We start from the raw sequence: 42,044 nt of genomic DNA, 5'->3' as shown, positions 1-42,044 counted from the left end.
TCAGTGTAAGGACAGGGTAAAAAGTTTGTGCACACGAGACTGGGCCAATATGGGTAAAGTCTAATGCGGATTGGTATTATACCAATACGTAAAGAGAATTCACAAAATTAACCTAAAAAAAGGGCAACCAATATGGTTGCCTAAGTCGTTCTTTGTGGGTTGTGAATAACGGTGCGCTAGCGTGTTAACACTCCCCAAATAGGGATGATGATGAACAATAAACATAAACTGTAGTGGCAAGTAAATAAGAGCTTTGAATACACACTAAACCGTTGGAGGAAGACGTTTAGTGAGTTCGTGTTCTTACTTGCTACATATACTATGACTAGGGCTATTTGGAAAAGTTCATTAAATGATGTACTAAATTTAAACATCATTAATTGCGAGGATTTGTTCATCTTTGATGGTCGAAAGTGGTTCGATATACACGGGTGTTAATCGAGATGTACAGTATGTTTTCTACTTAGTTATCGATTGTTAGTGTGTCGTGATGACACTTAACAAGTCCTACTTAATCTCAATTCTGAAAGGCGATCGGATAACTTGTTAAAAAAGGGTCTATTTAAAGTCTGTAATATTAAACTTTCCATGTCTTTTGCTAACAAGATCTATTGCAAGTCGATACAACTTCGACCGCGGCAAAAGCGCTGTTTGATAACGGGTTATGAGCCCCTGTTGAGGTAAGTTATTATAAGTAAGACACAAATAGTGGCACAACGCCTCTAGAAAGTTCAATAAATGGTAAATATGCGATCAAATCTATAGACATAAAAAAAGGCAATCAAATAATTGCCTATCGATCGACTTAGCGATCAAGGGGACCGCGCTAGAAGTCCCAGGGAGATGATGAACAAAAGTGAATATCACTGTTACTAAGTTTGAGTACGTGGTGGTTTAAAAGTTCAATATAAATGTATTTTTTTAGCCAAATAATGATGTTTATTTTATATTGCATATTTATCATAAACTTAAGTTTTGATGTGTTTTGATGTGTTTTGATGTGTTTTGATGTGTTTTGATGTGTTTTGTAATGTGTTTCTTGTGGTTTGAGCGTATTTAATTTGAGCATGTTCAATTCGGGCATATCGTTAAATGGAAATGTTATTGACTTAACATGGTCATGGAGCGTCCGCCTATGCCCCAAGAAGTAAAGTAAGGCGATTAACATGACATCAATCGCCCAAAGCAAACTCGCATACATTATGGATTAACGGTATTCGATTACAGGTAAAAGCCACGGCTAACTTAGCAGCTTTTCAATAATAACGTTAAGGTCTTCTGGCTTAGTGGTTGGCGAATAACGTTCAATAACATTTCCTTGTTTATCGACTAAGAACTTAGTGAAGTTCCATTTGATAGACTCACTAGCCAAAAGGCCTTTGGCAGACTTTTTAAGGTGTTGGTACAAGGGGTGACTATTAGCACCATTAACATCAATTTTACTGAATAGCGGAAACGTAACCCCAAAGTTGAGTTCACAAAATTGGCTGATCTCGTCTTCATTACCTTGCTCTTGCTTACCGAATTGATTACAAGGAAACCCCAAAATAACTAAACCACGATCTTTATATTGTTGATATAAGGCTTCAAGACCTTTGTATTGCGGTGTAAATCCACATTTACTTGCCGTGTTAACAATAAGGATAACTTTATCTTTAAAGTCCTCCATAACAACGTCTTTGCCTTGAATGTCTTTTACGATAATAGGGTAAATTGCAGCGGTCATGTGAAGCTCCTTATATGAAAAGTAAACTATAATACAAATATGGTTGGCTGGCAATTAAGTTGCGCGCAACTTAATTTATCTATTTGCTTATAAATACTAATTTCAATATAGTTTGCGCATAATTTACTATCAAGGATTAAGGACGGGCTTATGAATGAATTGAAGAACGAACTTAACTCTGAAGATGAAATCGACTCCAATTCGCAGCCACAAGCTGATGTCAGTCACGTGGTACATTTATTAACGGAAGCCGAGGGTGATGAGCAGGCCGAAATGTTCAGTGAGATTTTGACTGAAGCTGAACCAGGTACAATTGCTTTACTTTTAGAATCGTTACCGCTGGATGAGCGTTATGAACGTTGGCAGCAAGTTGATGTAGAAGAGCGTGTTGACGTTTTAAACTTAATGCGTGCAGATCCTCGTTTAGGCATAGTGAAAAAAATGCCAGACGAGGAGTTAGACTTACTCTTTTCGCAATTAAGTCCCGAAGATCTTATCGAGTGGAGTGATACGTTACCAGACAATATTACCGATCGTGCATTAGCACAGATGGGGGAGCGTCAGCGCAAGCACTTCGAACTGTATGATCAATATTCTGATAATGAAATCGGTCGTTATGCTGATCACCAAATGTTGGCATTAAGTCTTACGTCTACGGTCGCGCAAGGGCAACGTTTTTTTCGTCGAATTGATTTAGATTGTAATGACCACCTTTTTTTGGTGGATAATAACGATAAATATCTAGGGACAGTGCGTCGTTATGATGTTTTTAAAACGACCGATCTTGATACCCAATTACAGGTATTAATATGGGAAGACAGCCGGGTGATCTCTGCCGACTCATCTTTGATCGAAGCGGCCGAAGCCATTGAGCATAGTCGTGAGCTTGAATTACCGGTTGTCGATGATGACGGTATATTGATTGGCCGAATGACACTGAGAACGGCTACAGCCCTAGTGCGTGAACATTACGAAGCACAATTAATGGCAACCGCAGGTATGGATGAACACGACGATTTGTTTGCTCCAATTATGGTGGGAGCAAAACGTCGTGCAGTGTGGCTAGGGATTAACTTACTCACTGCTTTTTTAGCTTCTGCGACCATTGGATTATTTGAAAATGTGTTGTCGCAAGTGGTGGCATTAGCGGTATTGATGCCTATTGTGGCTTCAATGGGCGGTATTGCTGGTAGCCAATCGTTAACACTGATGATCCGCGGTATGGCAATGGGGCAGATTTCTGCCGGTAACGTGATGTCGTTGATGAAAAACGAACTCGGGATCGGTGCACTTAACGGCATGTTGTGGTCGATTGTCATTGGTATTGTTGCCGGGTGGTGGTTTAACGATACGATAATGGGCATTGTAATTGGTTGTGCCATCTTAATTAATATGGCGGTTGCGGCTATTGCGGGTGTTATGGTGCCAATGATCTTACAACGTTTTAATCAAGATGCGGCATTATCAGGATCGGTCATTCTCACCACTGTCACCGACGTGGTAGGTTTTTTTACCTTCTTGGGATTGGCCACCATATTGTATCTGTAAAGGTGCGGCATTGCTTACATCGAAATGCACTGAGTCAACATTGGGCTAGCCTTTGGTTAACGTTGTCCAGCGCCTCGACGATTATCACGTATGCTGTTATTTAGCTTCAATTCGCCTTGCGGGTAAAACAAATGACACGTTTAATATAGCCTGACTTGAAAGAGACTTATTGCTATCGGTTTAGCCTATATCTTATTCCAAGTTGAGGTCATTTAAATGCTCGTGAGTCTCTCAAGGTCATTTTTTGACAATAAAAAAGCAAGTTACAGGTAACTTGCTTTTTAAACTCGATGAGACAATGCGGTTAAATTATTTCCACTTAGGAGGCGCTAACTCCATTTCTGGATTATCGTCAAAGTAGCCTCGCTTGGTATCTCGGCGGCGTTGTTTTACTTTTTTCGATTTTGGTTTTCCCTTTCCCTCGATGTTATCGCCCCATGGCGCATCGTCTTCATCAAATTCAAATGAGTGTGACATTTTTAACATTCCAGATAACTGTACCTTTTTTGGTACAACCCCTTTTTTACCTAAAGTTAATAATAAGCTAAAGCGAAATATTTAATCCTTGATGGTAAAAATTATTGCACGTAGAAATGACAATTCAATTTTTGGCGACAAATAAACATTCTTTGCTGTGTTTGAGTTCATTTAGGCATAGGGATAATTGTTGTTGCCAGGGGTTTTGTGTGGCAATGGTGTGTGATAAACCGCTATCTAGCGCACTAAATACTGGCCTATTGACGATTGAAGCATATTGTTCTGATGTTATAGGCTGTAAATAAATCGGTTGACGTAATAAGCCTAACCCTATCGCTTGTGTTTTTATCGCTTGTGCAAACTCATACCAAGTGCATATGCCAGCATCACTCCAATGGTAAATAGCTGACCATTGTTTTTGTAAACACAGTTTCCACAAAAAACGCGCAAGATCATCAACCATTGTCGGGCTGCCGGTTTGGTCATTAACAATATTAATCGGGTTTTCTTTACTTGAGCCTATGGCTGCCTGATTATGCGTCTGTGACATTAACTTCAGCATAGTGGTCAGAAAATTATTGCCAGTATGATGGTAAAGCCAAGAGGTACGTACAATGCAAAATAGATCAGATTGGTAGCTCAGTAGTGTTGCTTCTGCGAGTAATTTTGATTGCCCATAAGTATTAATAGCCGCTGGTTTTTGTGTCACCAAATAAGGTGTCGATGAGCCGCCATCGAATACATAATCTGTTGACAATTGGATCAGTTTAATCCCATAAGCACTGGCCGCTTTAGCGATATACTCAACGGCTAATGCATTGGTTTTTATCGCGGACTCAGGGTTGATTTCGGCTTTTTCGACGTTGGTATAGGCTGCGCAGTTAATGATGATATTGGGTCGATAATAAGCCAATGCTTCGTCAATACGTTGTGGCTGAGTAATATCAACTTGTTGGTGGCTGAGCTGGATCAGTTCCACCGTATTAGGCTGAGTACGTTTTAAGGCTCGGGCTAGTTGACCTGTTTGACCAAAGGTTAATATTTTCATTGAACGTGAGCCAAATACCATTGGACAGTGCGGTATAAGCCATTAAAGAAGGTATGTTTAGGTGTCCAATTCAATGTTGTGGCCAATTTACTGGCATCAATGGCATAGCGACGATCATGTCCGGGTCTATCTTCAATATGCTCAATGAGTGAGGTAAAGCCATTGCCACTAGCAAGGCGATGATCCGGGAGTAATTGGCTAAGGTGTGCGCAAATCGACCTCACTACCTCAATATTAGTTTGCTCATTATTGCCGCCTACCGTATAGGTTTCACCCACGTTGCCTAAGGTTAATATTGTCAGTAAAGCTTCAACATGATCATCGACATAAAGCCAGTCTCGAATTTGTAGACCATTACCATAGATAGGAATTTGCTCACCCGCTATAGCGCGGGTAATGGTCAATGGGATCAGTTTTTCTGGATGTTGGTATGGGCCATAATTATTAGAACAATAACTGATTAAAATGGGTAAACCATAGGTTCGATACCAGGCTTTGACTAGATGATCGCTTGATGCTTTACTTGCTGAGTAAGGTGAGCTGGGTGCATAAGCACTTTGCTCATTGAAAAAGCCTGTGCCGGGTAAGTCACCAAATACCTCATCAGTCGAAATATGATGGAAGCGAAATCGTGCAGCCTTAGCGCTCAATAAACCATTATAAAATTGTCTGCTGGCTTCTAAAAGTTGATAAGTACCGACTATATTAGTCTGAATAAATTCTGCAGGACCTGAAATGGATCGATCAACATGAGTCTCTGCCGCTAAATGCATGACGGCGTCGGGTTGAAACCGATTAAATACTTGGGTTAATAATTGAGCATCACAGATATCGCCTTCGATGAAATGGTATCGTTGACTTTGGTTTAGCATTTTAAGGCTGCTGGGATCCGCTGCATATGTCAGCTTATCGATATTAATGACACTGTGATGGGTAAAATTAATGATAAATCTGATTAGTGCCGATCCAATAAATCCACAACCACCAGTAATCAGTATTGCGAGTGCTTGTTCGTTTCTGTGTGTCATTGTTTTAGGCCAAATGAGATAACCTTAGGGTTTAGCATCGGGTTATCTTTGTCTGAGACGAGAGGAGCAAGGTGTTGTTTTAATGGCCATTGAATATTGAGCACGGGATCATTCCATGCGATGGTTTGATCATCATCTGGTCGATAATATTGTGAACATTTATAAATAACATCAGCGATGTCAGACAATACGTAAAAGCCATGAGCAAATCCCGCAGGGATCCACATTTGATAGCCATTTTCGTCTGAGATTTCTTGGCCTATCCACTGACCATACGTTGTAGACCCTTGACGAATGTCGACAGCAACGTCAAAGATGCTTCCTCTTGCTACCCGGATTAATTTACCTTGAGGGAAGTGTTGCTGGAAGTGAAGTCCACGTAAGACATTGTTAATAGAACGCGATTGATTTTCTTGGACTAGTTGAGGAACATCTAAGTTGTTTTGAGTAAACGCGTCACTAAAGGTGTTTTGGCGTAACGTTTCCATAAAGAATCCACGCTCATCAATGAACTTACGTGGGCTAAAAATCATCACGTCTTTGAGTTGAGTGTTAATCCATTTCATCTGGAAAATTCTTATTTAATAGAGACAGTAAGTATTCACCATAACCACTTTTTAACAGTGGCTTAGCCAGTTTTTTGAGTTGTAATTGATCAATTAATCCCATCGAATAGGCTATTTCCTCAGGGCAGGACACTTTTAAACCTTGGCGTTTTTCTATTGCAGCTATGTATTGTGTCGCTTCTGCCATGGCATCGGGTGTACCAGTGTCTAGCCAAGCGGTTCCTCGGCCTAAGATATTGACTTGAAGATTATTATTATCAAGATATTGATTTATCACATCCACTATTTCGAGTTCTCCTCTTTCAGAGGGGAAGACTTGCTTAGCGTAATAGCTTGCCTTGTTGTCGAAAAAATACAGCCCTGGCATGGCAAAATTTGATTTGGGTTTAGCGGGCTTTTCTGTAATAGAAAGTACTTGATTATGTTTATCAAACTCAATAACCCCATAAGCTTGTGGATTAGCAACGTGATAACCAAAGACGGTGGCAGATGATATTTTATTCGTTGATTGTAGAGTGTGCTGTAATTGATGGCCATAAAATAAATTATCCCCTAAAATCATTGCACAAGGACTACCATTTAGAAAATGTTCAGCAATAATGAGTGCTTGTGCGAGTCCTTTAGGCTTTGCTTGTGTTGCAAATTCAATGTTAATACCCCATTGATGGCCATTGTGCAGCAGTGATTTAAAAAGAGGCAGATCGGTAGGCGTGCAAATAAGCAAAATCTCTGTAATACCAGCCTGCATCAATGTGCATAGCGGATAATAAACCATAGGTTTATCGTAAACGGGTAATAACTGTTTACAGACAACTTGGGTGATAGGAAATAGTCGAGTGCCTAAACCTCCAGCTAATAAAATACCTTTTCTCATCAATCTTTCTTTAAGTGATTCATAAGTGAATTTTAGCACAGCTAAAATCAATTAAGCAGATTTGTTATGGGTGTTATTTACCTAAGCCTTCAATTATATCAAGGCTATATCGCTCTGCATCAGGGCCTTTAATTCGCTGAAATTTAACATCTAATAAAGATAAGGGATCTGAATAGACTCGATAAATATGGTCGCGATCTAAATGATAATATTACTCGTTTGATCCTATTTGAAGGTGCCTTTACCTCGATAGGGATGAGGATCGCTGTCTAAACCTATGGTGTGGATGGTGCATGTAAGTTCGAGTTTGGGCAAGGGAACATGCCACGATAAACACCTGCCATTGCAAGGTTGCTTTGCAGCTTGTTGCTATATCAATCGTGAGATTGTTTAGTCGGTTGGCTGCAGCCTAAGATTACCCATCCGAGTACTAAGCATAAATTTTCATCTAAGCCCCCTTTAGATACAAAATTGTCGTGCATATTATCCTCAGCAGTTTTGGTGTTATGTGTCTACACTCAATGATAAAAAACTACAAAAGGATTTTCTAGAGTAGGTGATACTATTTTAAATGATTGTTTTTAAGTTATTTTTTTTAAACGATTATTTTTAAACGATTGTTTTTAACAAATCGTTTTAAGAGATTATTTTTAAATGGCTATTTGACTCAAGTTAAACCAGTATCATAAGGATTACTTGATAATAGGTGACCAGAGTGTACTCGTGCTTTTATCATCAACCGATCCTGGCGTTAAAATATAGCTAACGCATATATTTTGCGCTTTAATGGTTAAACTTTAGTCGGGATATCAAAAAATTGTTTTATCTCATCTATTCTATCCATTGCATCTTGATAACCCAAATCAATCAAGGTTGTGGTATAGCTTTTTTCGAACAATAGATATGAGACGATACTTGAATCTGACTGTCGATTAATGCCAAAAAACTTCAATAAGATTTTGATTGCAAATGGCATGTCATCATAAAATCGATCCGCAATTCGGCTGAGATCTTGACTGGGCTTTATGACCAATGTCTCTATATGGCGAAGATTTAATGAGTCACGTCCTTCTTTCGACATGAATGACAATGTTTGATTTTCTCTCTGTAACCTTTCTAAATCACTGTTTAATGTATCCGAAAAAATCGTGTCTAATAAATGTCCTCCTATTGTTGCTGTTTTAGGATGATATTCAAACTCGATAGGGACATTTTTGTGTGGACTTTCTAAATTAATAACAAATATTTTATTGGCACCAAGGTGGACCGGACTTGATAAGGGAGAGAGTTGATGGACTGACCCATCGCAATAATAAGCCTGATTAAGTTTAATTGATGGAAAGACCATTGGGATAGCAGAGCTTGCGAGTAAATGCTCAGTATTTAATAAGCTGCGAATACCACTTCGTTTAGCACTTTGCCAATTTTCAATGTGTTTATTGCCCTGATAAAAACTATATGATCGTGAATTGTTATAACTCGAGGCGTCGACACTTATTGCCTTGAGTGCATCGTTACTGATGTTGCGGTCGATTCTTTTAAAATCGATAAGTTTATCCAATAATTCACGTAATGGTTGATTATCAAGTAGGCTTGCTGCGTCCGTACTCACCTTGTCGTCTTGTAAGCCTTTGATTGCCATTCGGCCCAAATGTCTTAACACTTGGGGGATGGAAGCCCGATAGACTTTATGGGTTTCAAAATGACGCCACACCCAATCCAGTTTTTTTATGCCCAAATGGAAGCAAGATGCGTGGGTTGCCAGAGATGTTGCGTTAATGGCTCCTGCCGATGTCCCGCAAATGATATCAAATGGGACATTATGGTTGCGTGGGTAAAACTGCACTAGCGCTTTCAATACGCCTATTTGATACGCAGCTCTTGCCCCACCGCCACCTAAAACTAATGCTGTTGATACTGACAATATCTATCCTTAATGTTTTAAATGTACTTATTTTAGTATGAATTCTTTTTCGAGTTTATACCAGTTACCAATAAGTCGACTATGCTATTTATCGTCTGTTTCTCATCTTAATGCGAGTAAGCAGTCTATGAGTAAACAGTAAGCATAAAGCATTGAACATTAAATATTACTGATCAAAAAGGTATCATCTGTTTTTCTTGAAGCAATAAAAAAACGCACCATAAAGTGCGTTTTTAAAATGTATTGTTGTTAATTATTAAGGGTTAACCTTTAGCGGCCTTGGTTAAAAACGCCACAATCTCATCAAATGGGATATCTTGTTTCTCACCAGTACGACGATTTTTGTACTCAAATACGCCAGCATCGATATTGCGGTCGCCAATAACCACAACATGGGGTAAACCGATTAATTCCATATCAGCAAACATAACACCAGGACGTTCTTTACGATCATCCATTAATACTTCAATACCGGCATCCGCTAAGTCTTGGTAAAGTTTTTCAGCGATGTCAGCAACGCGATGGGATTTATGCATATTCATGGGTAAAATACCCACCGTGAATGGTGCAATTGCTTCTGGCCAAATAATGCCGCGATCATCGTTGTTTTGCTCAATGGCAGCAGCCACAATACGGCTCACGCCGACACCATAACAACCCATCAACAACACCTGTGCTTTGCCGTTTTCATCTAACACTGTGGCATTCATTGATGTAGAGTAACTTGTTCCTAACTGGAAAATATGGCCGACTTCAATACCACGAGCCATTGCATAAGTACCAAGGCCATCTGGGGTCGGTTCACCTTCAACCACATTACGAATGTCAGCAGCGGTTGCTAAAGGGAAATCTCGCTCCCAGTTGATACCGAAATAATGCTTATCTTCAGCGTTAGCACCTGCGGCAAAATCGCTCATCACAGTAACACTGTGATCAACAATAATCGGCATAGTTAAGCCGACAGGTCCGATAGAACCAGGACCTGCGCCAACGGCTTCTCGAATTTCAGCTTCTGATGCAAATTCAAATGGCGATGCGACTAATTCAAGCTTGTCGGCTTTGACTTCGTTAAGTTCATGATCGCCACGGATAACTAATGCCACCAATGGTGCTTCTTCAGTCGCGCCTTTAACAATTAAGGTTTTAACTGTTTGGGTGATGACGACATTAAATTGCTCAACCAATTCGGCAATTGTTTTTGCGTTAGGTGTCGCGACCAACGTCATTGCTTCAGTTGGCTCTGCGCGTGTTTGGGTTGGCATAGGTGATTCAGCTTTTTCAATGTTAGCGGCATAGTCGCTGCCCGTTGAATAAGCGATTAAATCTTCACCACTGCTTGCGAGCACATGGAATTCATGCGACATGCTGCCACCAATAGAGCCCGTATCAGCTAGTACAGGGCGGAACGATAAGCCCATACGAGTCAGTATATTGCTGTATGCGGTATGCATTGCATGGTAAGTACTGTCCATGGTTTGTTGATCTAAATGGAAAGAATAGGCATCTTTCATCAAGAATTCGCGCGCGCGCATGACGCCAAAACGTGGACGTACTTCATCACGGAATTTGGTTTGTACTTGGTATAGTGTTAACGGCAGTTGTTTGTATGAGTTTAGCTCTTTACGGACTAAATCGGTGATCACTTCTTCATGGGTTGGTCCCAATACAAAGTCACGATTATTACGGTCTTGGAAACGCAATAACTCAGGACCAAATTTGTCCCAACGGCCTGTTTCAACCCATAGATCAGCAGGTTGTACTAACGGCATTAATATTTCGATAGCGCCTGTTTTGTTCATTTCTTCACGAACAATAGCTTCAACTTTACGTAATACACGTAAACCTGACGGTAGCCAAGTGTAGAGACCTGAAGCATTACGACGGATCATACCGGCACGTAACATTAACTGATGACTAACCACCTCTGCATTTGCAGGGGTTTCTTTTTGTGTTGAAAGCAGGTACTTGCTAACTCGCATTCCCAATGTCCAAAATAGTTACTATGAATGAGCATCATTTTAGCACCTGCTTCAATGATGTCACCTGCTAATTCGACTCAAAAGTAGGCTTTGTGGTGCTTTAATGGCGGGATATTATTATTTAACTTCCGCGCCGGATAATAAACGGTTATCAAACCACTCTTTGTCCTGCTATCTGTGTTGTATTCACGTAGACGTTAAATTGCTATAGGCACGCTATTGACGCATCAATGCGCCTTGTTGGTAAACAAATGGAAAGTTTGATATTGCAGACTTGAAGTCAATCCGTTTTTGTCGATTTAGCTCATCTTCTATTCCAATTTGAGGTTATTTTTTACGTCTATCGCCAATGACTCGGGCAGGATTACCAGCAACAATGGCGTAGTGTGGAACATCTTTTGTGACAATGCAGCCCATACCAATAACAGCATGATCCCCAATGGTCACACCGTCAACAATGCCTGCTTGAGCGCCAATCCATACATCTTGGCCAATCACGACACCTTTTGATGTTGCGGGTTGTTGATAAACGGGGGTGTCGGGTGACATGCCATGATTAAAGGCATATATAGTCACGTTATTAGCTATGCGGGTTTGGCTGCCAATTTTGATGCCGTTGCGGCCGCCATCTAAGCTACAACCATGATTAATGGCCACTTCATTGCCTAGGGTGATTGGACCATGCATAAACACTTCGGCGGCAATCATGCATTGATCTCCAATGCTGATGTCTCTACTGGGTTCGGCAAAAAGCTGAGCTTGTGGCGCTATAAAGCATTGTTCACCAATATGAATGGTTTCAAGCTGACGCAACCGCTGCTGAATGTCATCTTGCCAGGGCTTTGCCCATGCTAAATGTTTTGTTTTAAGCGAAAAATACAGCCATGGCATCCATGACAAACGTTTTTTGTGTTGAGCTTGGTAATCAATGTCTGTCATTGGCTTAATCCTTTAATAATGTCACTTTGGTCGGTTTAAGCTCTAATACTTCGATACCTTGAGAAGTGATATGCCAAAAAATATCTAAATCGTACAATGCAACTTGATATAATTTGGGGTCATCTTTATTTTTTTTATAAGCGGGTCGCGGGTCTTGAGATAATACCCCGTTAATTAATTCGGCTAAGCCTTGGTATTGTTCTATAGCAGCATATTGAGCTATTTGTGTCAGCGCTATTGCGGTATAAGTTACCGCAATAAGTACGGGAGCATCTTGGGCTATGCCGCTTTTTGCATCGACAATGGCATCAGAAAAAGGAATATACGGTTTAATATCAATGATAGGAGTACCGTCTAATAAATCCATCCCCGATATTATTAAACAGACTTTACCTTTGCGTTGAACCACGCCATGGAGTTTGACCACTGACTGGCCAATACCATTGGGGCGAAACGTTGAGCGTGTGGCAAATACGCCCAATTTTTCATTACCACCTAAACGGGGAGGGCGTACCATCGTTTTCCAGCCTTGTGCTATATTTTCATGGAAACAAAATAATAACCATAAGTGCGAGTTTTGTTCTATCCCTCTGACGGCATCAATGTGATTAAAAGCAGGTTCAAATTCAATATAACCAACCACATCGACTAAGCCGGGCTGACGCGGAATACCAAACTTTTGTTTATAAGGTGTTCGGCATATTGCAACAGCATTTAATTGGCTGCTAAATGGAACGCGAGATCTGTTATTTATAGGATCTGTTTGACCGTGTTGATCGTTACCTTGTGTCATGCAATACCTGGATTAAACATAAAAAGGAAATCAGACATAAAATATAAAAAATCTTGATGAGTATTATATGGGCACTCATCATTTACAGGCTACCAATATATTATATTGAGTTATTATTTTTCTGTAGGCGTTTTAATGGCTTGACCTACGCATAGTGCACGACTAAAACAACTGGTGTCCGCTTCTGCAAGAATAAAGCAACTTTTAACCACGAATCCATTAGCGCCCAAATCGGCTGCTGCTCTTCTAGCATTAGTACGTGCAACGGCCATTTGTGGCGGTGCATCTTGGCTGCTTTCTTGACAGGCTTCACCTTCAACTAAGCCTAATACTGCAAACGGTCCTTTTGGTAGTTGGTTACCTTCGTATAATTGGACATCACTGGCTTTAAAGTAATCATTGATATTTTTACTGTCTAAATTACTTTTGAATGTGTAATCACTTGCACAAGCACTCAATAATAATGCGATACCGGAGATAATAAAAATAGGTTTAAGAGGAAAAGTCATAGCCGTAACCTTCTATTAATGGGAAATGGATCAACAAGGGTGAGTTTACCTTGTCTGATGGCGATGATAAAGCGATTAAAGGCCATAAAAAAAGAGCTTACCGAAGTAAGCTCTTTTCAAATTTAAGGGGTAATTGTGTTGTTAACCATTAAGTCAGAAAAATTATTCCATACCAGGAATTAAAAATTCAGCCATGTTCTTTCCGCTATCAACTTGTTGTTTGAATACGGTTGGCATACGCCCTTGACCAGTCCATTGAATTAATTTGTCATCAATGGTGATTTGATATTTTGGTGGACGTGGCGCACGTTTTTTGGTCGACGTTTTAGCTGAAGAGGTAACTTCACCTAAATCTTCAATTGATAAACCACTGTTTTGAATTTGGGCAAGAATTTCAGCAATACGTGCATTACGCTCAGCATTAGCTTCGAGTTCTAATTTCTCTTCTTCTTGACGTTCGGCAATAATTTTTTCTAATTTTGCAGCGGCTTCACGCAAATCATCAAGCGACAATTCTTTTACTGCAGCTTTAAAACGGCGACCGTGGGTTAATATGTGTAAAAAGTCACTCATGATATGTAGTTTCCTAATGATTGATTTATAAAAATAAACAGTTATAAGATATAAAGTTATTAACGTTTCAGTGCCACTGATGGTTTATTTAGTCGTTATTCTTAATCTAAATCAGATATAAATCAGATTATTTGTCTAATTATTACCAATACAGCTAAATAAATACTGAATATAGATGTAATAATAGAAACTATTTGGCATTGAATCAAATTAAATTATCTGTTTATGAAATAAAATTTAACTCAGCGTTCTCATTAAGCCCTAATTCAACTCTGTTTGTTTAGTTTGATTGCCACCATAACAACAAAAAATATGTAAACAAGCGTTTGACTTTGATTGACGTTCACGTTAACAGAACGTAAAGTTAACCCATCTTGCATTGGCAAACGCCAATGTGTTGTCCAAATGCATTGAAGGTGTAGGAAGGAAACCCTATGAAAGTATTGGTGCCAGTTAAACGCGTAGTCGATTCCAATGTGAAGGTCAGAGTAAAAGCTGACAACACAAGTGTTGATATGACAAACCTTAAAATGGCGTTAAACCCATTTTGCGAAATTGCGATAGAAGAGGCTGTTCGCTTAAAAGAAGCCGGTATTGCTACTGAAGTTGTGGTAGTGAGTGTTGGTTCTAAAGCGGTGCAAGAACAATTAAGAACAGCAATGGCATTAGGTGCAGACCGAGCGATTCATATTGAAACCGATGAAGAGCTAGTGCCGTTGTCTATAGCAAAGCTTTTAAAAGCGGTGCAAGAAAAAGAGCAAGCGCAATTAATTATTTTTGGTAAGCAGTCAATTGATGGCGATAACAATCAAACTGGACAAATGTTAGCGGCTTTAACTGATATGCCACAAGCAACATTTGCATCAGAAGTCAACGTTGAGGGTGATATTGTTACGGTTATCCGTGAGGTAGATGGTGGGTTACAAACCTTAAAAATGCCATTACCTGCGATTGTTACGGTTGACTTACGTTTGAATGAGCCTCGTTATGCTTCATTACCTAATATTATGAAGGCTAAGCGTAAGCCATTAGAGATAATGACGGTAGCAGATCTTGGTGTGAGCTTAAAGACACATCAAACGGTACTAAGCGTTACGCCTCCTGTTGAGCGTAAAGCAGGCATCATGGTGTCTTCTGTTGAAGAGCTAGTTGATAAGTTAAAAAATGAAGCGAAGGTGATCTAATATGACCATTTTAGTATTAGCAGAACACGATAATATCAGTCTGAAAACTGATACGGCTAAAGTGGTTAGCGCTGCTGCAGCCATTGGTGGTGATATTCATGTATTGGTTGCTGGTGTTGATTGTTCTGCCGCGGTAAGTGCAGCACAAAGTTTAGCGGGTGTGAGTAAAGTCTTAGTAGCAGATGCGGCATTATATGGTGCTCAATTAGCTGAAAATGTTTCAAAACTGGTCGTTGAAATAGCGGCGGATTACGAATACATTTTGGCTGCGGCTTCGAGCGTAGGTAAAGATACCTTACCTCGTGTGGCAGCATTATTAGACGTTGCTCAGATTTCTGAAGTGATTGAAGTGGTAAGCAGTGACACTTTTGTACGCCCTATTTATGCTGGTAATGCACTTGCTACAGTTCAGAGCTTGGATGCCAAGAAAGTCATGACTGTGCGCTCAAGTGCCTTTGATGCTGCGGCCTCAACAGGCAGTGCTGAAGCGATAAACTTAAGCCAAGCAATTGATGCCCGCACTGAATTTGTATCTCAATCGTTAACTGAATCAGTCCGTCCTGAACTCGGTAATGCAGGCATTATTGTGTCTGGTGGCCGTGGCATGGGTAACGGTGAGAACTTTGCTTTATTAGAGCAATTGGCAGATAAACTAGGCGCGGCTGTTGGCGCATCTCGTGCGGCTGTGGATGCTGGTTTTGTGCCAAACGATTTACAAGTGGGTCAAACGGGTAAGATTGTCGCACCTGACTTGTATATTGCGGTAGGTATTTCTGGTGCGATTCAACATCTTGCCGGTATGAAAGATTCAAAAGTGATTGTAGCGATTAATAAAGATCCAGAAGCACCTATTTTTCAAGTGGCTGATTATGGACTGGTTGCCGATTTATTTGAAGCGGTACCAGCACTGAATAATCTCGTATAATCGGGCTTAAATTAGAGAGATGCGAGTTGATCTAGTCAGCAATGGCTACTGATGTAGAAGTGTTATTGAGCGTCTTGTCGATTGATTCTAAAAGGTTTCTACTCATAAGGTAGAAACCTTTTTATTGGATTACTTTTGGATTATTACTGGATCTATCCTGATCTTGAAAAGAGGTTTCTGTCCAAATGTCGACGCTTGTATGCCGTTGCTATTTCTGTGCCCGTTACGCTAGCGTGTGTTTTATGTAAAAACGTTACATTAATGCTAAGAGGTTGTAGTTTAAATTGGTGTTATTGTTATTTGCACTTCCGTTAAGTGTTTTTTTACTGGCATTGCATATGCTACTTATGGTTGTATGTTCGCGCTGTTTGTAATGAGCTTTAAGTGCAAACAACAAAAGTAGAGGTGCGTTGCATAAAAGTCATGTTGAATTGGGTGATGCCAATAATTCAACATAAAAGGATGCAATGCCGAAGCAAATGGGTCTATCAAGCGCATTTGTTGGGGCAGTTCTTGAAAGGGACTGCACTGTCATGGTGTTTTTTATCGATAAGATAAAAATAATGATATTCATATTAAATGGGTATTGCTGTGGAGTGCTACTAGTAAGTTGTGCATATGCTTTCTGTGTATGCTTAGTCTTATTTCTAGTGTTGCTTCATTCGTATCCAGCGAAGACATAAATTAACTATTATGATGACAAGTTATGCCGATTCGGCTCTTTCTGTATTGCCTCCTCTTGTGGCAATTACGTTAGCCATATTAACCCGTAAAGTTTTATTATCCTTAGGTTTAGGTATTATTTTTGGTGCCTTATTGCTCACTCAGTTTTCGCTGGTTGGAACGGGTGAGTATATCGTGCAAACCGCTAGCCAGCTTGTCTGGAAAGACGGTGAACTGAGTTCATGGAATGTCTATATTCTAGGGTTTTTAATTGTACTTGGGATGATCACTGCGCTGATCACCGTGAGTGGATCGGCTCGAGCGTTTGCCGATTGGGCTAAACTGCGCATTCGTAATAAGCGTGATGCTAAGTTAATGACCATTTTTCTCGGTTGTGTAGTCTTTATTGATGATTACTTCAACAGTTTAGTTGTGGGTTCTATTTCTCGACCTATTACAGACAGATATCATATTTCACGCGCTAAACTCGCCTATATTCTTGACTCTACTGCAGCTCCTATTTGCGTTATTTCTCCTGTATCGAGCTGGGGGGCATATATTATTGCGCTCATTGGCGGTATTTTAACGGCACATGGTTTTGCTGATTCTGGTCATCTAAGTGTGTTCATTCAAATGATCCCAATGAACTTTTATGCGTTGTTCTCGTTACTGTTATTAGTGTGTGTGGCGATTTTTGGCTTAGATGTGGGTCCAATGCGCCAGCATGAATTTAATGCACTTCGAGGTAACTTATTTGATGAATCAAAAGGCAAGCCACCTGGCGCCGTGACCGATTTACCGGAAGCTGACACCGGTAAAGTGATTGGGTTGTTTTTACCTATCGCCATATTAGTGTTTGCGACCGTTTACTTTATGGTTTCCAGTGGCGCTGAGGCATTAGTAGCCAAAGACCAAGTGTTTAGTGTGTTAGGCGCATTCGAAAATACAGACGTCAGTTTTTCTCTATTTTTTGGATCTTTAGTGGGATTGATTGTCACCGTATTGTTAGCGTTCCAGCAGAAAGTTGAGCTGACTATGCTGTTCAAAGGAATGTCTGTTGGTGCACGTTCAATGCTACCTGCAATTTACATTTTATTATTTGCTTGGACTATTTCCAGCGTAATTGGTCAGCTTGAAACCGGTAAGTACATGGCCAGTTTGGCTACTGACAACATTCCATTTGCTTTGTTACCAGCAATGTTATTTTTATTAGCTGGCATTACCGCATTTTCAACCGGAACGAGTTGGGGCACCTTTGGCATTATGCTACCGATAGCGGCCGATATGGCGATGGGCAGTGATAGCACTATGATGTTACCTATGCTGGCAGCGGTGCTTTCTGGTGCTGTATTTGGTGATCATTGTTCGCCTATTTCAGACACCACGATTTTGTCATCAACCGGAGCCAGTTGCCATCATATTGACCATGTTGTGACTCAGTTGCCTTATGCACTTATTGCGGCCTTGATTAGTTTAGTGGGTTATATCGTACTTGGTTTTACCGGTTCATTAATGGCCGGGCTTGTTTGTTGCTCGATATTATTTGTGATCAGTATTGTGATCCTGCGCTTTTGGGCTAGAAAATGCGCGATATGAATAAGGCTGCTTTTTGTAAATGATGGTCTTGTTCAGCTGAATGGTCTCACTTTGTGTCGCATTGAAAAATGGCGTATGGGTAACGAATACGCCATTTTTGTTTTTCATTACGATGCTAGAAAAGGTAATATGGACGATATTATCTGGCTAAACATTAGGACGCTTAACTTTGGCGCAACTGTATTTTTACTATTCGGCGATGAATGCCGGTAAATCAACGTCATTACTGCAGTCTTCTTATAATTATCGTGAGCGCGGTATGCACACGTTAGTGATGACGGCATCAATAGATAATCGTTATGGTGTTGGTAAAGTGGCATCGCGTATTGGTATTGAAACTGAGGCACAGGTATTCGGTAGCACCGATAATTTAACTGAGTTAATTTCGACTTCGAATCATGAGCAAAAAATTCACTGTGTATTGATTGATGAATGTCAGTTTTTAAGTAAAGCCCAAGTCAGGCAGATAACACATGTTGTAGATAACCTCGATATCCCGGTGTTATGTTATGGCTTGCGCAATGACTTTCAAGGTGAATTGTTTACGGGAAGTCATTACTTATTAGCGTGGGCAGACAAGCTAGTCGAACTGAAAACCATTTGTCATTGTGGCCGTAAAGCCAACATGGTGGTTCGCCTTGATCATGAAGGTAATCCAATGCGCGAAGGTGAGCAAGTTGAGATTGGCGGTAATGAAAGTTACGAGTCGGTTTGCCGTAAACATTTTCGCGAATTTTTGTGGGATTAACACTTAATTACTGCGACAGAATAAAATAAAAACCGCTTCAATGGATATTGAAGCGGTTTTTTTTAGGATTTTTTACGGTTGTTTTGACAGCATCATACCGTGATTAAAAGTCGGCTTCTGCGAAATCGACAATATCGGCGCTGCTAGACTCAATTTGTTTGCGTAGGCTGCGAGTTTGGCTGCCCCAGTAGCTCATGAAGAATTTTGCCGTATTAAGCTTAGCTTGATAAAACTCGGCTTCTTCAGTGCCAGCCTCTAATGCGGCCAATGATGTTGCCGCCACACGGGTCCACATCCAAGCGAGTGCGGTAATGCCAAAGAGTTGCATATACGGCATTGATGCTGCGCCAATAAGGTCTGGTTTTTTGCTGGCTGATTGCACTATAAAGCCAGTGGCTTTTTCAAGATCGCCCGCCGCATCCATTAACCCTGCAATATAAGGCTTCATGGCTTCGTTGCTAGCGTTTTCTTGAATTAACTGTTTCACCATGCCCGACCATACCGTTAATGCTGCGCCTTTGTCGCTCAGTAGTTTTCGGCCAACTAAATCGAGAGCCTGTACGCCATTTGTGCCTTCGTAAATCATCGCGATACGAATATCACGCACATACTGCTCCATACCCCATTCATTAATATACCCATGCCCGCCATAAACCTGCTGGGCATCAACACAAGCTTTAAAGCCTTGGTCGGTGACAAAGCCTTTAACAATAGGCGTAAACAAGGCGGCAAGTGCATTAGCTTGTTTAGCTTTTTCAGGGTCTGCATGACGTTCTACTTGGTCAAGCCATAACGCCTGTTGGCCCATTAGCGCACGTGTACCTTCATTGAAAGACTTTTGTGATAACAACATACGTCGAATGTCACCATGCACTAACAAAGAGTCTGCGGCTTTCTCAGGTTGTTTAACACCACTTAAGGCGCGGCCTTGAATACGATCTTTGGCATAGACCAATGCATTTTGGTAAGCAATATCGGATACGCCTAAACCTTGAATACCGACACCTAAACGCGCTTGGTTCATCATGGTGAACATGGCTTTTAAGCCTTGATGCGCTGCGCCAACTAATTCGCCTATTGCGCCGTCAAAATGCATTACACAAGTTGAGTTGCCGTGAATTCCCATTTTATGTTCAAGGCCTGTCGCACTCAGAGTGTTTGCTTCGCCTAGGCTGCCATCGGCATTGACTAAAAACTTAGGCACTGCGAATAACGAAATCCCTTTAACGCCTTCTGGCGCATCAGGCAGGCGAGCTAATACTAAGTGAATAATGTTTTCGGCAAGATCATGATCACCAGATGATATAAAGATTTTCTCACCACTAATGGCAAAAAGCTCATCACCGGCTGGGACAGCCTTGGTGCGAAGTAACGCTAAATCGGTACCAGCATGGGACTCGGTTAAGTTCATGGTGCCGGTCCACTCGCCACTGACTAGCTTGGCTAAGTACTTTTGCTTTAATGCATCACTGCCGTGCACATGAATAGCCGAATAAGCACCATGGGTTAACCCTGGATACATAGCAAAAGCCATATTAGTAGCCGTTTTCATTTCGGTGGCAAATGTGCCAATAACTTCTGGCAGACCTTGGCCGCCAAACTCAGGATCGCAAGTTAATGTGGCCCAACCATCTTCTACATATTGCTTATAAGCTTGCTTAAAACCAGAAGGGGTAATGACCTTGCCATCGACCAGTTTACAACCTTCCAAGTCACCACTAGCATTGAGAGGCAACATGATGTCGGTAGTGAAGTCGGCGACACCTTGTAAAATTGCATCAGTGAGATCTGCATCTAATTCATCAAAGCCGCGTAAATCAGTTTGTTGATAAACATTAAGCAGTTCAGACAGAATGAATTGATAATCACGAAGTGGAGCTTGGTAAATTGGCATAAGGTCGTTCCTTGGTTATGTTATATTTAAGTTTGGTCTCGGTAACAAGTCGTAACCATTGCTACTGGTCGAATCAGATTATGTATGCTTATCTAACATACGCAAATTCGAGTAAAAACTCAGTTTTTTACATCAGGGTAAACTTATCTTTTTGGCGAAGCTGTAACGATTTATTTACTCTTTAATCTATCTGTTGCTTACCGCTATGTTAATACCTTACTTGGGCTTGAAAAGATCAGTACTAATGAAAGCGTTTTTATACACAGCAAGCGAACACAAAATGGGTTTTGTCCGGTCTGTATAATCTCAACTCGGAATAACAGATGGGATAAATCGATAAGAACGAATTTATTTTAAGTCTGCAATGTCAGACTTTCCTTATTCGCAGAACAAAGAGCGGTTTGTTAACCACTTATTATCCCGATTTGAGATTGTTTTATTCATTTATCAACAGAAAAAATCTATTAAAAGGGGCGAGTGATGAAATCTATTTGGCCTGTAGTCAGTGTTTCTGCATTGTTTATATTTGCATTGTTATTGTTGTCTTTTATACCTTTACGCGCCGCTGATGCGGTGGCCAAAGTGGATCAGCGTATTGCTCCAAATTTTGAACTAACTCGGGCAGATGGCCAGCCATTTAATTTACATGATTACGCCGGTAAACCTGTGATTGTGCATTTTTGGGCCACATGGTGCCCATATTGTAAAAAGCTTCAGCCCGGTTTAGAAAAGCTGCGGCTGAAATATCAGCATACAGACTTGCAGATGATTGGAATTAGTTTTAACGAAGACGATGGCGCCAACCCCAGACAAAGCTTGCTCGATCGAGGTTTAGGAATGAAGACGCTCATCATAGGTGATAAAGTTGCTAACTTGTATGGTGTTAGAGGCACACCGACGACAGTATTTATTGACCGTAGTGGTCACATTGCATGGGTGACCAATACATCCAATCCCGATGATCCAAATTTAGATAAAGCGGTGCAGCTATTATTGAACTAACTATGGCAATAACCGCGCCACTCTTTGCTCATCGTGCTCATTTATGATGGTGAACGGGACTGAGTGTATTGTGATTAGGTTTTTCTACTCAAGATATATTTCAAAATAAGTGGCCCTATCAGGGTCGTGAGGGCGATAATCATTACTAAAATGGCAAATTCTTTTGCTTGAATAACGCCAAGCTGACGGCCCATTTCTGCAAACACCAATCCCACTTCCCCCCTTGGCACCATTGCCGAACCGACGATGAGTTTATCTTGCCAGTTTGAGCTGGCCATTAATCCGGCGATAAATTTACTCGCCACCGCGATTAAGGTTAACCAAGCGAGTAATATCAAGCCGGTGAAGCTCATATCAAGTTGACTTAGATCCAGACTAATACCGACATAAACAAAAAAAATCGGGCTGAACAGCTGCACTAGCGGCTTTGCTGATTGTTCCAGTTTATGGGTATAAGTAAAAGGGTTTTTTAGGTATTGATTTAACGGCGAGGTAAATTGCCGTGACAAGCCCATACCTACAGCAAATCCACCTAAAATTGCTGGGGTACCAAACCAATGTGCTAACCAAGCAAATAAGCAAATCATTGCCATCACCACAAAAACTTCATAACCAGGCATTCGCGTTTTAAGCTGCAACCAGCGGGTTAAATAGATAATGATCCTGACCAGTGGCGGACTGAGGATAATAAAGCAGGCAATCATGATAAACAATATCAATATTGAGCTTATGGATAATTCACCGGATGAAGAAAAATTAAACAATACACTCAGTAATATCACTCCAATAATATCATCGATGACAGCCGCGCCAAGAATGATTTGTCCAGCGGTACTTTGGGTTTGATTGTTTAATGTCAATACTCGCACCGAAATACCAATACTGGTGGCCGTCAAGGCGCAGCCAAAAAATAATGCGGTAAAAGGAGGTATCGATAGCCAGTAAAGGCTTGCTAATCCCGTAGCGATTAAAGGAATGACAATACCTAATAGGGCGACCTTGACGGCTTTGTTGCCTGAATGGGCTAGCTTTTTTATGGATGTTTCACAGCCAATATCAAATAACAGTAAAATAACACCGAGCTCAGCGATGATGGCTAACGTGCTGTGAGGGGTAACCCAATTTAGCAGTGAAGGGCCGATTAATATCCCCGCAGTGACTTCACCCACTACGCTCGGGAATCCTAGTCGGTCACTAAGTTCACCCAATATTCTACCTACAATAAGAATGAGACAGAGCGACATAACAAAGCTGTCTATTGCCATCTATCCCTCTCTAAGTTGAGCAGAATGTAATTGAACCGAGTTGCGCTAATAAAATTGATTCCGATCAATTTTTGTACCGATATTCAAGCACAAACTTACGCTAATGGCTAAGCTAAAGATAGTTATTAGCTCACGTTTTACTGAGTTGTTAACCTCATTCTCGTTGGGGGAGTATTAGAGGGGGGAATAGGTGCGAATAAACTGATTAGCTTTATTAAGTTGGTCTACAGATTTTTGTTTTATCAGATAAAGAGTGACATCACAAGGAGAGTTGGATGAACAAAATGTTTGTAATTGCTCAAATGGAACAAGCGCATACCGATGCCATTGCCCTAGGATTATCATTGGCAAAAAGTCTTAATAAACAGGCTGAGGTTTTTGCTTACACTTACGCCTATTTAACTGGATCAGACTGTGATAACCCTCGTTTAGCCGGAGTTGCACAAAAGGCATTAATGACGCAACGAGAACGGCAACTGCAACAGCATTTAGATTCGCTTGATGCCGAAGATGTTCCGTTGCACGTGATATGGAGTAAGTATCTTTTTGAGCATGCTTGTGATCACTCAGCGCGTCATGGTTTTGATCTTATGGTCAAGGCGGTCCATCATGCTGATTATTATTTGCCTACCGATTGGCAGTTAATTCGCCATACTAAAATGCCACTATTACTGTTAACAAACAATCCGCTCAATAATGGCAACACCACACTCATTTCTATAGATTTAGGTACTAGTCATCCAGCTAAACAACGACTTAATGACGCAGTTATTGCCAATGGTAAACAGCTTGCTAAAGCGACGGGAACTCAGTTACATGTCGCTTATGTGTTACGAATACCGCAAATTGTTCGCGACATGGATATACTCGACATTAATGCCTTAGTCAAAAAAGCCTATGCAGAACATAAGCAAAAAATTGCCGACATAGGCATTGATTCTGATTGCATGCATATTATCTCGGGTGAACCTGAACTGTGTTTATTTGAACTGGCTTGTCGATTAAAAAGCCAATTTTTTGTTATTGGTGCGCGGCAACGACAGGGATTATTAGGCCGCATTATTGGTAATACCGCTGAATCCATTTTAGGCCGCATGCGCAGTAATGTGTTGGTGGTCCCGGCAGAGGAATAAGCCGATAATATTATGATAGTGGTATAACAAAGCCCGCATCATTGGTTATATAAAAACAAGCGGGCTTTGTTGATCTTGACCGTTTAATAGCAATTAAAACGTCATTTCAGGTACGTGTACTGGGACGATTAACTTACCAGCGGTTTTGGCCACAATTTCTTCAACGGTAACGCCGGGCGCGCGCTCAAGTAAATGGAACGCACCTTCTTTAATTTCCATAAAAGCTAAATCGGTCATCACCCGTTTAATGCAGCCGTAACCGGTTAGCGGTAACTCGCATTTTGACAATAGTTTAGAGTTGCCGTATTTGTCTGCGTGCATCATGGTGACAATAATATTATCAGCACCGGCGACTAAATCCATCGCGCCGCCCATGCCTTTAATGAGTTTTCCGGGGATCATCCATGAGGCGATTGAGCCGTTAATATCCACTTCAAATGCGCCCAGCACGGTGAGGTCGACATGACCGCCGCGGATCATGGCGAAGCTTTCTGCTGATGAAAAAAATGAAGCCCCTTTTACTGCGGTCACCGTTTGCTTACCTGCGTTGATAAGATCTGCATCTATATTGGCTTCGGTAGGAAATTCGCCCATGCCCAATAAACCATTTTCTGACTGCAACATCACTTGTATGCCATCAGGAATATAGTTGGCCACTAGGGTAGGGATGCCAATGCCTAGGTTAACGTAAAAGCCATCTTGTAATTCTTTTGCTACGCGCTGGGCGAGTTGTTCTCTGGTCAATGCCATGGTGTTATCTCCCTTATTTTGCCGCAGCGGGTGCTGTTTTGACTGTGCGTTGCTCGATACGTTTTTCAAAGCTGGCTTTGATCACGCGATCGACATAAATACCCGGTGTATGAATGTGGTCTGGATCGAGCTCGCCAGGTTGAACAATTTCTTCTGCTTCAACCACGGTAATTTTACCCGCGGTGGCCATCATCGGATTGAAGTTAGCGGCGGTTTTGCGAAACACCAAGTTACCCATAGTATCGGCTTTCCACGCTCGCACTAATGCAAAATCAGCGCTAAGTGATGCTTCTAATACGTAGTGACGACCTTTGATTTCACGGGTTTCTTTACCATCAGCAATGGGCGTGCCGTAACCTGTGGCGGTAAAAAACGCAGGTATGCCAGCGCCACCAGCACGAATTTTTTCAGCTAATGTGCCTTGCGGAGTTAATATAACGTTGAGCTCACCCGATAACATTTGTTGTTCAAAAGTGGCGTTTTCACCCACGTAAGAAGCGATCATGGTCGAAATTTGGTGTTGTTTCAGTAATAGCCCTAAACCAAAGTCATCGACACCGGCGTTGTTTGATATTGCCGTTAAGCCTTTAACGCCCAATTTAACCATGTGGTTAATTAACCCTTCTGGGATGCCACACAAACCAAAGCCGCCGACCATAATGATCATGTCATCTTTTAATCCTGCTAGTGCTTCTTCATAGCTGTGGACGACTTTATTGAATCCTGCCATCTTGTTGTCCTTATGGTTATATTTATATCAACTGCCAGCGTTATGTCGTGCCAACTATTTTGAGTATATGTGATTATGCTCTGATTGCATTTGCTACTTTGGACCCATTAGTGCGCCCCAATGCGCGACTAATAGTGTCGCCAGCTAGTGCAAGTTTTGTTAAGTCTATGCCCGTTTCTATGCCCATGCCATGGAGCATGTAAACAAGATCTTCTGTGGCTAAATTACCCGATGCACCTTTGGCGTAAGGGCAGCCTCCAAGGCCGGCTACCGAAGCGTCAAACACGCTGACACCTGTTTCAAGGCAGGCGAGTATATTGGCAAGTGCCTGACCGTAAGTGTCATGAAAATGCAGGGCTAATTTATCCACGGGTACCACATTAGCAACGGCTTCGACCATTTTACGGGCTTGGTTTGGTGTGCCAACGCCAATGGTGTCGCCAAGGGATATTTCGTAGCAACCCATCTTATAAAGGATTTCAGATACTCTAGCGACTTCACTGACGTTAATATGACCTTCGTATGGGCAACCGAGTACACAAGACACATAACCGCGCACGGCAATATTGTGCTTTTTGGCAGTTTCAATCAGCGGAATAAAGCGCTCTATTGACTCATCAATGGAGCAATTAATATTTTTTTGGCTAAAGGTTTCTGATGCGGCACCAAAAATGGCCACTTCATCAGCGCCAGCAGCGAGTGCCAGTTCAAAGCCTTTTAAGTTAGGCGTTAATGCACTGTAAACCACGCCAAGGCGGCGATTAATTTGACGTTTAAGTTGCTGAAATACCGCATCGGAGTCGGCCATTTGTGGCACCCACTTAGGTGACACAAAGCTGCCAGCTTCAATACGCTTAATACCCGCATCGGCAAGTTGCTCAATCAGTGTCAGCTTGTCTGCCGTTGTTACCGGCGCTTCATTTTGCAAACCATCACGGGCGCCGACTTCAAAAACGCTCACTTTAGAGGGCAGCATTTATGCTTCCTCGACGCTGGTTTCATTCACTAATGGCTCAACATTTAACAGTTGGGCACCATCGCTGACAAGCTCGCCGCTTTGGAAGTAAAATTCACTGACTATGCCATCAAACGGCGCTTCAATGGTGTATTCCATTTTCATCGCTTCCATTACTAGCAAACCTTGGCCTGCTTTGACTTCATCGCCCACTGCCACTAAATGGGTCACCACGGTGCCATTCATTGGCGCTTTAAGTTTATCTGCATGGTTAACCACGTCCTCAATCACTTGTGCCAAGATGGCTTTAAAGTGGTAACTGCCTGACGGTAAGAACAGGGTGAAGTCATCACCTTGATGGCTTACTGGGATTTTACTTTTATGGCCGTTAATTTCTGCTAAGAGTAAATCGGCTTTGAGTTCACCCGCTAACGTCAGTACTTGGTCGTGTAAACACAGTTGATATTGCTCGCCAACGGCGGTGAGTAACAAATCATGTTGCTGAACATCGGCTGCGGCATCGGTTAATAACGACACCCGATGTACGCTGGAGCTGTTTAATCTAAAGCCGCTCACTAAGCCCCACGGTGAGTATGGGTCAGCGCTATTAATTGCCAATGCTTTAGCCGCATGCTTACGTGACAGTACTTGAAAAAGCCCTGCTAGGGCTAATGCGGTATCGGCTTCAATGGCCGCATCACCAATTAAGGTGTCGCCATAACGTTCAATAAAGTCAGTACAGAAGTCTGCAGCAGCAAAGGCTGGGTGTTCAGCTATGTTGGCTAAAAACTCGATGTTATGTTTAAGGCCACTTATTTGGTATGACTCAAGCGCATGTACTAAGCGTTGCAGTGCGCTTGGTCGCGACTCATCCCACACAATCAATTTGGCGATCATTGGGTCATAAAAGTTACTGATGACATCGTTTTCACGAATGCCCGAGTCGATACGCACATGGCGATTTTGCTCAGGTTCACGCAAAAAGTTGAGCTTACCGCTGGCGGGTAAAAATTCGTTTTGGGGATCTTCAGCGTAAATACGCACTTCAAATGAATGACCATGAATACGCACTTCATCTTGGCGAAGCGGTAATTCATTGCCACTGGCCACAAGAAGCTGCCATTTGACAAGATCTTGGCCGGTGACCATTTCGGTGACGGGGTGTTCGACCTGTAAACGGGTATTCATTTCCATAAAGTAAAAGCTGTTGTCGGTATCAAGTAAAAACTCAACCGTACCGGCACCGACGTAATCAATCGCCTTAGCGGCGGCAACCGCGGCATTACCCATTTGGGCGCGTAACTCATCTGATAACCCCGGTGCAGGCGCCTCTTCAACCACTTTTTGATGGCGACGTTGGATGGAGCAGTCTCGATCGGATAAGTAAATGGCATTACCTTGACTGTCGGCAAACACTTGTACTTCAACATGGCGAGGTTGACGTAAGTAGCGTTCCATCAAGAGTTTATCGTTACCAAATGACGAGCTGGCTTCACGGCGTGCGGAGTTAATCGCTGCAAGGATTTCGCCGTCGTTTTCGACGATGCGCATACCTTTTCCGCCGCCACCATAAGCCGCTTTAATTAATAGCGGAAAGCCAACGGCTTTAGCTTCGGCAATCAAGGTAGCGTCAGTTTGATCTTCACCATGATAACCCGGCACTAGCGGTACATTGGCCTTAGACATGATTTCTTTAGCGGCACTTTTACTGCCCATAGCATCAATCGCGTCACTACCTGGACCAACAAAGGCGATGCCATTTTGTTCACATTTGCGGGCGAAATCGGCATTTTCAGACAGAAAACCATAACCAGGATGGATGGCTTCTGCGCCTGACTTTTTTGCAATCTCGATAATTAAATCGGCTTTTAAATACGAGTCAGCAGGGGCACTACCACCTAAGTAAAACGACTCATCTGCCATGGCCACATGACGGGCGTCTTTGTCGGCGTCAGAATACAAAGCAATGGTGCGTACCCCCATGGTTTGGGCCGTTTTAATAATACGACAAGCAATTTCACCACGGTTTGCGATCAGTAATTTGGTAAACATTATTGGGCTCCTTGTGGATCAGATTTGGCGGTTTGCCATGCTGGGGGTCTTTTTTCAAAAAAGGCATTAAGACCTTCTTGACCTTCATCTGATACTCGAATTCGAGCAATCTGCTCGCTGGTGAAATTGAGCGTAGCGTCGTCGATCACGCCATCTTCTAATCGTGATACTAAGGTTTTTACCCATGCCATGCCTTGTGGACTGTTGGCATTAAACGCGGCAATAAATGGCGCAGCAGCGGCGTCTAAATCATCATTGATCTCGTGGACCACTTGATGGGTTAAGGCTACATCGGCACTAAAACGTTCTGCGGTCAGCATAAAGCGACGAGATTGGCGGTTACCCATGGCGCGCAACACATACGGACTTATTACTGCGGGAATAAGACCGAGTTTCACTTCGCTTAAACAGAAGCTAGCGCGAGCAGTGGCAATGGCAATGTCGCAGCAACAAATCAGCCCTAATGCACCACCAAAGGCGGCACCTTGAACGAGGGCGATGGTTGGTTTGGGAAACTTGTCCAGTACATGCATCAGCTTGGCAAGCTCATGGGCGTCAGCAAGGTTTTGGCCAACGTCCATTTTTGCTTGTTTACGCATCCAGTTTAGGTCTGCACCTGCACTGAAGTTTTTGCCATTGGCACGTAAAATGAGCATATTGCATTGACTGTCACTGGCAAAGGTTTCGATGGCGTTGATCATTTCGCTGATCATCACTTCATCAAAAGCATTGTGAACTTCGGCCCGGTTTAAGGTGAGCTGTGCAACGCCTTGCGCTACACCACATTCAATGTGTTTATATTGGTTTGATAACATTGTACTTACTCCTAGTTAGTTGAATTAACCGCATGAGTTACATGCGAAACACCCCAAAACGGGTGTCTTCAATAGGAGCATTTAACGCTGCCGATAACGCTAATCCGACAACGTCACGAGTTTGTGCTGGGTCAATAATGCCATCATCCCAAAGACGGGCGCTGGCATGATACGGATGACCTTCTTTTTCGTATTGTTCAACAATGGGTTTACGGAAAGCTTGTTCATCTTCTGCAGACCATTCAACCCCTTTACGGGCTAAACCGTCACGGCGCACGGTGGCTAATACACCCGCAGCTTGTTCGCCGCCCATCACTGAAATACGGGCGTTAGGCCACATCCACATCATGGTGGGTTCAAATGCGCGGCCGCACATGCCGTAGTTACCGGCGCCATAACTGCCACCGATAATTACAGTAAATTTAGGTACATTGGCACAAGATACCGCAGTGACCATTTTGGCGCCGTGCTTGGCAATGCCTTCATGTTCGTACTTTTTACCCACCATAAAACCGGTGATATTTTGTAAGAACAATAAGGGGATTTTACGTTGGCAACACAGTTCAATGAAGTGAGCGCCTTTTTGCGCCGACTCGGAAAAAAGAATGCCGTTATTAGCCACAATTCCGACCGGATAACCATGGATGCGAGCAAACCCGCACACTAAGGTTGCGCCGTAGTTGGCTTTAAATTCGTCAAAGTCAGAATCGTCAACCACACGGGCAATCACTTCTTTTACATCGAACGGCTTTTTAAGGTCGGTACCGACAATGCCATACAATTCATGGATATCAAATTGTGGCGGCTTAGCTGGACTTAATAAGCTTTTGATGTGTTTTTGGTGATTCAAACGCAGTATAGCTCGGCGAGCAAGCTCGAGTGCGTGGTCGTCATTTTGCGCCAAGTGATCCGCAACACCAGATATTTTAGTGTGAACATCTGCGCCGCCGAGCTCTTCTGCACTGACTTCTTCTCCGGTTGCCGCTTTCACTAGTGGCGGCCCTGCTAAAAAGATGGTGCCCTGATCTTTAACAATAATAGATTCATCTGCCATCGCTGGCACATAGGCGCCGCCCGCGGTACATAAACCCATTACCACCGCAATTTGCGGAATACCTTTAGCTGACATTTGTGCTTGGTTATAGAAAATTCGGCCGAAATGATCCCGGTCAGGAAACACTTCATCTTGGCGGGGTAAATTGGCGCCCCCAGAATCAACTAGGTAAATACACGGTAAGTGACAGCGACTGGCAATGTCTTGGGCCCGTAAATGCTTTTTCACGGTGATAGGATAATAAGTACCGCCTTTTACTGTGGCATCGTTGGCGATGATCATGCATTCAACACCACTGACACGGCCGATACCAGCGATAACGCCGGCTGCAGGCACTTCTTCGTCATAGACTTCGTAGGCGGCAAATTGCGATAACTCTAAGAAGGGTGACCCGGGATCGAGTAGCTTTTCAACGCGTTGACGAGGCAATAATTTACCTCGCGACAAGTGACGTTCAAGGGCAACAGGGCCACCGCCTTGTTCGATTTTTGCCAGCTTTTGTTGGAGATCGTTGACTAATAACGCCATGCTGTCTGACTTGGTTTTAAATTCGTCACTGCGAGGATTGATGCGGCTGCTCAGTTGCGTCATTTCTATGTCCTTAATGAAGCAAAAAAAAGGGGCTTGATAAGGGCGACATGACACGTTGAATATGTCGCCCTACAGAGGGGGCAAATGTTGCTTACTTTGACTCGTTAAATAATTCGCGGCCAATTAACATGCGGCGGATTTCTGAGGTGCCCGCGCCAATTTCGTAAAGCTTGGCATCACGCAGTAAACGACCAGTGGCATACTCGTTAACATAACCATTGCCGCCAAGAAGTTGAATCGCATCTAAGGCCATTTTAGTCGCAAGCTCTGCGCTGTATAAAATGGCACCTGCTGCATCTTTACGAGTCGCTTCACCACGGTCACAAGACTTGGCCACGCTGTAAACATAAGCCTTTGCGGCATTCATGCCAGTGTACATATCGGCTAACTTACCTTGCACTAATTGGAATTGACCAATCGATTTGCCAAATTGTTCACGCTCATGAATGTAAGGTATGACGATGTCCATACACGCTGACATAATGCCTAATGGGCCGCCAGATAACACAACTCGTTCGTAATCAAGGCCACTCATTAACACTTTAATGCCGTTATTGAGGCCGCCTAAGATGTTTTCTTCTGGTACCTCACAGTCTTCAAACACCAATTCACAGGTGTTTGAACCGCGCATACCCAGCTTGTCGAGTTTTTGTGCCTGACTGAAACCTTTAGAATCGCGTTCAACAATAAACGCGGTAATGCCATGTGCACCCTTGTCTACATCTGTTTTAGCATAAATAACATAGGTGTGAGCGTCTGGGCCGTTAGTTATCCACATTTTGTTGCCATTCAGAATATAACGATCGCCTTCTTTACGGGCATGTAGCTTCATTGACACCACATCTGAACCGGCATTAGGTTCGCTCATGGCTAAGGCGCCAATATGCTCTCCACTGATCAGTTTAGGCAAATATTTTGTTTTTTGAGTGTCATTTCCATTACGGTTAATTTGGTTAACACACAAGTTTGAGTGAGCACCATAACTTAGGCCTATGGATGCCGATGCGCGTGAAATTTCTTCCATCGCAACGACATGGGCAAGATAGCCCATGTTGGCGCCACCATATTGCTCATCAACGGTTACGCCTAATAGCCCCATATCGCCAAGCACTGGCCATAATTGATTAGGGAAGGCGTTGTCGATATCGACTTGGGCGGCCATTGGGGCAATCTCGTTAGCGGCAAAACCACGAACGGCATCACGTAACATGTCTACGTCTTCACCTAAACCAAAGTTTAGGCTGGTATATAAGTCGCTCATATGCATGTGTCCTGTTGAATTTATTATTATCTGGCAAAACATTATCTACCAACGCTTATATGCGTTTTTGGCAGTGGAGTATTACGTTAGACTTAATTGAGTAAGCCTTTTATTATTATCAGTATTATGTCGCTAGTTGGCTTACTTGCTCTTTTTGAGGCTATTGTCTTCTAACGCGACTCGGCATTGCTGCTCGGCCGAATTCAGCTCCATTAGCACCACTTTAATGTCGTCCATTTGCTGCTGTAGAGCCGATTTTTTTTCATTAACTAAGTCAAGCATGGTGTTGAGCTGCGTTGAACTACTTTTATCTGCATCGTAAAGTTCAAATAGACGACGCGTTTCTGCTAACGAAAAACCGAGGCGTTTGCCGCGTAAAATGAGTTTTAACCGCACTCGGTCTTTCAGACTGTATATACGGGTTTGTCCGCGCCGCTTAGGTTTAATCAAACCTTGGTCTTCGTAAAAACGAATACTGCGGGTGGTGATATCAAATTCTTTTGATAAGTCACTGATTGAATACGTTGATTGAGGGCTATGGGTTGTGCTCATCATGTCACCAAAAGTGTTTCTTTTGATGCAAGATATATGAAGTTTACGTAAAGGTAAAGTTTGCATGGCTTTTTTCGATATAATACCGACAGTTAAAGTGTTATTTTTGCTTTCCACTCTATCGGTTGTTGTACTCTAACTAATTGTTATATTGTGTTTTATTTTAATAACTTGAACGTTCAACCTTAAGCTAAACACTTGGATGGATCTAACGGTTTTCTTATTGATTATCGTGGCTATTATCCTTTTGTCTAATAGGGCAATTTAATGAATTCTGCTCATAATCATTGTAATACAAGTTGATTAACGGAGAGCGATATGGCTGATTTAGGACTATCAATGCACGCACAATCGATAGCCGAGCCCGAAGTATTCTGGCTACAAGCCGCCGAAGCCATCAGTTGGGACCTTACTCCTAAAACAGTATTAGACGCCAGTCAAAAACCTTTTTATCGCTGGTTTGCCGATGGCAAGATGAATACCTGTTTTAATGCGGTAGACCGTCATGTGTTAGCTGGCCGAGGCGAACAAACAGCGATCCATTATATTAGCCCAGTGACACAGCATGAATATTCCGTTAGTTATCAATCGGTACTAGCGCAGGTTAAAAGACTGGCGGGCTTAATGGTCTCGCTGGGTGTAAAGAAAGGTGACCGTGTGGTGATTTACATGCCCATGGTGCCTGAAACGGCCTATGCCATGTTGGCGTGCGCGCGTATTGGCGCGATTCATTCTGTGGTCTTTGGTGGTTTTGCGGCCAATGAGTTGTCTACGCGGATTAATGATGCCAAGCCAAAATTGATTTTGTCTGCTTCATGCGGTATCGAACCTTCAGGTGTGGTGCCTTACAAACCGCTACTAGATGATGCTTTAGCTCAAGCTAGCCACCAAGTCGATCACTGTGTTATTTTAAATCGTACTGAATACAAGGCTGAATTACTCTCGCCCCGCGATCTTGATTGGTATAATGCGCTGGTGGATGCGCCTGATGCTGATTGTGTATCGCTGGATGCAACTGACCCATTGTATGTGCTGTATACCTCAGGCACGACAGGACAACCGAAAGGGGTGGTGCGTGATAATGGCGGTCATGCAGTTGCATTGGCGTGGTCGATGAAACACATTTACGACACCGGTGTAGGTGATGTGTTTTGGGCTGCATCGGATGTTGGCTGGGTGGTAGGGCATTCATATATTGTTTATGGACCGCTATTGGTTGGTGCAACCACCGTTATGTATGAAGGTAAGCCCATTGGTACTCCTGATGCTGGCGCCTTTTGGCGGATTATCGAACAAAAGCAAGTTCGCAGCTTTTTTACTGCGCCGACTGCCATTAGAGCCATTAAACGCGAAGACCCTGAAGGCGACTTCATTAAGAAATTTGATTTAAGCTGCCTCAAGCAAATGTATTTAGCGGGTGAGCGCTGTGATCCAGACACCTTAAATTGGAGTCAGCATCATTTAGGTAAACCTGTGATTGATCATTGGTGGCAAACTGAAACAGGTTGGCCAGTAGCGGCAAACTTGATGGGAACCGATCCGATAGAAATTAAACCGGGATCGCCAGCGCGTGCCGTGCCGGGTTATCAAGTGGAGATCCTCGATGCGATGGGGCAACAAGTGGCACCCAATGAAAGCGGCAATGTGGTGATAAAGCAGCCATTACCTCCTGGCACATTAACGACCTTGTGGCAAAACGATAAACGTTATATTGACAGTTACTTATCTATGTATCCTGGATATTACTTAACCGGTGATGCTGGCTACATAGATGAAGATGGCTATTTGTACATTATGAGTCGCATCGACGACATTATTAATGTCGCAGGACATCGTTTATCAACAGGCCGATTTGAAGAAGTACTTTGTCAACATGATGCGGTTGCTGAGGCGGCGGTGATTGGTGTGCAAGATAAACTAAAAGGCCAAGTGCCTCTTGGGTTGGTGGTGCTTAAAAACGGCGTTACCTTGTCAGATGAAGCATTGTATAAAGAGTTGCTTGCACTGGTACGCCATGAAATAGGCCCCGTGGCTTCTTTTAGGCTAGTGAGTGCAGTACAAAAATTACCTAAAACCCGTTCAGGAAAAATATTGCGAGCCACAATGCGTAAAATTGCTGACAATCAAGATTACACCATGCCGGCCACCATTGAAGATCCACAAACCTTAGACATAGTACGTAATGCGCTCACTAAAATGGGTTATGCCAATGCGTTAACGACTGAGTTGACTAAATCTTAGTTCAGAGCTTTCTGTGGTACTCATCCCTTGTAATGAGACCATTACTCAGGCACAGCGGTGTTAGTCGACCTGCTAGTATACTTTTTAGTCATTTTATTTTAGCTTCAGTAGCGCGTCGACATTGTATTCGACTAATAAAAAATCAGAAACGCCAATGGTGTTTCTGATTTTTCCTATTGTAGCAATCTGTTAATTAAATTGAGCATACATTGTAAAAAACAGCGTTTCCGCATTTTGTTACTGGTAATTTAGTTACAAGAATCGCTATAATTGCCAACCAAATGGATTCGCACTACGCGATTAATCTCTGTGACCTGTGGGAACTACACTAATGAATAACCACATCCAACAATCACACGTCGGCGTTATCGGCCTTGGTGTTATGGGCAAGAACCTCGCATTAAACATTGCTGACAACGGCTACCATGTTGCAGTTTTCGATTTAGATACTCCAAAAGTCAACGCAGCTGTGGCTCAAGAAGAAAATGAGCGTAAAGCGGGTACGGCACCGCGCATGCAAGCTTGTAATAATCTTACAGAAATGCTTGCTAATTTAGTTGAGCCTCGAGTCATTGTATTATCTGTGCCTGCAGGAGCGCCTGTTGACGGAGTCTGTAAATCGTTAATCGAAGCTGGTATTGAAGCCAATGATATCGTTATTGATACGGGTAATAGTCTTTGGACTGACACAGTAGAGCGAGAGTCTCGCTATAAAGAACAGTTTATCTTTTTCAGTTCGGCTGTTTCAGGTGGTGAGGTTGGCGCGCGTTTTGGCCCTTCATTAATGCCCAGTGGCGATGAAAAAGCATGGCGTTATGTTGAACCTATTTGGAAAGCGATTGCCGCTAAAGTTGATTCAACCACTGGTTTACCTATAGAACGTTTTGAGCCGGGTAATCCGGTCACCGAAGGTGAGCCTTGTACTGCGTATATAGGTCCTGCAGGTTCTGGTCATTACGTTAAAATGGTTCATAACGGCATTGAATATGCGGATATGCAGCTTATTTGCGAAGCTTATCAATTGCTTAGTGATGGTTTAGGCATGTCAGCTCATGATGTCGGTGACATTTTCAATGGCTGGAATAAAGGTATTCTTAACAGTTACCTTATGGGCATTAGCGCTGAAGTCTTGCAACAAGCCGATCCGCTAACGGGTAAGCCATTAGTTGAAATGATCCTTGATAAAGCAGGTCAAAAAGGCACTGGTTTATGGACGGCAGTGAGCAGCTTGCAAATTGGTTGTCCGGCGCCAACGATTGCAGAAGCGGTATATGCTCGTGCTGTCAGTACTCAAAAAAACTTGCGTATGCAGCTAAGCACAACGCTAGCGGGTCCAGCTCCCGTTAGTTTTAGTGGTGCAGAGAAAACGGAATTTATTGCCAATCTTGAAGATGCTTTATATTGCGCTAAAGTCTGTTGTTATGCTCAAGGATTTGAGCTCATGGCGATGACAGCAAAAGAGCAAAATTGGGCTTTAGATTTTGCTGAAATAGCTAAAATATGGCGTGCAGGCTGTATTATTCGCGCGACGTTTTTGCAATCAATTACTAAGGCTTATCAAGAAGATGTAAGCCTTACAAACTTATTGATGGCCGATACCTTTAGTCAAACCTTGTCACAGAAGCAGCTTAACTGGCGTAAAACCGTTGCGGCCGCTGTTATGCAAGGCATTCCAGCACCATGTATTAGTTCGGCGATTGCATATTATGACAGTTACCGCAGTGAAACGTTACCAGCGAACTTACTACAAGGCCAACGTGATTTTTTCGGCTCGCACACTTTTGAACGTACTGATAAGCCAGCGGGTGAGAAATACCATTTAGATTGGAGTGCGAAGCAGCGTACTTTATCTAAAGTGTAATGACCTTCACACTTTAAAAAGGCGCCTGATTTTACAATGAGGCGCCTTTTTAATTATTCAGGACGTTAAGTGATAGATGACATTTAACAAATAGGACATTCAGGTTAGTGAAAAGTACAATCCAACGCTAAACAGCACGCTGAAAATCATAGTTAATTTAGCGGTTTGTCCCAATATCGGATTCAATGCTTCACCAGAATTCTCGTGAAATTCGCGGCTGAGATTACGCGCAATGATTAACGAGGCTCCCGATAACAATACCGGTAATCCATCCAATGAACCTAATAAAAATCCCGCGATAATGATACCAAAAGGTAAGTAGACAAAACTTTGATATAGCACTTTAGCCTGTGCTTCTCCTATTCTCACCGCAAGGGTGTTTTTACCTGCTTTGGTGTCGGTTGAAATATCTCTAGTGTTATTGACCAGCATGATGGCAGCATTAAAAAAGCCAATGGCACAACCGAGTAACCATGCTGTTATGGTGGTAGTTCCTGCTTGTAAATAGTAACTGCCAACAACGGCCACTAAACCAAAAAAAACAAATGCTGCTATTTCGCCTAATCCATGTGAGGCAAGTGGATAGGGACCGCCGCTATAACATAACGCGCCTAAAATAGAGGCTGCAGCAAGAATGGCAATAGGCCATCCTCCGTGAAGTATTAATAATGAACCGACTAATAATGATGTGATCAAGCAGCCTATCATGGCATTTCGAACTGATGAGGGCGCTAGGATACCACTTTGAGTCACTCTTACAGGTCCGATACGCTCTTCGGTGTCAATGCCATTTTTAAAGTCAAAGTAGTCATTAGCGAGATTAACTGAAATTTGTAATAATACGGCACATAGCATTGAGGTAAACGCGATGAGTAAGCTAAAGTGTTCGAGTCCAATTGCCAGCATGTTTCCGATTAATAATGGACCAATTGCCGCAGGGAGCGTTCGAGGACGAATAGCAATAAACCATGATTGCATTGAGCTAGGTTGCATAATATTGTGAAACGCAGTGTTGATTAGTCATGTTAATAGCATACCAAAAATTCAATTACGGTGCAGATATGAATCTTTGCGTTGCATCACTCTTTTGCGATTTGTCATAAGATAGCTGAAATACAACAATTACCATAGAATAAGCTAGAAAACATAAGCTTAACTAAGGTAACCTTAACGTTAATCCATGTCGTAAAGAAGGTGTTATGAGTCAGGTATTAAACGATTTATTGTCATTGTTGTCACTTGAGCAAATTGAATTAGGCTTGTTTCGTGGTCAGAGTCAAGATTTAGGCTTCGGGCATGTGTTTGGGGGCCAAGTGATGGGACAAGCGTTAAGTGCTGCAAAACAAACGGTTAGCGAAGATCGCCATGCACATTCTTTGCATTCATACTTTTTGCGTGCCGGTGATGAAAAGTTACCGATAATTTATGATGTTGAAAATATGCGTGATGGAGGCAGTTTTAGTGCGCGTAGTGTGAAGGCTATTCAGAAAGGTCGACCCATTTTTTACATGATATGTTCGTTCCAAACAGTCGAAGAAGGCTTTGAACATCAAGATCTCATGCCTGATGTGCCAGGACCTGAAGGTTTATTGAATCAGCAAGAACTCGCGATGACCATGCGTGATAAAGTACCTGCGAAAATGCTCGAAAAATTTATGGCAGATTCTCCGATTGAAATGCGTTTAGTTCACCCCGTTCATCCTATTGCGCCAAGTGCCACAGAGCCTAAACGGTATGTATGGTTGCGTGCCAATGGAAAAATCCCATCAGACCACAGCATTCAAGAATATTTATTAGCTTATGCATCGGATTTTAATTTTTTAATGACGGCAACTCAACCGCACGGTGTGTCATTTTTAACCCCAGGTATGCGTATGGCCACCATTGATCATGCTATGTGGTTTCATCGTCCATTTAATATGGGAGAATGGCTCCTATACTGTATTGATAGCCCTAATGCTGGCGGTGGACGTGGATTTGTGAAAGGGCAGTTTTTTGATCAGCGAGGACGTCTTGTGGCTTCTGCCACACAGGAAGGTTTACTCAGAATGACCAAGTAGGACGCTAATATGATAATAATTAACAAAGGCATACAATTAGCGGTTGTCGCTTTGATTGCTATGATGTTACATGGATGTACGACAATCGAGCCTGAAAAACCCATTATTGTTAATGGTTATGCAGGATATGCAGAAAAAATTACCTTGCCAAAGGGTTGTAAAATCAATATTGCATTAATTGATTTCAATACCCCAGGGGCCATAATTGCTCAAAAAAACTTTGATATTGCCAGAGTGCCTGTTCCGTTTAAATTTAGCTTACCAGCAGGGCTAATTAGTCGTGGTGTCGATTATGGTGTGGTGGCGATGATCACTTACCAAGGTAATGCGATTTTTCAGACCTATGATAAGTTCCGTGTGATCAACAACGGTCAATTTACCACTCAAGTGTTAATGAAACGCGTTAAATAGCCGCTTCGTAACCTTGCTCACAAACTCTTATCCCCGCCATTGATTAATATACTCGGCGGGTAATAATCTTTTTCCTGCCCTATTTTGTTGTTTAGGTGGTCTATGACAGAGTTTACGCCAACGTTGCGCTCCCATGCTGAAACGCGCCTCATTTGGGCGTTGTGCTTAGCTTCTATGGTGATTTACATTAACTTGTACACATTGCAAGGTATGCTGCCGTCTATTGCGGAGCATTTTGATGTGTCGGGCGCACAAGCCACGTTAGTGTTGTCTGTGACTAGCTTTACCTTAGCTTTCTCGTTACTTTTCTATGCTTTGTTATCCGATAGAATTGGACGCTTAGCGCCCATTGTTATGAGTTTATGGTTGCTGGCAGCATCAAATATTTTATTGGTTTTTGCACAAAGCTTTGATGCTTTAGTGTGGGTTAGATTACTGCAAGGGATATTATTAGCAGCAGTGCCTGCTATTTCAATGGCCTATTTTAAAGAGCAGTTAGATCCAGTTTTTATGCTTAAAGCGGCTGCTGTGTACATAATGGCAAACAGCATTGGTGGCATTGCGGGTCGATTATTGGGGGGGTTAATGGCCCAATATTTATCGTGGCAATCTTCAATGGGATTAATTTTTATTGTGACATTCATGGGGGTTGCGTTTGTTACATACTTATTGCCACGTAGGGAGATTAAACCTTCTGTTATAAAGGAAAAAATTAATTGGCGCCGCAAAGCCAAACAAGATTTTAATGGTTTTATGTTCCATTTATCTGACACTCAAATGCGTTTGGCTTATATAATTGGCGGATTAGCATTTATGATGATGGTTAATCAGTTTAGCTTTATTCAGTTACATATTATGGCCGAACCTTATGGACTCAGTCGTTTTCAAGCCACATTAATCTTTCTATGCTACCTGAGTGGCACCTTTGCTGCTTGGCTGTCGGCTAAATGGATTGTACGATATGGGTCAATGCCGTTATTTAGAGTGGCATTATGCTTAATGGTTGCAGGCACATTATTAACCTTGGTGGATACCTTGACTGCGATTGTGGTCGGATTTTTGATTACCGCTTGCGGTTTTTTCTTAACTCATAGCTGCTGTAATTCGTTTGTGGCTATTCGTGCCACGAGTCACCGTGCTAAAGCGACGTCGTTGTATTTATGTTGCTATTATCTTGGTGCATCTTTAGGTGGGCCATATTTAATGTTGTTTTGGCATAAAGCTGAATGGAATGGCGTGGTAGTGGGCTCTATGAGTCTTTTGGTGTTGCTCCTAGTTACTATTTGGCGCTTAGGGAAACACCAAAAGCAAGTTATTGATGTTTCCGAAGTAGATTAACTCTCAATAAAGTCGTAAGCGCCATTTTTTGAGCGTCTACGACCATAGCCATATCACCAGACCGGTTAATAGTACCACTGGCAATTCAACGTCTTGTTGTTTCTGTTGTTGCAATAAACTCAAACCATCGAGTTGCGGCATATTAATATCATATATAGCAATGCCCAGCCAATTAGCGGTAAGTTAAAAATACTTTAACAACTTACTCACCGGGTAAACGCTGTTCTCTCAATTCTTCAAACTTAAGTGCTATTTGTTCTTTTGGCGTGCTTTCGGCCACGAGATGCGAAAAAGTAATTTCTATAGTGTCAGCAAAAACATTAAAACTCGCCGCGAAAACTGAAGCAATAGTTACTAGCTTAGCCATTGACTTTAGTGGCGGTGTAAAAGGTGATTGTTGATTTTTTTATGATAATTAGCTTCCTTTTTTTAGGGTTATATTTTCCTCAAGGAGCTGACTTGCTCTAGAACAAGTACGCCATAAATACTTATGAGGATAGATAATAAGAAGCAAGCATCTGGCCGTATGTTATTAATATGTAACTAATTGAGGTGTAATAGCTTTAATTTATATAGCTATGTGGGAAGTTATTTTGTGTGAGGATTGTCACGCAGCGAGAGATGGTCATGGTTGGAAAGTCATACGTTAGCGTTGATGGTGATGTTATAGGGTAGTGGTGGCTGAACAATATGAGTTTAAATGGATTAAATAAAGAGAATTATCAGGTAATAAAAAACCACCCGAAGGTGGTTTTTTATTAATGTCATATACTGAATATGCATTAGTTACCAAATATTTGGTGGAGCTACACGGGATCGAACCGTGGACCTCTTCACTGCCAGCGAAGCGCTCTCCCAGCTGAGCTATAGCCCCAAATTCTAGCTAATATAACTAAAATTTGAATATGGTATCCCATAGGGGATTCGAACCCCTGTTACCGCCGTGAAAGGGCGGTGTCCTAGGCCTCTAGACGAATGG

36 protein-coding genes, 1 tRNA gene, 1 pseudogene and 1 riboswitch are annotated in these 42,044 nt (G+C 42.3%); of the genes and pseudogenes, 12 read left to right on the top strand and 26 right to left on the bottom strand.

Going from position 1 to position 42,044, the window contains the following annotated elements:
• Positions 1–1,240 precede the first annotated feature (1,240 nt).
• Entirely contained in the window at positions 1,241–1,726 is a 486-nt protein-coding gene (locus tag AAEY93_RS17305; protein WP_124013955.1) for a glutathione peroxidase, read from the bottom strand.
• A 150-nt stretch (positions 1,727–1,876) separates the two neighbouring features.
• On the opposite strand from AAEY93_RS17305, the gene AAEY93_RS17300 reads away from it, so the two are divergent.
• Positions 1,877–3,274, top strand: a complete 1,398-nt coding sequence (locus AAEY93_RS17300) for a magnesium transporter (RefSeq protein ID WP_124013954.1) — start codon at positions 1,877–1,879, stop codon at positions 3,272–3,274.
• Positions 3,275–3,583: 309 nt separating this feature from the next.
• On the opposite strand, the gene AAEY93_RS17295 is transcribed toward AAEY93_RS17300, so the two are convergent.
• The 11 genes from AAEY93_RS17295 to AAEY93_RS17245 all read right to left on the bottom strand — a co-directional run bounded on the left by AAEY93_RS17295 (position 3,584) and on the right by AAEY93_RS17245 (position 13,984).
• Positions 3,584–3,751, bottom strand: a complete 168-nt coding sequence (locus tag AAEY93_RS17295; RefSeq protein WP_101034621.1) for a small highly charged protein — start codon at positions 3,749–3,751, stop codon at positions 3,584–3,586.
• A gap of 124 nt (positions 3,752–3,875) precedes the next feature.
• Positions 3,876–4,799 (bottom strand): dTDP-4-dehydrorhamnose reductase, encoded by a 924-nt coding sequence (gene rfbD, locus AAEY93_RS17290; RefSeq protein ID WP_351078608.1) that lies wholly within the window; start codon positions 4,797–4,799, stop codon positions 3,876–3,878.
• Positions 4,796–5,827 (bottom strand): dTDP-glucose 4,6-dehydratase, encoded by a 1,032-nt coding sequence (gene rfbB, locus AAEY93_RS17285; protein ID WP_101030165.1) that lies wholly within the window; start codon positions 5,825–5,827, stop codon positions 4,796–4,798. Before rfbB ends, rfbD begins: the two co-directional genes overlap by 4 nt.
• Entirely contained in the window at positions 5,824–6,393 is a 570-nt protein-coding gene (gene rfbC / locus AAEY93_RS17280) for a dTDP-4-dehydrorhamnose 3,5-epimerase (protein WP_124013951.1), read from the bottom strand. Before rfbC ends, rfbB begins: the two co-directional genes overlap by 4 nt.
• Entirely contained in the window at positions 6,380–7,267 is an 888-nt protein-coding gene (gene rfbA / locus AAEY93_RS17275) for a glucose-1-phosphate thymidylyltransferase RfbA (protein WP_124013950.1), read from the bottom strand. The genes rfbC and rfbA overlap by 14 nt, the downstream gene beginning before the upstream one ends.
• Positions 7,268–8,057: 790 nt before the next feature.
• Positions 8,058–9,191: a patatin-like phospholipase family protein gene (locus AAEY93_RS17270; RefSeq protein ID WP_124013949.1), complete on the bottom strand. Its 1,134-nt coding sequence runs from the start codon at positions 9,189–9,191 to the stop codon at positions 8,058–8,060.
• Between the two features lie 263 nt (positions 9,192–9,454).
• Positions 9,455–11,170, bottom strand: a complete 1,716-nt coding sequence (locus AAEY93_RS17265) for a proline--tRNA ligase (RefSeq protein ID WP_124013948.1) — start codon at positions 11,168–11,170, stop codon at positions 9,455–9,457.
• A 327-nt stretch (positions 11,171–11,497) separates the two neighbouring features.
• A complete protein-coding gene (locus tag AAEY93_RS17260) occupies positions 11,498–12,109 on the bottom strand; it encodes an acyltransferase (RefSeq protein WP_124013947.1) in 612 nt (203 codons plus the stop codon).
• A gap of 4 nt (positions 12,110–12,113) precedes the next feature.
• Positions 12,114–12,902 carry a tRNA (N6-threonylcarbamoyladenosine(37)-N6)-methyltransferase TrmO gene (tsaA, locus tag AAEY93_RS17255; RefSeq protein ID WP_101030171.1) on the bottom strand — a complete coding sequence of 263 codons (789 nt, stop codon included), beginning with the start codon at positions 12,900–12,902 and terminating at the stop codon, positions 12,114–12,116.
• A gap of 113 nt (positions 12,903–13,015) precedes the next feature.
• On the bottom strand, positions 13,016–13,411 hold the full coding sequence (gene rcsF / locus AAEY93_RS17250; RefSeq protein ID WP_124013946.1) for an Rcs stress response system protein RcsF: 396 nt from the start codon (positions 13,409–13,411) through the stop codon (positions 13,016–13,018).
• A gap of 162 nt (positions 13,412–13,573) precedes the next feature.
• Positions 13,574–13,984 carry an H-NS histone family protein gene (locus AAEY93_RS17245; protein WP_124013945.1) on the bottom strand — a complete coding sequence of 137 codons (411 nt, stop codon included), beginning with the start codon at positions 13,982–13,984 and terminating at the stop codon, positions 13,574–13,576.
• Positions 13,985–14,418: 434 nt separating this feature from the next.
• On the opposite strand from AAEY93_RS17245, the gene AAEY93_RS17240 reads away from it, so the two are divergent.
• The 4 genes from AAEY93_RS17240 (at position 14,419) to AAEY93_RS17225 (ending at position 19,100) form a co-directional block, all read left to right on the top strand.
• Positions 14,419–15,168 carry an electron transfer flavoprotein subunit beta/FixA family protein gene (locus tag AAEY93_RS17240; protein WP_101030174.1) on the top strand — a complete coding sequence of 250 codons (750 nt, stop codon included), beginning with the start codon at positions 14,419–14,421 and terminating at the stop codon, positions 15,166–15,168.
• Between the two features lies 1 nt (position 15,169).
• Positions 15,170–16,093, top strand: a complete 924-nt coding sequence (locus tag AAEY93_RS17235; protein WP_124013944.1) for an electron transfer flavoprotein subunit alpha/FixB family protein — start codon at positions 15,170–15,172, stop codon at positions 16,091–16,093.
• Between the two features lie 392 nt (positions 16,094–16,485).
• Positions 16,486–16,703: riboswitch (Lysine riboswitch) on the top strand.
• Between the two features lie 83 nt (positions 16,704–16,786).
• The gene (locus AAEY93_RS17230; protein WP_351078598.1) at positions 16,787–18,352 is read left to right on the top strand and encodes a Na+/H+ antiporter NhaC family protein; all 1,566 of its coding nucleotides are present in this window, start codon (positions 16,787–16,789) and stop codon (positions 18,350–18,352) included.
• 169 nt (positions 18,353–18,521) lie between these two features.
• A complete protein-coding gene (locus tag AAEY93_RS17225) occupies positions 18,522–19,100 on the top strand; it encodes a thymidine kinase (RefSeq protein ID WP_101030177.1) in 579 nt (192 codons plus the stop codon).
• Positions 19,101–19,203: 103 nt separating this feature from the next.
• On the opposite strand, the gene AAEY93_RS17220 is transcribed toward AAEY93_RS17225, so the two are convergent.
• Positions 19,204–20,994 carry an acyl-CoA dehydrogenase C-terminal domain-containing protein gene (locus AAEY93_RS17220; protein WP_351078595.1) on the bottom strand — a complete coding sequence of 597 codons (1,791 nt, stop codon included), beginning with the start codon at positions 20,992–20,994 and terminating at the stop codon, positions 19,204–19,206.
• 480 nt (positions 20,995–21,474) lie between these two features.
• Between AAEY93_RS17220 and AAEY93_RS17215 the strand changes: the two genes are divergently transcribed.
• Entirely contained in the window at positions 21,475–21,996 is a 522-nt protein-coding gene (locus tag AAEY93_RS17215) for a TlpA family protein disulfide reductase (RefSeq protein ID WP_351078592.1), read from the top strand.
• 74 nt (positions 21,997–22,070) lie between these two features.
• Here AAEY93_RS17215 and AAEY93_RS17210 read toward each other — a convergent pair whose 3' ends face one another.
• Positions 22,071–23,261: a cation:proton antiporter gene (locus AAEY93_RS17210; protein WP_351078589.1), complete on the bottom strand. Its 1,191-nt coding sequence runs from the start codon at positions 23,259–23,261 to the stop codon at positions 22,071–22,073.
• Between the two features lie 275 nt (positions 23,262–23,536).
• Between AAEY93_RS17210 and AAEY93_RS17205 the strand changes: the two genes are divergently transcribed.
• Positions 23,537–24,394 carry a universal stress protein gene (locus tag AAEY93_RS17205; RefSeq protein WP_351078586.1) on the top strand — a complete coding sequence of 286 codons (858 nt, stop codon included), beginning with the start codon at positions 23,537–23,539 and terminating at the stop codon, positions 24,392–24,394.
• 93 nt (positions 24,395–24,487) lie between these two features.
• On the opposite strand, the gene AAEY93_RS17200 is transcribed toward AAEY93_RS17205, so the two are convergent.
• The 8 genes from AAEY93_RS17200 to AAEY93_RS17165 form a co-directional block, all read right to left on the bottom strand.
• A complete protein-coding gene (locus AAEY93_RS17200; protein WP_351078583.1) occupies positions 24,488–25,144 on the bottom strand; it encodes a 3-oxoacid CoA-transferase subunit B in 657 nt (218 codons plus the stop codon).
• A gap of 13 nt (positions 25,145–25,157) precedes the next feature.
• A complete protein-coding gene (locus AAEY93_RS17195) occupies positions 25,158–25,874 on the bottom strand; it encodes a CoA transferase subunit A (protein ID WP_351078580.1) in 717 nt (238 codons plus the stop codon).
• Between the two features lie 73 nt (positions 25,875–25,947).
• Positions 25,948–26,850: a hydroxymethylglutaryl-CoA lyase gene (locus AAEY93_RS17190; protein ID WP_351078578.1), complete on the bottom strand. Its 903-nt coding sequence runs from the start codon at positions 26,848–26,850 to the stop codon at positions 25,948–25,950.
• Positions 26,851–28,881, bottom strand: coding sequence for an acetyl/propionyl/methylcrotonyl-CoA carboxylase subunit alpha (locus tag AAEY93_RS17185; RefSeq protein WP_351078574.1), 2,031 nt, complete (start codon positions 28,879–28,881; stop codon positions 26,851–26,853).
• On the bottom strand, positions 28,881–29,696 hold the full coding sequence (locus AAEY93_RS17180) for an enoyl-CoA hydratase-related protein (protein ID WP_101030193.1): 816 nt from the start codon (positions 29,694–29,696) through the stop codon (positions 28,881–28,883). The genes AAEY93_RS17185 and AAEY93_RS17180 overlap by 1 nt, the downstream gene beginning before the upstream one ends.
• A gap of 37 nt (positions 29,697–29,733) precedes the next feature.
• Positions 29,734–31,341: a carboxyl transferase domain-containing protein gene (locus AAEY93_RS17175; protein ID WP_124013933.1), complete on the bottom strand. Its 1,608-nt coding sequence runs from the start codon at positions 31,339–31,341 to the stop codon at positions 29,734–29,736.
• Positions 31,342–31,432: 91 nt separating this feature from the next.
• Positions 31,433–32,602, bottom strand: coding sequence for an isovaleryl-CoA dehydrogenase (locus tag AAEY93_RS17170; protein WP_124013932.1), 1,170 nt, complete (start codon positions 32,600–32,602; stop codon positions 31,433–31,435).
• Between the two features lie 141 nt (positions 32,603–32,743).
• Positions 32,744–33,154, bottom strand: coding sequence for a MerR family transcriptional regulator (locus AAEY93_RS17165; protein ID WP_101034624.1), 411 nt, complete (start codon positions 33,152–33,154; stop codon positions 32,744–32,746).
• 318 nt (positions 33,155–33,472) lie between these two features.
• Here AAEY93_RS17165 and AAEY93_RS17160 point away from each other — a divergent pair, with 318 nt between their 5' ends.
• Together AAEY93_RS17160 and gnd are read left to right on the top strand one after the other, a co-directional pair.
• A complete protein-coding gene (locus AAEY93_RS17160) occupies positions 33,473–35,395 on the top strand; it encodes a propionyl-CoA synthetase (protein WP_351078569.1) in 1,923 nt (640 codons plus the stop codon).
• A gap of 331 nt (positions 35,396–35,726) precedes the next feature.
• Positions 35,727–37,256, top strand: coding sequence for an NADP-dependent phosphogluconate dehydrogenase (gene gnd / locus AAEY93_RS17155; RefSeq protein WP_124693481.1), 1,530 nt, complete (start codon positions 35,727–35,729; stop codon positions 37,254–37,256).
• Between the two features lie 99 nt (positions 37,257–37,355).
• On the opposite strand, the gene AAEY93_RS17150 is transcribed toward gnd, so the two are convergent.
• Positions 37,356–38,249 (bottom strand): 1,4-dihydroxy-2-naphthoate polyprenyltransferase, encoded by an 894-nt coding sequence (locus tag AAEY93_RS17150; RefSeq protein ID WP_267898620.1) that lies wholly within the window; start codon positions 38,247–38,249, stop codon positions 37,356–37,358.
• Positions 38,250–38,455: 206 nt separating this feature from the next.
• Between AAEY93_RS17150 and tesB the strand changes: the two genes are divergently transcribed.
• The 3 genes from tesB to AAEY93_RS17135 all read left to right on the top strand — a co-directional run bounded on the left by tesB (position 38,456) and on the right by AAEY93_RS17135 (position 41,065).
• Entirely contained in the window at positions 38,456–39,316 is an 861-nt protein-coding gene (gene tesB, locus AAEY93_RS17145; protein ID WP_124013928.1) for an acyl-CoA thioesterase II, read from the top strand.
• Positions 39,317–39,325: 9 nt separating this feature from the next.
• Positions 39,326–39,727: a YbaY family lipoprotein gene (locus AAEY93_RS17140; protein ID WP_101030200.1), complete on the top strand. Its 402-nt coding sequence runs from the start codon at positions 39,326–39,328 to the stop codon at positions 39,725–39,727.
• Between the two features lie 102 nt (positions 39,728–39,829).
• Positions 39,830–41,065 (top strand): MFS transporter, encoded by a 1,236-nt coding sequence (locus AAEY93_RS17135; protein ID WP_351078562.1) that lies wholly within the window; start codon positions 39,830–39,832, stop codon positions 41,063–41,065.
• A 2-nt stretch (positions 41,066–41,067) separates the two neighbouring features.
• Here the strand turns inward: AAEY93_RS17135 and AAEY93_RS17130 are convergent.
• The 3 genes and pseudogenes from AAEY93_RS17130 to AAEY93_RS17120 form a co-directional block, all read right to left on the bottom strand.
• Positions 41,068–41,248: pseudogene (locus AAEY93_RS17130) on the bottom strand (response regulator); the annotation flags it as partial.
• Between the two features lie 19 nt (positions 41,249–41,267).
• Complete coding sequence (locus AAEY93_RS17125) at positions 41,268–41,432, bottom strand: hypothetical protein (RefSeq protein WP_206191876.1); 165 nt, start codon at positions 41,430–41,432, stop codon at positions 41,268–41,270.
• A gap of 431 nt (positions 41,433–41,863) precedes the next feature.
• Positions 41,864–41,939 (bottom strand) — tRNA-Ala (locus AAEY93_RS17120).
• Between the last annotated feature and the right edge of the window lie 105 nt (positions 41,940–42,044).

The sequence above is a fragment of the Shewanella sp. CAL98-MNA-CIBAN-0140 genome (assembly GCF_040309905.1).
In the GTDB taxonomy this organism is placed as follows: domain Bacteria; phylum Pseudomonadota; class Gammaproteobacteria; order Enterobacterales; family Shewanellaceae; genus Shewanella; species Shewanella psychromarinicola.
Note: the sequence above shows the minus strand (reverse complement) of the source record. Positions and strands in the feature narration are given on the sequence as shown.

Excerpts from the sequence above, each read along its gene's own strand:
- AAEY93_RS17135 (WP_351078562.1), top strand. The coding sequence starts at position 39,830 with ATGACAGAGTTTACGCCAACGTTGCGCTCCCATGCTGAAACGCGCCTC.
- AAEY93_RS17240 (WP_101030174.1), top strand. The coding sequence starts at position 14,419 with ATGAAAGTATTGGTGCCAGTTAAACGCGTAGTCGATTCCAATGTGAAG.
- AAEY93_RS17195 (WP_351078580.1), bottom strand. The coding sequence starts at position 25,874 with ATGGCAGGATTCAATAAAGTCGTCCACAGCTATGAAGAAGCACTAGCA.
- AAEY93_RS17260 (WP_124013947.1), bottom strand. The coding sequence starts at position 12,109 with ATGACAGACATTGATTACCAAGCTCAACACAAAAAACGTTTGTCATGG.
- AAEY93_RS17220 (WP_351078595.1), bottom strand. The coding sequence starts at position 20,994 with ATGCCAATTTACCAAGCTCCACTTCGTGATTATCAATTCATTCTGTCT.
- AAEY93_RS17305 (WP_124013955.1), bottom strand. The coding sequence starts at position 1,726 with ATGACCGCTGCAATTTACCCTATTATCGTAAAAGACATTCAAGGCAAA.
- AAEY93_RS17160 (WP_351078569.1), top strand. The coding sequence starts at position 33,473 with ATGGCTGATTTAGGACTATCAATGCACGCACAATCGATAGCCGAGCCC.
- AAEY93_RS17185 (WP_351078574.1), bottom strand. The coding sequence starts at position 28,881 with ATGTTTACCAAATTACTGATCGCAAACCGTGGTGAAATTGCTTGTCGT.
- rfbA (WP_124013950.1), bottom strand. The coding sequence starts at position 7,267 with ATGAGAAAAGGTATTTTATTAGCTGGAGGTTTAGGCACTCGACTATTT.
- AAEY93_RS17150 (WP_267898620.1), bottom strand. The coding sequence starts at position 38,249 with ATGCAACCTAGCTCAATGCAATCATGGTTTATTGCTATTCGTCCTCGA.
- AAEY93_RS17165 (WP_101034624.1), bottom strand. The coding sequence starts at position 33,154 with ATGAGCACAACCCATAGCCCTCAATCAACGTATTCAATCAGTGACTTA.
- AAEY93_RS17205 (WP_351078586.1), top strand. The coding sequence starts at position 23,537 with ATGAACAAAATGTTTGTAATTGCTCAAATGGAACAAGCGCATACCGAT.
- rcsF (WP_124013946.1), bottom strand. The coding sequence starts at position 13,411 with ATGACTTTTCCTCTTAAACCTATTTTTATTATCTCCGGTATCGCATTA.
- AAEY93_RS17295 (WP_101034621.1), bottom strand. The coding sequence starts at position 3,751 with ATGTCACACTCATTTGAATTTGATGAAGACGATGCGCCATGGGGCGAT.
- AAEY93_RS17200 (WP_351078583.1), bottom strand. The coding sequence starts at position 25,144 with ATGGCATTGACCAGAGAACAACTCGCCCAGCGCGTAGCAAAAGAATTA.
- AAEY93_RS17215 (WP_351078592.1), top strand. The coding sequence starts at position 21,475 with ATGAAATCTATTTGGCCTGTAGTCAGTGTTTCTGCATTGTTTATATTT.
- AAEY93_RS17140 (WP_101030200.1), top strand. The coding sequence starts at position 39,326 with ATGATAATAATTAACAAAGGCATACAATTAGCGGTTGTCGCTTTGATT.
- rfbB (WP_101030165.1), bottom strand. The coding sequence starts at position 5,827 with ATGACACACAGAAACGAACAAGCACTCGCAATACTGATTACTGGTGGT.
- AAEY93_RS17300 (WP_124013954.1), top strand. The coding sequence starts at position 1,877 with ATGAATGAATTGAAGAACGAACTTAACTCTGAAGATGAAATCGACTCC.
- gnd (WP_124693481.1), top strand. The coding sequence starts at position 35,727 with ATGAATAACCACATCCAACAATCACACGTCGGCGTTATCGGCCTTGGT.
- AAEY93_RS17180 (WP_101030193.1), bottom strand. The coding sequence starts at position 29,696 with ATGTTATCAAACCAATATAAACACATTGAATGTGGTGTAGCGCAAGGC.
- AAEY93_RS17245 (WP_124013945.1), bottom strand. The coding sequence starts at position 13,984 with ATGAGTGACTTTTTACACATATTAACCCACGGTCGCCGTTTTAAAGCT.
- AAEY93_RS17170 (WP_124013932.1), bottom strand. The coding sequence starts at position 32,602 with ATGAGCGACTTATATACCAGCCTAAACTTTGGTTTAGGTGAAGACGTA.
- tesB (WP_124013928.1), top strand. The coding sequence starts at position 38,456 with ATGAGTCAGGTATTAAACGATTTATTGTCATTGTTGTCACTTGAGCAA.
- AAEY93_RS17235 (WP_124013944.1), top strand. The coding sequence starts at position 15,170 with ATGACCATTTTAGTATTAGCAGAACACGATAATATCAGTCTGAAAACT.
- rfbC (WP_124013951.1), bottom strand. The coding sequence starts at position 6,393 with ATGAAATGGATTAACACTCAACTCAAAGACGTGATGATTTTTAGCCCA.
- tsaA (WP_101030171.1), bottom strand. The coding sequence starts at position 12,902 with ATGACACAAGGTAACGATCAACACGGTCAAACAGATCCTATAAATAAC.
- AAEY93_RS17175 (WP_124013933.1), bottom strand. The coding sequence starts at position 31,341 with ATGACGCAACTGAGCAGCCGCATCAATCCTCGCAGTGACGAATTTAAA.
- AAEY93_RS17230 (WP_351078598.1), top strand. The coding sequence starts at position 16,787 with ATGATGACAAGTTATGCCGATTCGGCTCTTTCTGTATTGCCTCCTCTT.
- AAEY93_RS17190 (WP_351078578.1), bottom strand. The coding sequence starts at position 26,850 with ATGCTGCCCTCTAAAGTGAGCGTTTTTGAAGTCGGCGCCCGTGATGGT.
- AAEY93_RS17125 (WP_206191876.1), bottom strand. The coding sequence starts at position 41,432 with ATGGCTAAGCTAGTAACTATTGCTTCAGTTTTCGCGGCGAGTTTTAAT.
- rfbD (WP_351078608.1), bottom strand. The coding sequence starts at position 4,799 with ATGAAAATATTAACCTTTGGTCAAACAGGTCAACTAGCCCGAGCCTTA.
- AAEY93_RS17210 (WP_351078589.1), bottom strand. The coding sequence starts at position 23,261 with ATGGCAATAGACAGCTTTGTTATGTCGCTCTGTCTCATTCTTATTGTA.
- AAEY93_RS17265 (WP_124013948.1), bottom strand. The coding sequence starts at position 11,170 with ATGCGAGTTAGCAAGTACCTGCTTTCAACACAAAAAGAAACCCCTGCA.